General features: G+C 64.3%; 52 protein-coding genes and 1 pseudogene (2 of these 53 only partly in view). 17 read left to right on the forward strand and 36 right to left on the reverse strand.

The genetic code is table 11. The features are described 5' to 3' along the window. A protein-coding gene (locus tag CH266_RS21030; protein ID WP_371828840.1) for a PP2C family protein-serine/threonine phosphatase crosses the window boundary here: on the forward strand, positions 1-419 show its 3' portion. The gene continues 739 nt to the left of window position 1, outside the view; 419 of the gene's 1,158 nt are visible here — the last part of the coding sequence; its start codon lies beyond the left edge, outside the window; it ends in the stop codon at positions 417-419. Here CH266_RS21030 and CH266_RS21035 read toward each other — a convergent pair. From CH266_RS21035 to CH266_RS21055, 5 genes are all read right to left on the reverse strand, one after another. Beyond that, entirely contained in the window at positions 396-755 is a 360-nt protein-coding gene (locus CH266_RS21035; RefSeq protein WP_032368699.1) for an STAS domain-containing protein, read from the reverse strand. The two genes, CH266_RS21030 and CH266_RS21035, sit on opposite strands and share 24 nt — an antisense overlap. A 67-nt stretch (positions 756-822) precedes the next feature. Beyond that, positions 823-2,154 (reverse strand): MCE family protein, encoded by a 1,332-nt coding sequence (locus CH266_RS21040; protein ID WP_032373529.1) that lies wholly within the window; start codon positions 2,152-2,154, stop codon positions 823-825. Between the two features lie 139 nt (positions 2,155-2,293). Further along, complete coding sequence (locus CH266_RS21045) at positions 2,294-2,749, reverse strand: hypothetical protein (protein ID WP_094716109.1); 456 nt, start codon at positions 2,747-2,749, stop codon at positions 2,294-2,296. Positions 2,750-2,815: 66 nt separating this feature from the next. After that, on the reverse strand, positions 2,816-3,862 hold the full coding sequence (locus tag CH266_RS21050) for a DUF6745 domain-containing protein (RefSeq protein ID WP_255175983.1): 1,047 nt from the start codon (positions 3,860-3,862) through the stop codon (positions 2,816-2,818). A 342-nt stretch (positions 3,863-4,204) separates the two neighbouring features. Next, the gene (locus tag CH266_RS21055) at positions 4,205-5,185 is read right to left on the reverse strand and encodes a sugar-binding transcriptional regulator (RefSeq protein WP_217901014.1); all 981 of its coding nucleotides are present in this window, start codon (positions 5,183-5,185) and stop codon (positions 4,205-4,207) included. Between the two features lie 122 nt (positions 5,186-5,307). Here CH266_RS21055 and CH266_RS21060 point away from each other — a divergent pair, with 122 nt between their 5' ends. The 5 genes from CH266_RS21060 to CH266_RS26065 all read left to right on the forward strand — a co-directional run bounded on the left by CH266_RS21060 (position 5,308) and on the right by CH266_RS26065 (position 11,250). Beyond that, positions 5,308-6,162 carry an MIP/aquaporin family protein gene (locus CH266_RS21060; RefSeq protein WP_027494674.1) on the forward strand — a complete coding sequence of 285 codons (855 nt, stop codon included), beginning with the start codon at positions 5,308-5,310 and terminating at the stop codon, positions 6,160-6,162. Then, positions 6,159-7,676 (forward strand): glycerol kinase GlpK, encoded by a 1,518-nt coding sequence (gene glpK, locus CH266_RS21065; RefSeq protein ID WP_032367858.1) that lies wholly within the window; start codon positions 6,159-6,161, stop codon positions 7,674-7,676. Before CH266_RS21060 ends, glpK begins: the two co-directional genes overlap by 4 nt. Next, entirely contained in the window at positions 7,673-9,379 is a 1,707-nt protein-coding gene (locus CH266_RS21070; protein ID WP_094716110.1) for a glycerol-3-phosphate dehydrogenase/oxidase, read from the forward strand. The genes glpK and CH266_RS21070 overlap by 4 nt, the downstream gene beginning before the upstream one ends. Before the next feature lie 169 nt (positions 9,380-9,548). Beyond that, on the forward strand, positions 9,549-11,063 hold the full coding sequence (locus CH266_RS21075) for an alkaline phosphatase D family protein (RefSeq protein ID WP_094716111.1): 1,515 nt from the start codon (positions 9,549-9,551) through the stop codon (positions 11,061-11,063). Positions 11,064-11,178: 115 nt separating this feature from the next. Next, positions 11,179-11,250 carry a hypothetical protein gene (locus CH266_RS26065; RefSeq protein ID WP_369597416.1) on the forward strand — a complete coding sequence of 24 codons (72 nt, stop codon included), beginning with the start codon at positions 11,179-11,181 and terminating at the stop codon, positions 11,248-11,250. Here the strand turns inward: CH266_RS26065 and glgX are convergent. After that, a complete protein-coding gene (gene glgX / locus CH266_RS21080) occupies positions 11,241-13,283 on the reverse strand; it encodes a glycogen debranching protein GlgX (RefSeq protein ID WP_094716112.1) in 2,043 nt (680 codons plus the stop codon). The two genes, CH266_RS26065 and glgX, sit on opposite strands and share 10 nt — an antisense overlap. Before the next feature lie 122 nt (positions 13,284-13,405). On the opposite strand from glgX, the gene CH266_RS21085 reads away from it, so the two are divergent. Continuing rightward, positions 13,406-15,781, forward strand: a complete 2,376-nt coding sequence (locus CH266_RS21085; protein ID WP_094716113.1) for an ATP-binding protein — start codon at positions 13,406-13,408, stop codon at positions 15,779-15,781. 8 nt (positions 15,782-15,789) lie between these two features. Here the strand turns inward: CH266_RS21085 and CH266_RS21090 are convergent, their stop codons facing one another. Both CH266_RS21090 and CH266_RS21095 read right to left on the reverse strand, forming a co-directional pair. After that, positions 15,790-16,176, reverse strand: a complete 387-nt coding sequence (locus CH266_RS21090) for a DUF5313 family protein (RefSeq protein ID WP_032367853.1) — start codon at positions 16,174-16,176, stop codon at positions 15,790-15,792. Continuing rightward, on the reverse strand, positions 16,173-16,625 hold the full coding sequence (locus tag CH266_RS21095; protein ID WP_027494667.1) for a MarR family winged helix-turn-helix transcriptional regulator: 453 nt from the start codon (positions 16,623-16,625) through the stop codon (positions 16,173-16,175). The genes CH266_RS21090 and CH266_RS21095 overlap by 4 nt, the downstream gene beginning before the upstream one ends. 210 nt (positions 16,626-16,835) lie before the next feature. On the opposite strand from CH266_RS21095, the gene CH266_RS21100 reads away from it, so the two are divergent. Next, entirely contained in the window at positions 16,836-17,822 is a 987-nt protein-coding gene (locus tag CH266_RS21100; protein ID WP_032367851.1) for an alpha/beta hydrolase, read from the forward strand. A gap of 24 nt (positions 17,823-17,846) precedes the next feature. On the opposite strand, the gene hglS is transcribed toward CH266_RS21100, so the two are convergent. Continuing rightward, the gene (gene hglS, locus CH266_RS21105; RefSeq protein WP_441347067.1) at positions 17,847-19,232 is read right to left on the reverse strand and encodes a 2-oxoadipate dioxygenase/decarboxylase; all 1,386 of its coding nucleotides are present in this window, start codon (positions 19,230-19,232) and stop codon (positions 17,847-17,849) included. Between the two features lie 184 nt (positions 19,233-19,416). Between hglS and styD the strand changes: the two genes are divergently transcribed. Both styD and CH266_RS21115 read left to right on the forward strand, forming a co-directional pair. Next, positions 19,417-20,901 carry a phenylacetaldehyde dehydrogenase StyD gene (gene styD, locus CH266_RS21110; protein ID WP_094716185.1) on the forward strand — a complete coding sequence of 495 codons (1,485 nt, stop codon included), beginning with the start codon at positions 19,417-19,419 and terminating at the stop codon, positions 20,899-20,901. Positions 20,902-20,941: 40 nt separating this feature from the next. After that, on the forward strand, positions 20,942-22,471 hold the full coding sequence (locus CH266_RS21115) for a GMC family oxidoreductase (protein ID WP_094716115.1): 1,530 nt from the start codon (positions 20,942-20,944) through the stop codon (positions 22,469-22,471). Between the two features lie 30 nt (positions 22,472-22,501). Here the strand turns inward: CH266_RS21115 and CH266_RS21120 are convergent, their stop codons facing one another. The 11 genes from CH266_RS21120 to CH266_RS21170 form a co-directional block, all read right to left on the reverse strand. Then, on the reverse strand, positions 22,502-23,407 hold the full coding sequence (locus CH266_RS21120) for a helix-turn-helix domain-containing protein (RefSeq protein WP_057472487.1): 906 nt from the start codon (positions 23,405-23,407) through the stop codon (positions 22,502-22,504). 1 nt (position 23,408) lies between these two features. Beyond that, entirely contained in the window at positions 23,409-24,716 is a 1,308-nt protein-coding gene (paaK, locus tag CH266_RS21125; protein ID WP_094716116.1) for a phenylacetate--CoA ligase PaaK, read from the reverse strand. Between the two features lie 18 nt (positions 24,717-24,734). Beyond that, positions 24,735-25,829, reverse strand: coding sequence for a 1,2-phenylacetyl-CoA epoxidase subunit PaaE (paaE, locus tag CH266_RS21130; protein WP_094716117.1), 1,095 nt, complete (start codon positions 25,827-25,829; stop codon positions 24,735-24,737). Then, a complete protein-coding gene (gene paaD / locus CH266_RS21135; protein WP_032368688.1) occupies positions 25,829-26,326 on the reverse strand; it encodes a 1,2-phenylacetyl-CoA epoxidase subunit PaaD in 498 nt (165 codons plus the stop codon). The genes paaE and paaD overlap by 1 nt, the downstream gene beginning before the upstream one ends. Before the next feature lie 5 nt (positions 26,327-26,331). After that, positions 26,332-27,249 carry a 1,2-phenylacetyl-CoA epoxidase subunit PaaC gene (gene paaC, locus CH266_RS21140; RefSeq protein WP_094716118.1) on the reverse strand — a complete coding sequence of 306 codons (918 nt, stop codon included), beginning with the start codon at positions 27,247-27,249 and terminating at the stop codon, positions 26,332-26,334. A 28-nt stretch (positions 27,250-27,277) separates the two neighbouring features. Further along, positions 27,278-27,655, reverse strand: coding sequence for a 1,2-phenylacetyl-CoA epoxidase subunit PaaB (paaB, locus tag CH266_RS21145; RefSeq protein ID WP_032373518.1), 378 nt, complete (start codon positions 27,653-27,655; stop codon positions 27,278-27,280). Then, on the reverse strand, positions 27,652-28,599 hold the full coding sequence (gene paaA, locus CH266_RS21150; RefSeq protein WP_094693840.1) for a 1,2-phenylacetyl-CoA epoxidase subunit PaaA: 948 nt from the start codon (positions 28,597-28,599) through the stop codon (positions 27,652-27,654). Before paaA ends, paaB begins: the two co-directional genes overlap by 4 nt. A gap of 153 nt (positions 28,600-28,752) precedes the next feature. After that, positions 28,753-29,523, reverse strand: coding sequence for an enoyl-CoA hydratase/isomerase family protein (locus CH266_RS21155; RefSeq protein ID WP_094716186.1), 771 nt, complete (start codon positions 29,521-29,523; stop codon positions 28,753-28,755). Further along, positions 29,520-30,371 (reverse strand): 3-hydroxyacyl-CoA dehydrogenase family protein, encoded by an 852-nt coding sequence (locus CH266_RS21160; protein ID WP_094716119.1) that lies wholly within the window; start codon positions 30,369-30,371, stop codon positions 29,520-29,522. The genes CH266_RS21155 and CH266_RS21160 overlap by 4 nt, the downstream gene beginning before the upstream one ends. Then, positions 30,368-31,090 carry an enoyl-CoA hydratase/isomerase family protein gene (locus CH266_RS21165; protein WP_032392870.1) on the reverse strand — a complete coding sequence of 241 codons (723 nt, stop codon included), beginning with the start codon at positions 31,088-31,090 and terminating at the stop codon, positions 30,368-30,370. Before CH266_RS21165 ends, CH266_RS21160 begins: the two co-directional genes overlap by 4 nt. Next, complete coding sequence (locus CH266_RS21170; RefSeq protein ID WP_094716120.1) at positions 31,087-32,286, reverse strand: thiolase family protein; 1,200 nt, start codon at positions 32,284-32,286, stop codon at positions 31,087-31,089. Before CH266_RS21170 ends, CH266_RS21165 begins: the two co-directional genes overlap by 4 nt. Before the next feature lie 111 nt (positions 32,287-32,397). On the opposite strand from CH266_RS21170, the gene CH266_RS21175 reads away from it, so the two are divergent. The 5 genes from CH266_RS21175 (at position 32,398) to CH266_RS21195 (ending at position 36,962) form a co-directional block, all read left to right on the forward strand. Beyond that, positions 32,398-33,009, forward strand: coding sequence for a TetR/AcrR family transcriptional regulator (locus CH266_RS21175; protein ID WP_027494651.1), 612 nt, complete (start codon positions 32,398-32,400; stop codon positions 33,007-33,009). A gap of 76 nt (positions 33,010-33,085) precedes the next feature. Further along, positions 33,086-35,113, forward strand: a complete 2,028-nt coding sequence (gene paaZ, locus CH266_RS21180) for a phenylacetic acid degradation bifunctional protein PaaZ (protein ID WP_032368683.1) — start codon at positions 33,086-33,088, stop codon at positions 35,111-35,113. Then, positions 35,110-35,427 (forward strand): EthD family reductase, encoded by a 318-nt coding sequence (locus CH266_RS21185; RefSeq protein WP_032367839.1) that lies wholly within the window; start codon positions 35,110-35,112, stop codon positions 35,425-35,427. The genes paaZ and CH266_RS21185 overlap by 4 nt, the downstream gene beginning before the upstream one ends. Positions 35,428-35,450: 23 nt before the next feature. Continuing rightward, positions 35,451-35,819, forward strand: coding sequence for a hydroxyphenylacetyl-CoA thioesterase PaaI (gene paaI / locus CH266_RS21190; protein ID WP_045841663.1), 369 nt, complete (start codon positions 35,451-35,453; stop codon positions 35,817-35,819). Positions 35,820-35,849: 30 nt separating this feature from the next. Then, positions 35,850-36,962, forward strand: coding sequence for a PucR family transcriptional regulator (locus CH266_RS21195; RefSeq protein WP_094716121.1), 1,113 nt, complete (start codon positions 35,850-35,852; stop codon positions 36,960-36,962). Here CH266_RS21195 and CH266_RS21200 read toward each other — a convergent pair. Further along, positions 36,946-38,352 carry an FAD-binding oxidoreductase gene (locus tag CH266_RS21200; protein ID WP_094716122.1) on the reverse strand — a complete coding sequence of 469 codons (1,407 nt, stop codon included), beginning with the start codon at positions 38,350-38,352 and terminating at the stop codon, positions 36,946-36,948. The genes CH266_RS21195 and CH266_RS21200 overlap by 17 nt on opposite strands. Positions 38,353-38,635: 283 nt before the next feature. Here CH266_RS21200 and CH266_RS21205 point away from each other — a divergent pair, with 283 nt between their 5' ends. Next, positions 38,636-39,937, forward strand: coding sequence for an MFS transporter (locus tag CH266_RS21205; RefSeq protein ID WP_094716123.1), 1,302 nt, complete (start codon positions 38,636-38,638; stop codon positions 39,935-39,937). 89 nt (positions 39,938-40,026) lie between these two features. Here CH266_RS21205 and CH266_RS21210 read toward each other — a convergent pair whose 3' ends face one another. From CH266_RS21210 to pdhA, 14 genes and pseudogenes are all read right to left on the reverse strand, one after another. Beyond that, entirely contained in the window at positions 40,027-40,320 is a 294-nt protein-coding gene (locus CH266_RS21210) for a winged helix-turn-helix transcriptional regulator (protein ID WP_094716124.1), read from the reverse strand. Further along, complete coding sequence (locus CH266_RS21215; protein WP_094716125.1) at positions 40,317-40,721, reverse strand: VOC family protein; 405 nt, start codon at positions 40,719-40,721, stop codon at positions 40,317-40,319. The genes CH266_RS21210 and CH266_RS21215 overlap by 4 nt, the downstream gene beginning before the upstream one ends. A 56-nt stretch (positions 40,722-40,777) precedes the next feature. Further along, positions 40,778-40,928: pseudogene (locus CH266_RS26135) on the reverse strand (dihydrolipoyl dehydrogenase); the annotation flags it as partial. Positions 40,929-41,142: 214 nt separating this feature from the next. Next, positions 41,143-42,102, reverse strand: a complete 960-nt coding sequence (locus CH266_RS21220; RefSeq protein ID WP_176457164.1) for a ketoacyl-ACP synthase III family protein — start codon at positions 42,100-42,102, stop codon at positions 41,143-41,145. 62 nt (positions 42,103-42,164) lie between these two features. Further along, positions 42,165-42,902, reverse strand: coding sequence for an SDR family NAD(P)-dependent oxidoreductase (locus CH266_RS21225; RefSeq protein WP_032368676.1), 738 nt, complete (start codon positions 42,900-42,902; stop codon positions 42,165-42,167). A gap of 29 nt (positions 42,903-42,931) precedes the next feature. Continuing rightward, positions 42,932-44,176, reverse strand: a complete 1,245-nt coding sequence (locus tag CH266_RS21230; RefSeq protein ID WP_032368675.1) for an acyl-CoA dehydrogenase family protein — start codon at positions 44,174-44,176, stop codon at positions 42,932-42,934. Between the two features lie 13 nt (positions 44,177-44,189). Beyond that, positions 44,190-45,617, reverse strand: coding sequence for an MFS transporter (locus CH266_RS21235; protein ID WP_094716126.1), 1,428 nt, complete (start codon positions 45,615-45,617; stop codon positions 44,190-44,192). Continuing rightward, a complete protein-coding gene (locus tag CH266_RS21240; protein ID WP_094716127.1) occupies positions 45,614-49,654 on the reverse strand; it encodes a type I polyketide synthase in 4,041 nt (1,346 codons plus the stop codon). The genes CH266_RS21235 and CH266_RS21240 overlap by 4 nt, the downstream gene beginning before the upstream one ends. 39 nt (positions 49,655-49,693) lie before the next feature. After that, positions 49,694-50,620, reverse strand: coding sequence for a zinc-binding dehydrogenase (locus tag CH266_RS21245; protein WP_027494642.1), 927 nt, complete (start codon positions 50,618-50,620; stop codon positions 49,694-49,696). Between the two features lie 131 nt (positions 50,621-50,751). Next, the gene (locus CH266_RS21250; protein WP_032367832.1) at positions 50,752-51,630 is read right to left on the reverse strand and encodes a LysR family transcriptional regulator; all 879 of its coding nucleotides are present in this window, start codon (positions 51,628-51,630) and stop codon (positions 50,752-50,754) included. 104 nt (positions 51,631-51,734) lie between these two features. Further along, complete coding sequence (lpdA, locus tag CH266_RS21255) at positions 51,735-53,102, reverse strand: dihydrolipoyl dehydrogenase (protein ID WP_032388019.1); 1,368 nt, start codon at positions 53,100-53,102, stop codon at positions 51,735-51,737. Next, the gene (locus CH266_RS21260) at positions 53,099-54,349 is read right to left on the reverse strand and encodes a dihydrolipoamide acetyltransferase family protein (protein ID WP_094716128.1); all 1,251 of its coding nucleotides are present in this window, start codon (positions 54,347-54,349) and stop codon (positions 53,099-53,101) included. Before CH266_RS21260 ends, lpdA begins: the two co-directional genes overlap by 4 nt. Then, a complete protein-coding gene (locus CH266_RS21265; protein ID WP_094716129.1) occupies positions 54,346-55,350 on the reverse strand; it encodes an alpha-ketoacid dehydrogenase subunit beta in 1,005 nt (334 codons plus the stop codon). Before CH266_RS21265 ends, CH266_RS21260 begins: the two co-directional genes overlap by 4 nt. Further along, positions 55,347-56,462 carry a pyruvate dehydrogenase (acetyl-transferring) E1 component subunit alpha gene (gene pdhA, locus CH266_RS21270; RefSeq protein ID WP_027494637.1) on the reverse strand — a complete coding sequence of 372 codons (1,116 nt, stop codon included), beginning with the start codon at positions 56,460-56,462 and terminating at the stop codon, positions 55,347-55,349. Before pdhA ends, CH266_RS21265 begins: the two co-directional genes overlap by 4 nt. A 158-nt stretch (positions 56,463-56,620) precedes the next feature. Here pdhA and CH266_RS21275 point away from each other — a divergent pair, with 158 nt between their 5' ends. Then, positions 56,621-57,106 carry an Lrp/AsnC family transcriptional regulator gene (locus tag CH266_RS21275; RefSeq protein WP_032368670.1) on the forward strand — a complete coding sequence of 162 codons (486 nt, stop codon included), beginning with the start codon at positions 56,621-56,623 and terminating at the stop codon, positions 57,104-57,106. A gap of 28 nt (positions 57,107-57,134) precedes the next feature. Here the strand turns inward: CH266_RS21275 and hppD are convergent, their stop codons facing one another. Next, positions 57,135-57,671, reverse strand: partial view of a 4-hydroxyphenylpyruvate dioxygenase gene (gene hppD / locus CH266_RS21280; RefSeq protein ID WP_048316976.1) — the 3' portion only. The gene runs 669 nt beyond the window's last position; 537 of the gene's 1,206 nt are visible here — the last part of the coding sequence; the start codon falls outside the window, past its right edge; its stop codon occupies positions 57,135-57,137.

The raw sequence follows: 57,671 nt of genomic DNA on the forward strand, positions 1-57,671 counted from the left end.
GCATTCTGAGCCGAACGGACACCGGATTCGAGGTATCGATGGCCAGTGGCGGGCACCCCCCACCGCTGGTCCTTCGTGCCGACGGAACCGCCCACTACGTGCCCATGACGGGCGGCCAGCTGATCGGAATACTTCGGCACGCTCGCTTCGTTCCGGCGACCGTCACGCTCGAAGCAGGGGACACCCTGATGCTCTACAGCGACGGTCTCACCGAAGCGCGAGTCGGCCGGGGCCGATACGACGACGACGGTGCTCTCCTGGAATTCGCGACGGCACACGCTCCGGCGACTCCGGCAGCCATCGTCGACGATCTGCGGTTGCTGCTGCGCAGTTTCGGCGACGGTCTGGCCGACGACGCCGCCGTCATGGCACTGGGCGTATCCCCGGCCCCCGACTCAGTCGAGGGCAGCGAGGGCTGACGGCAGGTCGGCGTGCAGGGTGAATTCCTGATCCAAGCCCATCAGTTTGATCGGCCGGCTGGTGGTCGGTCCGTCGGCGACGACCGAGAACGACAGGGAGTCTCCGTGATCCTGTTGCGCCGTCGCGAGAACGGTCATGGCCGCCGAGGCCAGAAACGACACTCCGCTCAGGTCGACGATCAGTGCAGCCGGGCCGGTCGCGGTCTGTGCGGTGATGGCCTCGGACAGTGCCGGAGCGGTGGTGACGTCGAGCTCGCCCGCTACCGAGATGACGGCCGCGCGCCCGTCGTTGGAGGACTGGATCGAGAATCCTGCGGCGTTCGTGTCGACTGGCATCTGTACTCCTGAATCGTTACCCGCCGCGCTCGTCGACGGGGGATGCGGACCATTCAATCAGGCGGTGTCAGCGGAGCGTGACCTGAGTTCCTCGAAGTGCAGGCGCGCCCACCGTGGTGGTCCAGGAGGGGACGGCCTCCGGTGCGATTCCGGTGGCACCGCCGTAGATGACGGCCAGGGTCTGCTGCTCGGTGACCGAGCCCGCGTACGACGCGGGAACAGGAGAGAGCTGCGGAGCCGAGAGCACCGGGATGTTCTGCTCGCCCGGGTTTCTGGTCGGTACCTGGTACGAGCCGTCGTTGGGTGACCCACCCGGGTACTGCGGGAAGTATTCGCCCGCATTGCGGTCGAGCGGGGTGTAGCAGCTCGGTCCGCGGGTCTGCTCGAACAGCCGTGGCTCGTCCTGGTTCGGCAGGTATCGACCCTTCGGATTGACGAACGGCATCGAGACGTTGATGCCGGGATACTCGTCGCCGACGCCGGTGACGATCCTGCCGCGTCGGGCCCCTTCGGCGAACTGCGCGACCGTGCAACCCAGGGCGGGGGAGAACTCGGCCAGCACTTCGAGTGCCTCGCGCGAATTCGCGGCGAGACCGATCAGCTGCGTCGAGTTCGCCTCGAGAAAGCCGGCCGTCGTGTTCGAGGCGGATGACACCGACGTGTACAGCGTCGCGAGCGCGGATTGCTTCTCGACGACGGTGTTGCCGGTGGTCCGCAGATTGTCGAGAGCGCTGACCAACTCGGGAGCTGCATCGGCGTAGGTCTGGGAGAAGTCCGCCAATCCGCGTAGGTCCTGCTGGATGGCGGGGAGTTCGGTGTTCAGTCCGGAGAAGATGTTCTCCAGCCGATCGATCGTCAGGCCCAGCTGTTCTCCGCGGCCGCTGAGCCCCTGTGCCAGTGCGCCGAGGGTGTTCGAGAGATCCTGTGGCGGCACGGCTTGGAGCAACGGCAGCAGGCCGTCGAGCAATTGCCCCACCTCGATGGCATTTCCGCTGCGATCCTGCTTCAGCACGGTGCCCTCGGTAATGGGCGAACCGGGCTTGCCGTCCGGCGGAATCAACGCGACGTACCGCTCACCGAAGAGAGTCTTGGGCAGCAGGCGAGCCGTGACGTTCGAGGGGATCATCGGCGCTTTGTCCGGCTCGATTGCCAGTTCCGAGGTGACGACGCCGTCGGTGGTCGTAGCCGATCGGACCTCGCCGACGATCATGCCGCGCACCTTGACGTCGGCATTGCGGGGCAGCGCGTTGCCGACGCTGTCGGTCTCGAGGGAGACGGTCACGACGTCGACGAACGTCTTGTTGTACGAGGTGACACTCCACCCGACGAACACCACGATGAGCACGACCAGTCCGATTCCGAGGAGACGGTTCTGCACCGGCGAAGGGGCGCCGGTCATGCGACGGTCTGTGCGACAACAGCAGTCATGACGCGAACCTTAGTGCTACATAGAGTCACACTTACTGCTCCGACGCCCCTTCTGAGATGCACCTATCAGTGCCCGGGTGATGCGATACAGATCACACGCAGTCGGTGTGTCAGTCTGCGATCAGTTGCGTCGACGAGAACCAGCCGTCTCCGCCGCGTTCGCGCTGACGACTGATGACGTATCGGCCGGGTGCGATTCCGGTGGCCCCGTGTTCGGGGTGAATGAGGTAGGCGGTCTCCGAGTTGCTCAGGATGCCCAGAGCGAGGCGTCGAACGTCGTGCACCGGACTCGACCACGTGCACCCGCGGCCGTCGGCGACGAGGCTGTGCGGATTGCCGCCCGCCGCACTGCGGAGGAGTTCGATGCCGGACAGCGGCACGGTCTCGTGTCGTGTCCGTTCGGTGGTGACGACGATGCCGTCGAGTACGGCGAGCGGGACGACGATCAGATCTCCCTGGGCCTGCGACCCGTTGACGACGGGCACCGATATCTCCTTGTCGAGGTAGTCGAAGACATCCAGACCGGTGCGGTCGGTGAGAGTGGACAGCGTGATGTTCGAGTTCATGGGGTCACCTGTGGGTAGTTGTGGGGTGGGTAGTTGTGGGGTGGTGCCGAATGGGGGTGCGGTGAGTCAGGTACGCCGGAGGAGCCGGGCGTAGTCGGCTCCGGCCAGACCGTAGGTCCAGCCTGCCGCGTCGATGGCGGAGGTGAAGGCGGCGGGGACCCGCAGGCCGTAGCGGCGCCGTCGACCGTCGCGTTCACGAGAACCGTTGACGGCGAGCAGAATTCGTCCCCCGTCCTGCCAGCCCTCCGGTGCTGCGTACAGCTCCAGGGTGCAGCCCGGGTTCCCCGGATCGTGGCCGGTGTCGACGAGTCGTAGGCCCGCCTGCTCCAGATAGGTGTCCCAGCCGATCCGTTCGATGGCGCTTCGTCGCACTTCGACGTTGCGTTCGACGGTGATGCGGTCGACCGTCGGGTCGCGGATGACCCAGCTCGGAACGACGGTGCCGCTCAGTACGTGGACCGCGCTGCCGTCGGCGAACTCCACGGCCGGCCCGTCCGAATTATGCAGTCGCACTTCACCGTGCGGCGAATCGGGCAACGGTTCGACGTGTACGGCGGTGGGCCGTTCGGCCATCACTGCGATGTTCTCGAACGCCCACCACCACCCCGTCGACTCGATGAGGGCGGTTTGGACGTCGAGTAGTTCGACGTCTTCTATAGAAAACCGTGCGAGGCGGTGGCGACGGAAAGCGTCGTAGTAGGCGACGCGATGGGCTTCTTGTTGGCCGTACCAGGTGATGGAGCCGAACGGGCGGGGAGTGGTCGTGCGGATGGCAGTGGCAATTCCGTCGAACAGGCTGGTGTGCAACGACGCACGGACGGTCCGGTCGATGATGGGATCCGGGCTGATCCCGGCGAGGGCCGCCTCGATCGGGGTACCGCGGGCGACGATGCCGCGGGCTCGAAAGTCGTTGCTGCCGTTGGTTGTGCTCCACCGGTCTTCCCGAGGCCATTCGATGTGGCGGCGCTCGATGATGCGGTCCATGCGGTGCCGGGAGTCGGACAACATGGTGGCGATCTCGGCGTCCACCTCGGTGCCGGCGGTGGATATCGACGGTGTTCTCGCCAAGTGTCTGCCGGCGATGAAGGTCGCTGCAGCCCGAGGCGACGGCACCCAATGGAACTCGGGCTCGTCGAACCCGGCAGATCGCTACAGTTGTGCCACAGCATGTTCCGCGATAGATCTGTCGGCTGGGCCGGCTTTCAGTCCGTAATCGAGCCACCGGTCGCGTTGCGCACAGACCGCGCGGATGTCTTCGGCGTAGGAATCGAGATCTTCGGAGAATGTGCCTCGACGGGGGAATGTCGACGGCATCGGCACGGCGCTCACTTCGGTGAGGCGGTGTCCGCCTTTCCTGTTGTCATGAACCAAGAGTGACACGAGATTCGGCCGAGCGCAAGGGTTGCCCACGTGCGCGGAAGTTCGTAGCAGGGGTCGAGTTTCCACTCACATGGGTCAGCGCGAGCGCAACACCAATTTCGCGGCGCTGATGTCGTCGATCACCAGATCGGTGATCAGGCCACCGCGCAGTGCGGCGGTGAGGGCGTCGAGTTTGGACTCTCCCGCCACGATGGCGACTCTGCGCGGCACGGCCTTGAGTCGGTCAAGGCTCGGCCCACTCGATCTGTCGTTCAACGCAATTCGGTTGTAGCTGCCGTCGGATCGGAGGAACACCGTGGCGATGTCGCCGACGACGCCGTCACGTTGCAGCTCGGCTCTGTCGTCGCGTTCGAGATAGCCGGCGCTGTAGACGTGACTCGGAACGGCTCCACTCATGACGCCGATGCTGAAGACGGCGAGGTTCATGCGATCCTGAAGTTCGAGCACGCGCCTGATGCTGCGCTCGCGCCACAGGTGCTGCCTCGTTTCCGGATAGTCGAAGAATGCCGGGACCGGAAATCCCTGTGCCGCAGCCCCGTACGCGTCGGCGAACGTCCGGATGATGTCGGTGGCATACGAGACCCCCGTGGTGCGCATGTTGGCTGCCCCGTTCAGTTGCACCACGCTCGAGTTGTGGGTCCGTTTGGGGGCGAGCTTGCGGCTGACGGCGCTGACGGTGGTTCCCCAGGCGACGCCCATCACCATGTCCGACTCGAAGAACGACGTCAGCAGTCGGCCGGCGAAGGTCGCGACCCGATCGAGACGCTGCAGTTCGTCGACCGTCTCCGCGACCGGCACCACGTGTGCACGAATGTCGTACAGATCGGCGAATGCACGCTCGATCCGCGGTGCCTGACCGAGAGGGGTGGAGATCTTGATTTCCACCAGTCCCGACGCCCGCGCGAACGTGATGAGTCGTGAGACTGTCGAACGAGATACGCCCAGCTCACGGCCGATCGCCGCCATCGTCATGTCCTGGAAGTAGTACAGCCGCGCGGCCTGGGTGGCATGGCCGGTCCGCAGGTCGGATTCGGGAGTGATGCCGGTGTCCGTCACCGGCACCAGTGTACGACCGAATTGCACATATGTGCATCAGCTGTGAAACGCAGTGCAGGCCGTCTACCGTGGCAAATGGCACGCAATGTGGCGTGTATCACTGACTGTGTGGAGGCTGGAAGATGGCACGTAAGGAACCGGAATGGGGGCTACCGGCGCACATGGCCGCGGAGTTCGCCGGAACCATGATTCTCATTCTGTTCGGTGTCGGCGTCGTCGCTCAGGTGGTCTCGGGTGGTGAGTCCGGCAGCCTCGGCGGCCACGACTCGATCGCCTGGGCGTGGGGGCTGGGCGTGATGTTCGGTATCTATGTCGCGGGCCGTATCACCGGCGCGCACCTCAATCCCGCGGTGACCATCACGTTCGCACTCTTCCGAGGATTCAGCTGGAAGATGGTTGCGCCGTACATTCTCGCGCAGACCGCAGGTGCCTTCGTGGCCGCGCTGCTGGTGCGCTGGAACTACAACGACATGATCAACGCGGTCGACCCAGGGCACACCACCGCCACCCAGACCATCTTCTCGACACTGCCCGGTAACGGGACACTGCCGGTGAGTGTGTCCTCGGCGCTGATCGACCAGATCATCGGTACCGCCATTCTGCTGTTCCTCATCGTGGCCGTGACCGATTCGCTCGGTACCGCACCGATGGCCAACATGGCTCCCCTGATCGTGGGCCTCATCGTCGTCGCCATCGGATTCGCCTGGGCCACCAACGCCGGCTACGCGATCAACCCGGCTCGAGATTTCGGACCTCGCCTGGCGTCGTACATCACGGGCTACGGTGGAGCGTGGCGAGATCAATACGGCGGCCTGTACTTCTGGGTGCCGATCGTCGGACCTCTCGTAGGTGGACCGATAGGAGTGTTCCTGTACGACCTGTTGATCGGGAAGAACCTACGCAAACAAGAAGGTTCGACGCCCGAGCCGCCATCACGACTCCCAGCAGACACCCAGACCACAGGAGAGAAGCCATGACCGAGTTCGCAGGAAAGTACGTCGCCGCGATCGATCAGGGAACTACGTCCTCACGCTGCATGATCTTCGATCACGCGGGCACCGTCGTCGCCGTCGATCAGAAGGAACACCAGCAGATCTTCCCGCAGGCCGGTTGGGTCGAGCACGACGCGTCGGAGATCTGGGACAACGTGCGCGCCGTCGCGGCCGGTGCCATGGCCGCAGCGGATCTGACGCGCGAGGACATCGCCGCAGTAGGTATCACCAACCAGCGTGAGACGGCGCTGGTGTGGGACCGCGAGACGGGCAAGCCGATCTACAACGCCATCGTCTGGCAGGACACCCGTACCGATCGCATCGCGACCGCACTCGGCGGCGGCGATGCCAACAAGTACACCGCCAAGACCGGTCTGCCGTTGGCCACCTACTTCTCCGGGCCGAAGATCAAGTGGATTCTCGACAACGTCGACGGTGCACGGGCCAAAGCCGAAGCGGGAGAGCTGTGTTTCGGCAACATGGACACCTGGGTGCTGTGGAACATGACCGGCGGAACCGACGGCGGATTGCACTACACCGATCCGACCAACGCCTCGCGCACGCTGTTGATGGATCTCGACACCCTGCAGTGGGACGAGGGCATCTGCGCCGACATGGGCATTCCGATGTCGATGCTGCCCGAGATCAGGTCGAGTTCCGAGGTGTACGGCACCGGCCGTGAACGCGGACCGTTCCGCGGTGTGCCGATCTCCGGCATCCTGGGCGACCAGCAGGCGGCCACCTTCGGCCAGGCCTGCCTGTCGCCCGGTGAGGCCAAGAACACCTACGGCACAGGCAATTTCGTGCTGCTCAACACCGGCACCGAGAAGGTCATGAGCAAGAACGGCCTGCTCACCACCGTCTGCTACAAGATCGGCGACCAGCCGACGGTGTACGCGCTCGAAGGCTCGATCGCGGTGACGGGTTCGCTCGTGCAGTGGCTGCGGGACAACCTCGGCATGATCTCCTCGGCTGCGGACATCGAGACCGACGCGCGGTCGGTGGACGACAACGGCGGCGCGTACTTCGTGCCCGCGTTCTCGGGTCTGTTCGCTCCGCACTGGCGTGCCGATGCGCGCGGTGCCATCGTGGGATTGACGCGGTTCGTCAACAAGGGCCACCTGGCCCGTGCCGTGCTCGAAGCCACTGCGTACCAGACGCGTGAGGTCATCGAGGCCATGAACGCCGACTCCGGCGTCGACCTCGAGGTGCTCAAGGTCGACGGCGGAATGGTCGTCAACGAACTGTTGATGCAGTTCCAGTCCGACATCCTGAACGTCGACGTGGTGCGGCCCGTCGTAGCCGAAACCACCGCTCTCGGAGCGGCATACGCGGCAGGCCTCGCCGTCGGGTACTGGGCGAGCGAGGACGACATTCGCCAGAACTGGGCCGAGGACAAGACATGGACACCGTCCATGGACGAAGACCAGCGGGCAAAGCTGTACGCCGGCTGGAAGAAGGCAGTGACACGTACTCTCGATTGGGTTGATGAAGAATGAGTTCCACCACAACGGCTTTGAGTCCAACCGCGCGCGCCGAGGCGATCGCACGGATGGAAGCCGAAGAGCTGGACATCCTGGTGATCGGCGGCGGCGTCGTCGGCGCGGGAACGGCTCTCGACGCGGTGACGCGTGGTCTGAAGGTCGGACTGCTCGAAGCACGCGACTATGCGGCCGGCACGTCCAGTCGCTCGAGCAAGCTGTTCCACGGCGGTCTGCGGTACCTCGAACAGTTCAACTTCTCGCTGGTGTTCGAGGCCCTCAAAGAGCGCTCGCTCGTGCTGAACACGTTGTGCCCGCACCTCGCTCGGCCGGTCCCGTTCATCTATCCGCTCGAGAAGGTGATCGACCGTCCGTACGTGGGGCTCGGCATCGGCGTGTACGACGTCATGGGTGCCGGACGCGGCGTACCGAGTCATCACAAGCATCTCGGTAAGAAGAAGACGCTCGAATCCTTCCCCTCCGGCAAGCGGTCGGCGATTCGCGGTGCGGTGAAGTTCTACGAGGGCCAGGTCGACGACGCTCGGCACACGATGATGATTGCGCGGACCGCAGCCGCCTATGGTGCGTTGTGCGCCAACAGCACTCGCGTCACGGGCTTCCTTCGCGAGGACGACAAGGTCGTCGGAGTCGTGGCGAGCGATCTGGAAACGGGTCGTTCGTTCGAGGTGCGTGCCAAGCAGGTCATCAACGCCGCGGGTGTGTGGACCGACGAGTTCCAGCAGATGGTCGGCGGGCGTGGGCAGTTCCAGGTTCGCGCATCCAAGGGCGTGCACCTGGTGGTGCCCCGCAACCGCATCAACAGCGCCACGGGCATCATCACGCGCACCGAGAAGAGCCTGCTCTTCGTCATCCCGTGGGGGAGCCATTGGATCATCGGCACCACCGATACCGACTGGAAACTTGATCTCGCTCACCCGGCCGCGAGCCAGAGCGACATCGACTACATCCTGGGGCACGTGAACAAGCTGCTGGCCGATCCACTGGACCGCGCCGACGTCGTCGGGGTCTACGCAGGTCTGCGGCCGTTGCTGTTCGGAGAATCCGACTCCACCAGCACGCTCTCCCGCGAGCATGCGGTGTCCAGCCCGGTGCGAGGACTGACCGTCATCGCCGGTGGCAAGTACACTACCTACCGCGTGATGGCCAAGGACGCAGTGGATGCCGCGGTGCACGGGCTCGAACGCACAGTGCCCAAGTGTGTCACCGAGAACATCCCGCTCGTCGGGGCCGACGGCTACCTCGGGGCGTACAACTCCCGCAATCTGACGGCCGAACTCACCGGCATGCGGGTCTCACGCGTCGAGCATCTGTTGGGTCGGTACGGCACCCTGATGGGTGAGGTGCTGGATCTGATCGACGCCGATCCCGAACTCGGGAAGCCTCTCGACAGCGCACCGGAGTACCTCAAGGCAGAGGTCGTCTATGCCGCGAGTCACGAAGGCGCGCAGCATCTCGAGGACATCCTGACCCGGCGCACCCGCATCTCCATCGAGGTTCCCGATCGTGGTGAAGCGGCAGCCGAGGAAGTGGCTCGGCTGGTGGCTCCGATTCTGGGCTGGGACGATCAGCACCGGGCCGAGGAGATCGAGCACTACCGTCTTCGTGTTCTGGCAGAACGGGATTCACAGCAACAGCCCGACGACGAGACCGCCGACGCGGCCAGGCTCGGGGCACCGGACGTGCGCGCCGGGGTGAGCTGACCCCTCACAGCGGTTCGGTGAGGTAGCGCCGCAGGGTCGGGATCGGTGGTTGTGTTTTCCGATCCTGCGGCTGCGTTCCTCGTCGCACGGTACGACGCGCTTGTGGCGGAAATCGTCTGTCTTCCTGAGCGCTACGAGCCGTTCATGTCGATGCTGGACGGTGGAGGGCATGCAGCTCACCCGTCGATCCCTCCTCAGATATGCCGCTCTCGGTGCCGCTGCCACGCCTGTCCTGGCGTGCAGCCCGGCGTTGGTTCGCACCCGGCCGATGCTGACACACGGCGTCGCCAGCGGTGATGTGCGTGCCGACGGAGCGCTGGTGTGGGCACGTTCCGATATTCCGGCGACGATGATCGTCGATACGTCCGCGACGGACTCGTTCTCCTCGGTGAGGACGATGCGCGGGCCACTGCTGACCCCGCAGTCGGACGGCACGGGAGTGCTGCGCCTGACCGGATTGCCTGCGGGACAGAAGGTTCATTATCGGGTCACGCTCGAGGGCGAGGACGGCGCGACGTCGGAACCCGTCACCGGAATGTTCTCCACAGCTCCTGACGGCCCATCCGACATCCGCCTGTTGTGGGGTGGCGACACCGCAGGCCAGGGTTACGGCATCAACCCCGACATCGGCGGTATGACCATCTTCTCGGCGATGGCCGACAGGCAGCCGGATCTGTTCCTGCACAGCGGCGATGTCATCTATGCGGACGGCCCGCTCGAGGAGCGCGTGACACTTCCCGACGGTCGAATCTGGCGAAACACCATGAGCGAGGCCAAGTCCAAGGTCGCCGAGACGCTCGACGAGTACCGCGGCCAGTACGCCTACAATCTCACCGACGACAACTACCGCCGCTTCAATTCGTCTGTCGCCCAGATGGTCCAGTGGGACGATCACGAAACCGTCAACAACTGGTACCCCGGTGAGATCCTCGACCTGGAGCAATACACGGTGAAGGATGTGGACCTGCTGTCGCAGAGAGCGTTGCAGGCGTTTCACGAGTGGTTGCCCATCGCGCCCACAGAAGCCGTCGACGGCCGGGTGTACCGCAAGATCGCCTACGGGCCGCTGCTCGACGTCTTCGTCCTCGACATGCGCACGTACAAGGATGCGAACGGTGCGAACACCGCTGCGTCAGGGGAGATCCTCGGCTCGGCGCAGCGTCAGTGGTTGATCGACGAGCTGTCCCGCTCCACCGCGACGTGGAAGATCATCGCGAACGACCTGCCCCTCGGACTCGTCGTTCCTGATGGGAAGGTCGCGCAGGAAGGCGTCGGCAACGGCGACCCCGGTGCGCCGTTGGGCCGTGAGACCGACATTGCGCAGGTGCTCACCGCGATCGACCGGAACGACGTCACCGGCACCGTCTGGCTCACCGCCGACGTGCATTACACAGCAGCGCATCACTATTCGCCGGAGCGCGCGGCCTACCAGGAATTTCGCGAGTTCTGGGAATTCGTCAGCGGGCCGCTCAACGCCGGCGCATTTGGCCCCAACGTCTTGGACGGCACGTTCGGCCCGGAGGCAGTGTTCGTGCACGCGCCACCGGAGCCGAATGCGTCGCCACTCGACGCGTTTCAGCATTTCGGTGAGGTGCTCATCGACGGGGACTCGCGCGATCTGACCGTCAACCTCTGCGACGCGACCGGGGCCGTGCTGTTCACGAAGGTACTGCCTGCCGCCTGATCGCTCGGGCCCGTCGATTCGTCGGGGTCAGGTCGGCGAAAACGACTGCACTCGAACGGACATCGTCCGCCGTACCGACAGCGGCCCCGCCGTCCTCGTCCGGCCCGACGGATACATCGCGTGGGCCGGACGCTCCGAATCGGAGGAGTGGCTACAGATACTCGAACAATGGACCGATCAGCCCTGAAGCAACGTGAACGAATGCTCGCGAATCAGAATGGACGGTCCGCCCGCCTCGTACGCCTGATCCGGATCACTCGACGTCGACTGACTCCACTTGCCCTCCGGCAGCGTGAATTCGACTGTCGCAGGTGAGGCGTTGACCATCCAGGCGAACGCAGCGTCTCCCTCGCCCGCACGCATCAGGATGAGAATGCTGTGTGCGTTGCCGTCCGACCAATCCTCGTCGACCAGTTTCTGACCGTCGGCGCGGTAGAAGTCGACCGTATCGGGTCCTGCCCCGTCCTCCTCGGAATCGCTGTCGTGCCGGAACCAGGTGGGACGCAACGCCGGATGCTCGTCGCGCAGCGAGATCAAATGGGTGGTGAAGTCGACGAGATCCTGATCGACCGTGCTCCAGTCGAACCAGGAGACCTCGTTGTCCTGGCAGTACGCGTTGTTGTTGCCGTTCTGCGTTCGGCCCAGTTCGTCGCCGCCGAGGATCATCGGGACGCCGGCCGAAAGGAGCAGTGTGGCAAGGTGATTACGCTGCTGGCGGGCGCGGAGTGCGTTGACGCCCTCGTCGTCGGTCGGGCCCTCGGCGCCACATCCCCACGAACGATTGTCGGATTCGCCGTCCTGGCTGTCCTCGCCGTTCTCCTCGTTGTGCTTCTCGTCGTAGGAGTTGAGGTCGGCCAGGGTGAAGCCGTCGTGGGCGGTGATGAAGTTGACACTCGCCAACGTCGGGCGCCGGGTGCTCTCGTACACGTCGGGGCTGCCGGTGACACGTTGCGCCAGAGCGGACAACGCGCCGTCCTCGCCGCGCCAGAAGTCACGAACGTCGTCGCGGAACTTACCGTTCCACTCCGACCACCGGGCCGGGAACCCGCCCACCTGGTAGCCCTGGGTGTCCCAGGGCTCGGCGATGAGTTTGACCGGCGCGAGCGTCGGATCCTGGTGTACGAGATCGAGGAACGCGCTGTGGACGTCGAGGCCGGAGTCCTGACGGGTCAGGGTGCTCGCGAGATCGAAACGGAATCCGTCGACGTGCATCTCCGTGACCCAGTACCGCAGCGAGTCCATGATCAGGCCCAGCGCCGCGGGATGTCCGACGTTGAGGCTGTTGCCGGTGCCCGTGGTGTCGTAGTAGGCGCTGCGGTCGTCGTCGACGAGTCGGTAGTGCGAGCCGTTGTCGATTCCTTTGAGCGACAACGTCGGTCCCAGGTGGTTGCCCTCGGCTGTGTGGTTGTAGACGACGTCGAGGATGACCTCGATACCGGCCTCGTGCATCGCCTTGACCAGTGCCTTGAATTCGTCCACCTGACCGCCGGTGTCGCCGGTGCTGGCGTACTCGTTGTGCGGGGCGAAGAAGCCGATGGAGTTGTAGCCCCAGTAGTTTCGGCGGCCCTCTTCGAGCAGGTGTGAGTCCTGGACGAACTGATGAATGGGCAACAGCTCCACTGCAGTGACGCCGATACGCTTCAAGTGCGCGATCGCGGCGGGGTGGGCCAGCCCGGCGTATGTTCCTCGAATGTCCTCGGGAACATCGGGATTGGTGGCAGTGAAGCCCTTCACGTGGACCTCGTAGACGACGGTCCGGTCCAGTGGAGTGCGCGGTGCCTCGTCGCCGGTCCAATCGAAGTTCGATTGCACTGCAACGGAATACGGCATGTGCGGTGCGGAGTCCTCGTCGTTGCGGGTCTCCGGCTCTGCATGCAGATGCGAGAACACCGACTCGTTCCAGTCGACCTGGCCGGTGATGGCCGTGGCGTACGGGTCGAGCAGTAGCTTCGCCGGGTTGTGGCGCAGTCCCGAGGCGGGATCCCACGGGCCGTCGACGCGGAGACCGTATCGCGTTCCCGGGGTGACGTCGGGCACCAGATCGTGGAAGACGTGACCGGTGCGAAGTGCCAACGGCGTTGTACTGCGCTCTGTTCCATCTTCGTTCATCACGACGACGGACACCGAGTCGGCTGTTTCGGAGTAGACGGCGAGGTTGGCTCCGTCGTCGGACAGACGCGAGACGCCCAGGGGATACGGGAGACTGGATGAGGTGGGCATGAGCGGCCGATTACCCCCGGCGCAGGTGAGCGAAACGCTTGCCCACCTGGCGCTCGGATAGAATCGACGAGGAGATTGCGCCCGTCCTTGACCTACGGCCGCATGTGACTAAGGACGAGGCCATGAATCCCGCAGTACCCGATCCCGGTTCGGCTCGGCTCGACGAGCTGTTTCCCGGTGACAATGCCACCGAGGCTCGGTTTCGCGAGCTGGATTGGAGCTCCACGGAGCTGGGATCGGTGGAGCAATGGCCGTACGAATTGATCGCGGCCATCCGCACGGTCATGCCGTCGACCATTCCGATGTTGATCTGGTGGGGGCCGCGCCTGGTCCAGATCTTCAACCACTCGTACACCGATTTTCTCGGTGACAAGTTTCCCGCCGCCGCAGCGCAGCCGGCCAGGGACTGCTGGGCAGAGATCTGGGACGAGATCGGCGCATTGGCTCATCAGGTCGTCGACGGCGGCACTGCGGTGCACGGTGCTCGCCAACGGTTCATGATGAATCGGTACGGGTTCCTCGAAGAGACGTACTGGACCTTCTCGTACAGTCCGATTCACGGTCCCGAGCGCGCGGTCCTCGGCGTGTTCGTCGCGACGTCGGAGGTTACCCAGCAGCTCCTCGGCGAACGCCGCATGCAGGCGTTGCTGAGCCTGGGCACGCTGACGGGCAACGACACCGACGGTGCCGTGGACGTCTGCCGTGCGGCAGTGGGTGTGCTCGCGGCCGAAGCATCGGAGTTTCCCCTCGTCGCCGGTTACCTCCGCGAAGATCTGAATGCGGACGGCCCGGTGGAGTGTGTCATGACCGGCGGCGACGCCGGGTACCAGGCTGCGACGTGGGAGTGCGCCGACATCTCTCGAGTTGCCGACGGTACGGTCACCTGCGCGACCGTGCAGGTGGACGGCAACGTTCCGCAGGCCGTCGTCGTGCCGTTGACGATGGCCGGTCGGGTGCAGCCGGTCGGGGCGTTGTTGATCGGAGTGAGCAGCCATCGGGTGATCGACGATGCCTTCACCTCGTTCTGCGTCGTCGTCGCCGAACGCCTGTCCACCGCACTGACGGCCTCGCACGCGTTCGAGATGGAGCGCAGCCGGGTGGCGGCCTTGGCCGACGCCGATGCTGCGAAGACTCGGCTGCTCGAGAACGTCGGGCATGAATTCCGCACCCCGCTGACGCTGCTGACGGGCCCGCTCGATTCGGTACGCGAGAACGCTGCTTCGGTGCTGGATGCGAACGACCGCGAATCACTCGACGTCGTTCATCGCGCGTCGATGCGGCTGCGCAGGTTGGTGGACGACCTGCTCGACATCGTCAATGCCGAGGCCGGCCGACTCGTCTCTCGACCCGAGCCGGTGAACCTCGGCTTGGTGACACGCGATTGCGCGACGATGTTCTCGGCCGTCGCGTCGGCGCAGGGGCTCGAGCTCGTCGTGGATGCGGCCGAGGACGTCGTGGTCCTGACCGACGCCGAAATGTGGTCGAAGGTGGTATTCAACCTCGTCGCCAACGCCGTCAAGTACACCCCGGCCGGACGGGTGTCGGTTCGTCTGGTCGCGGACGAGACCACCCTTCGGCTCGTGGTCGCAGACACCGGACTGGGAATTCCGGCCGAGGACCTGCCTCGAATCTTCGACCGGTTCCACCGCGTCGAGAGAGAAGGCGCGCACAGCATCGAAGGGTCCGGAATCGGGCTTGCCCTGGTGACGGACTTGCTGACCGCCTTGAACGGGCGCATCGACGTCGACAGCGACGTGGGCCGGGGGACTACCTTCACCGTGCAGGTGCCGCGGTTGCCCGCAGAAGCTGCCGCTGTCGATCGACCCGGCGCTCCGGCCGATCCGATCTCGGCGATCTTCCCCTCGATCGAGCCCGTTCCCGAGACGTCCGATCGCGCCGACGTCCTGCTCGTCGAGGACAACGTCGACATGCGCAACTACCTCGCGCGCCTGCTGACCGACGAAGGGTGGTCCGTCTCGACAGCGGGGGACATCGAGACCGCTCTCGATCGTGCCCGGACGATGCTGCCGGGTCTTGTGCTCTCCGACGTCATGCTGCCGGGGCGCAGTGGTCTGGATCTGGTGGACGACATCCGCGGCGACGCCGACTTGAGACGAGTACCGGTCATCTTGCTGACCGCTCGTGCGGGAACTGACTTTGTGCTCGACGGACTCGGACGCGGTGCCGACGATTACATCGTCAAGCCGTTCCACGACCGAGAACTCGTCGCGCGCGTTCGCGTGCACCTCGAACTGTCACGGATGCGCGAGCAGCTGATCGCGGAGAGCGGCAATCAGGCCGCGACATTGCGTACGGCGCTCGAGACCCGCGGCACGATCGGCCGAGCCGTCGGCATCCTCATGTCGGTGTATCGGATCGACGCGGACGCCGCGTTCACGCAATTGACCGAACTCTCACAGAACACCAACCGCAAGACGCGGGATCTGGCCGTCATGATCGCCGACGACTTCACCGCCGGCCTCGCCCGCGAGCACTGACCGGCCGGTCAGTGGTTGCGGCGGTAGTTCTCGCGTTCGCGTTCGAGTTCCGCCGTCTTCTTCTCGCTCTTCAGATCGGCGGGCAGTCCGTGAATCTCGAGACGACGAGCGCGGTTCTGGTCCATGTATGCGGCGGTGTAGAACAGCGCGAGCAGCAGGGCCAACAGGACCATCGAGGCACGTAACCAGATCGCGCCGGGAAAGAGCACGAAGAACCCGATGAAGATGGGCAGGAACGGGATCATCGAGCGCAGGATGTGACGCGGTGTCGCGCCGGGGCCGACGAGGTCGCGTCGAACCCAATCCTGCATCGAGTCGGGGAGTTTGCGGCCCAGGACGGCGTAGCCCAACCATTGGCCGGCGTTCGGACGGGTGCGCTGGGGTCGTGCGCTCATGTCAGTGCTCCTGCTGCGATCGCCGCGTCGTTGACGCGAGTGAGGACGCGGCGCAACTGCTCCAGTTCGTCGAGTGACGCACCGAGTCTCGCCACGACCGCGGATGGAATCTTTTCGGCTTCGGCGCGGAGAGCGGCTCCGGCGGGGGTGAGGGATACGAGCAGAATGCGCTCGTCTTCCGTGCTGCGTGTGCGGGTGAGCAGGCCCATCGATTCCAGGCGCTTCAGCAGCGGGGACAGGGTGGGCGAGTCGAGTTGCAGCGCTGAGCCGATCGCTTTGACCGACATCGGCGACTCGCCCCACAAGGCCAACATCACCAGATACTGCGGATGGGTCAGGCCCATCGGTTCGAGCAACGGCCGATACACCGACAGCACAGCCCGGTTGGTGACGGCCAGGGCGAAGCAGACCTGGCGATCGAGCGCGAGTGGATCCTCGGTGGTGGTCACGGTGGCCAGAGTAGCAGAATTGATTAGTGCACGAATTGTTCGTGTACGACTCGAATGGTGAAAAAGGGCGGAGGTTCAGGTTCGCCACCTCGATCGGGTATCGAGTCTGCGACAGTGGTGAAAGTTTGCCCACAACGTGTTACCGGGCGCGCAATTGTGCAATGCTGCACCTCGATTCACCCTTACCGTGATAATCCCGAGAGGATCGCCATGCGTCGCCGACGCATCTCCACCACTGTCTTCGTCGCAGCGTTGTCCCTGTCGATCGCCTCGGGAGGTATCGCATCCGCCGAGCCGGCTGCGCCCTCCGCCCGCATCGTCGACACCGTCCTGACATCCGACACGCTGCGCACGCTGAAGGTCGACTCACCCGCTATGGGGGCCGTCGTCGAAGTGCAGGTGCTCACGCCCGCGGTGAAGACCGGACCGCGTCCGACGCTGTACATGCTCAGCGGCATCGGCGAAGAGGATCCGCACAACAGCATGTGGTTGCGAAAGGGGCAGGCAGCGGAGTTCTTCGCCGACAAGAACGTCAACGTCGTCCTGCCGTTGGCCGGGCCAGGCAGCTTCTACACCGACTGGCAGCGCGACGACCCGAAACTCGGCCGGTACCAGTGGGAAACGTTTCTCACCGAGGAACTACCTCCGCTGATCGACGCGGCCGTGGACGGCAACGGCCGCAACGCGATCGCGGGACTGTCGATGGGCGCACAATCGGCGATGATGCTCGCCGCACGTAACCCGGACGTGTACTCCGGCGTGGCGTCGTACAGCGGCTGCTTCGCGTCCGCCGAGCCGTTGGGCCAGGCCAGTATTCGAGCCATCGTCGCAGCTTTCGGCGGCAATGCCGACAACATGTGGGGCGGACCCTTCGATCCTGCGTGGGCCGAACATGATTCGGTGGCCAATGCCGAAAGTCTGCGCGGTACCGATGTCTACGTGTCGGTGGGAACCGGAGCACCCGGACGACACGAAAGCTTCGACACTGCAGCGGGATGGGACAGGGTGGTGGTCGGTGGCCTCATCGAGGTCGGGTCCAACTACTGCACACACCGACTCGCGGATCGGCTCGGCCAGTTGAACATCCCTGCAACGTTCGACTTCACCGAGACCGGAACACACTCGTGGCCGTACTGGGTGGAGCAACTGCCGAAGAGCTGGCCGACCCTCGCCGGATCTCTCGGTATCTCGGGCTGACGCTCGGTATCTCGGGCCGATTGCTCAGTGGGTCCATGGGCAGTCGAGAGGCTTCGTCAGGCCGAGGTGCTTCTCGACCCGCGCCACCGACTCGTCTCGGAGGCGGCCGTAGATCCGGTACGGGTCGTGCAGGGTCCGTCCCAGAACGCTTTCCATCGCCTCCGCATCGAAGGCTGCCGCGGTGTTGTCGGAATTGCGGGTGCCGTCGGATTCGAGATTGGACCTGAAGATGCCAGCCGCCGACTTGGGCAGGAAGTCCTCGTACACGATCGGGTCGGCCGCGAGAACACCCGACCTGACCAGATCGACGAGGCCACCGTCCCGGTCTGCAGCGGACGGGTTGGTCCCAGTGACTCGAAAGGTGAAGTAGGCGAGGTCTTCTGCCATCCACAGTGTCTCGTCGTCCGGCACCAGCGACGACCACAGTGCGGACGCGTCCTCGGGTTCCTCGGTATCGAGTCGATCCAGATACTCGTCGTAGCGACGTCGTCCGAGTGCGGTAGCTGCCGCGCCCCTGGCTTCGACCTCGCCGAACCGCACCCGTAGATGACCGGGTTCGACGTTGCCGTTCTCGTCGAGAAACATCCGCTGCTCGTCCAGCGCTCGGAACGACGTCTGGCGCAACAACAACCCAGGACCGGACGTACGAGGAGGCCCCTGGATGGTGTCGATCATTGCCACCCCGCGCTCTCCCATACGGCGATGCAGAAGATCGATGTCCAGAACCCTCGGTGTCAGGTGGTTGATGTGGGTGGAGGAGACACCACCGATGTCGGCGGCTACCGCCGAGACTGCCTCGAGTTCGCGATACCACGCCCTGTCGACAGGGTCGGTCGACAACGCGAACGCCGCCGTCGCGAGGTCCAGAAAGGTAGCGGACTCCTCCGCTGCGAGGCCGTTGTCCCTCTCACACGTGGCTGCCAGCTCGAGCAGTAGCGGAGGGAACAGCGTTCTGCGGTCGAGGAATTCCGTCAGGCGACGGCCGAGATCCGGATCGAAGAACCGTCGATCCGACGCCACCAGCATCGAGGTGAAGATCCGGAACGGGTTGATCGCCAGCTCGGCCGGATCGATCGGCCGGAACGCTGTCGACACCACCGGAATCGAACTCAACGCAGTGTCACGCAGATCGTAGAAACCCACCGGATACATGCCCATGGCACCGAATATCATTGCCACCTGCGACATCTCACGTGCATTGCCGACACGAATCGCCCCGTGTCGCTCGGCGGTGACGCGATCGATGGAGCCGAAACGTTCCGCATCGGCACCGCTGGTGCGCATCGTCTCGGCATTGATCGACGCGGTGACGTCCAACAGCGTCGTGTACGCGGGAACCTCCCGCCCGTACAGAGCCGACAGACGAAGGGCGAACAGCGCTCGCAATTGCGTCGGTGTCACGTTCACCACCTCATACTGCGCCTTTCCGTGCCGGCACGGAACCCGTTCGGCTGTCTGCTGCACTCTCGCGATTGTGCGCATCTACCGCACAATGTGTGCGCGATCACACAAGACCGGCACGTTCGCCCGGGCGCAGTCTGGAGCAGGCATGCGAGAGGTGCCTGCACACGGCACCGAGAAGGAGCGAAAACACATGACCGCAGTACAGGAATCGGCCGCACCGTCGCTGCCGACCGGCACCGCCACCGAGCTCTACATCGCGGGGCATTGGCACGGTGCATCCGACGGAGGCACCTTCACCGACTTGAACCCGACCACCGAACAGCCCCTGGCCGAGATTGCCGCAGCCACCGCGTCGGACGTCGATGCAGCGGTGCGTGCGGCCCGTGCCCAGCTCGGTGGTGAGTGGGGCGCAACGCCAGGAGCGGTCCGGGGCCAGCTGCTCAATCGGGTGGCCGATCTGATCGAGCGGGACGGCGACCTTCTCGCTCGACTCGAAGCCCTCGACGTCGGCAAGCCGGTGGGTCAGCCCGCGATGCTCGACATCCCCAATGCTGCAGCCACTTTCCGGCACTTCGCGGGCTGGGCCGACAAGATCACCGGCAGCTCCATCCCCACTGCGGGCTACTTCGGGCAGCCGACGCACTCGTACACCGTTCGCGAACCCGTCGGCGTCATCGGCATGATCGTTCCCTGGAACACTCCGCTGATGATTGCGGCGTGGAAGCTTGCTCCCGCTCTGGCCGCGGGGAACACCGTCGTCGTCAAGCCGCCGGAGGACGCGCCACTGTCCATCCTGCATCTGGCTCGACTGATCGACGAGGCAGGCGTACCTGCCGGAGTGGTCAATGTTGTTCCAGGACTGGGCGAAGTGACGGGCGATGCCTTGGTCGGCCATCCGGACGTCGACAAGATCAGCTTCACCGGCAGCCCCCGGGTCGGCAAGCTCATCGCGAAGAAGGCCGCCGACACGTTCAAGCGGACGACGCTCGAACTCGGCGGCAAGTCCCCGCAGATCATTCTCGAGGATGCGGATCTCGACGCGGCGATCAACGGAACCGCGATGGGACTGTTCTTCAACCAGGGCCAGGTGTGTGCGGCCGGAACCCGAGTGCTGGTGCATCGCTCGCTGTACTCACAGGTGGTGGACGGATTGGCCGCCGCGGCCTCGGCTCAGGTGCTGGGCGATCCGTTCGATCCGTCGACGACGATGGGTGCCCTCGTCAACGCGACGCAGCGTGACAGCGTGCTGGGGTACATCGAGGCCGGACGCGACGGTGGGGCCCGAGTCGCAGCCGGTGGCGGACGTCCCGACGGCGCCGGCTATTTCGTCCAGCCGACGATCTTCGCCGATGCCGACAACGGCATGAAGATCGCCCAGGAGGAGATTTTCGGACCGGTCGGAACGGTGATTCCGTTCGATACGGCCGACGAGGCGATCTCCATTGCCAACGACACCGTGTACGGCTTGGCCGCTTCGATCTGGACCCGCGACGTGTCGAGGGCGCACATACTGGCCGGGCAGGTCCGTTCCGGCGCGGTGTGGGTGAACGGCTGGGCTGCAATCGATCCCGCTCTCCCCTGGGGCGGCATGAAGTCCAGTGGCACGGGCCGGGAACTCGGGTGGGCCGGTATCGAGGCCAACACCGAAGAGAAGGTTGTCACCGTAGTTCTGTAGCCCGACTCCCTCGTGCAGCAACGAAACAGCAAGGACTGACATGCCGAAGAAATCGACCGACTACGTCGTCGTCGGAGCAGGATCAGCAGGAAGCGTCATCGTGAGGAGGCTCCTCGACGCAGGCCACACCGTCCACGTCATCGAGGCCGGTCCCGTGGACACCGATCCGGCGATCCATTCACCGCAGGGCTGGCCGACGCTGTTGGGTGGCACGCAGGATTGGGGACTGTTCACCACCCCGCAGAAGCACGCCAACGATCGGCGAATCTTCTGGCCACGCGGACGCGTCCTCGGTGGCAGCTCGTCCCTCAACGGAATGATCTACGTACGTGGGCATTCCAGCGATTACGACGGGTGGGCATCGGCCAGCGGTGACGCCGGATGGTCGTGGGAGAACGTGCTGCCGCTGTTCAAGCGTTCGGAGTCACACGAACTCGGTGCCAACGAGTTCCACGGCGGCGACGGGCCACTGCCGGTGTCGATCATGGGTACCCCGCACCCCTTGGCGGCGGCGTTCGTCGACGCGGCCGTCGAACATGGTCACAAACTGATCGACGACTTCAACGCCGACGAGATGGTGGGTGCCGGCTACAACCACACCACCACGCGCGACGGTGAGCGGATGAGCGCCTGGAAGAGCTTCGTCGGCCCGGTGCTCGACAATCCCGACTTGACGGTGACCACCGGTGCTCTCGTGCACCGAGTGGTGCTCGAGAACGGCCGAGCGGTGGGCATCGAATACAGCCGCGGAGATGGCGAGCTGGAGCGAGCGTTCGCCGGTCACGAGGTCATCCTGTGCGGCGGAGCCCTCGGCTCTCCGAAGACCCTGCTGCTCAGTGGAATCGGGCCGTCCAGACATTTGGCTGAATTGGGAATCGACACCGTCGTCGACCTGCCGGGCGTCGGCGAGAACCTGCACGACCATTTGCTGCTCAGCAACATCTACGAGTCCCTCGAGCCGCTCGCAGCCGGTACCAACAACCTGCTCGAAGCGCAGCTGTACGCCCGCAGTACCGGATGGGCCGGCGCTGCACCCGATCTGCAGCCCCTGTTCATGCACATCCCCTACCCCGCCGACGGATACCCGGTGCCCGAGAACGGCTACACGATCGCTCCGGGAATCGTGGCTCCGCGTTCACGCGGCACGCTGCGATTGGCGTCCTCGGATCCGAATGAACTGCCGCTGGCGGATCCGAACATCCTGGCCGATCCGTACGACCTCGAAGCGATGGTCGACGCGGTGGAGATCTGCCGGGAGATCGGTGCCTCCGATGTCTTCGCGCCGTGGCGTAAAGCAGAGGTGGTACCGGGACCGAGCGCCCGCACCCGCGACGACCTGCGGGCGTACGTCCGACAGACTGCCGGTACATACCACCACCAGGTCGGCACCTGCAAGATGGGAGCCGAGTCGGACTCCGATGCCGTTGTTGGAGCGGACCTTCGGGTCCGCGGGGTCGATGGATTGCGCGTGGCGGACGCGTCGATCATGCCCACGGTGCCGTCGGGCAACACCAACGCGCCGTCCATCATGGTCGGTGAGCGGGCCTCGGATCTGATCCTCGGAAAGTAGTTCGTGGTCGGGTGAGGGCGGCGTGCGCTCTCACCCGGCGCGATACTCCCGCGGAGACATGCCGTACGTCTCCTTGAACAGCTTCGAGAAGTTCGAGGAATCGATCAAACCGTGACGCGCACAGACGGTTCCGATACTGTCTGCGGCGAAACGAGGGTCACGCAGGTCGCGGTGGCACCTCTCCAGTCGCCTGGATCTGATCCAGCCGGCCACCGTGCGACCGTCCTGCTCGAAGAGCTTCTGCAAGTAGCGCGTCGAAATATGCAGGTGCGCAGCGAGTGACGCCGTGGACAGTGTTGGATCGGACAGCTGAGATTCGACGAGACTCTTGGCCTCGATCAGGAGTGTGGATCCCGGCGCATCGTGGGGAGCCGCGTCGTCGAGAGCGGCGCAGAGCAAATCGAGGACGGCGTTCTCGAGCATCGGTGTCGTCGGCAATGTGCCGTCGGCGGCGTTGCGACGCAAATTGAACAGGAACGGCGACACCAGCGCGCCGACGCCGTGATCGCCCTCGATGCGACGCGCGGCAACTGTCGTCAAGTCACGGGAATCGATGCGGAGCGCGTCGCGTGGAAACATCACCACGAACATCTCGAAGTCCCCGGCGAAGTGCAGATCGTATGGGGCACTGGTGTCGTAGACCGCGAAGTCGCCAGGATGGAGCACGGCCTCGCGCTCGTTCTGGACGATCGTGCCGCACCCCGTCAGTTGCAGACCCACCTTGATCAATCCGGGGTCGGACCGCCGGATGGTCGCGCGTGTGCGCCTGACGTCGACCTCCCGGCCGGTCACCTCGCTCAGTTGCAGCGCCCCGAGCGTCGACGACACCAGCGTGCCCTGGAACGACGACGGCCCGGTGGACACAGCGTCGAGCGGCACGAACGCCGTGGAGACGTTCTCGCGCCATTGCTCGAAATCCTGTGCCACCGGGCTCATGTCATACGGTCGGACGGTTGTCGATCAGACGGCGGGCCTTACCGATGGAACGCTCGAGGGCCGCCGGTGCAACGACGTCGACCGCGACGCTGACGCCGATCCGGTCCTTGACCAGCTTCTTCAGCGTTGCTGCGGCAATCGGATGCGTGTCGAGCGCGGCATCGGGTCGGGCTTCGACGAGGACGGTCAGTGAGTCCATGCGTCCGGCACGCTCGAGCACACACTGGAACTGCGGTGCCAGAACGGGAACCGTCAAGATCAGCTCCTCGATCTGCGTCGGGAAGAGATTGACCCCGCGCAGAATGATCATGTCGTCGGTGCGGCCGGTGACCTTATGCATCCGACGCATCGTGCGAGCCGTGCCTGGCAGCAGTCGCGTCAGGTCGCGGGTGCGGTAGCGGATGATCGGCATCGCTTCCTTGGACAAGGACGTGAACACCAATTCACCCTCCTCGCCGTCGGGCAGAACCTCGCCGGTCACCGGGTCGATGACCTCCGGGTAGAAATGATCCTCCCAGATGTGGAGTCCGTCCTTGGTTTCGACGCATTCCATCGCGACGCCCGGTCCCATGACCTCGGACAGGCCGTAGATGTCGACGGCGTCCATGTCGAGAGTCTTCTCGATCTCCTTGCGCATCTCCTCGGTCCAGGGCTCCGCGCCGAAGACTCCGGTTTTCAGCGAGGTTTTCGCCGGATCGATGCCCTTCTTGACCATCGCGTCGACGATCGTGAGCATGTACGACGGCGTGACCATGATGGCGTCGGGCTCGAAGTCCTCGATGAGCTGAATCTGACGATCGGTCATACCGCCGGACATCGGAATAACGGTGCAGCCCAGTCGTTCTGCGCCGTAGTGCGCGCCGAGTCCGCCGGTGAAGAGGCCGTAGCCGTAGGCGACGTGCACCTTGTCCGAGGGCTTGACGCCACCGGCCCGGAGACTGCGGGCGATCAGGTCGGCCCAGTTGCTGATGTCGTTCGCGGTGTACCCCACCACTGTCGGCCTACCCGTGGTGCCCGAGGACGCATGGATGCGTGAGACCTTGTCCTGCGGAACCGCGAACATCCCGAACGGGTAGTTCTCCCGCAGGTCCTTCTTGGCGGTGAACGGGAACTTCGCCAGATCCGACAGGTCTTTCAGATCGGTCGGATGCACCCCGGCGTCGTCGAATGCTTTCGTGTAGTGCGGAACGTTGTCGTACGCGTGCTGCAGCGACCATCGCAGGCGCTCCAACTGCAGCGTGGAAATGCGGTCCCGAGAGGCGAACTCGATGTCGGGGGTATCGGTGGGGGCGGACAGCACACTGGTCATGATCGGTCTCTCGTGGTCTCAGGCGTCGAAGTCGACGGTGACGGTGTCGCTGAGTGGGAAGGTTTGGCAGGTGAGCACGAAGCCGGCATCGACCTCGTTGTCTTCCAATGCATAGTTACGACGCATGTCGACCTCTCCGAAGGTCACCTTCGCGCGGCAGGTGCCGCACACGCCGCCCTTGCATGCGAAGGGGAGATCCGAGCGCAGCTGCTCGGCCGAATCGAGTATCGACTCGTTCTGCGGCAGAGCGCCTTTCACCTCCCGGCCATCGAGGATGATCGTGACCTCACTGCTGGGGCCGGTGATACCGGGCTCGCGGTGCTGCTCCTGCGGCGGCGGTACATCGTCGACGTAGAACAGTTCGGCGTGGATGCTGGTCTTCGCCACACCGAGGTCACCGAGAACCTGTTGGGCATCGGTGACCATCCCGAACGGGCCACACAACCAGAAATGATCGATATCCGGTGTTGCGACGACGGTGTCGAGTATCTCGCGAAGCCGGTCGGCATCGAGCCTGCCGCTGAACAATTCGACTTCCCGTGGCTCGCGAGACAGTACGTGGATGACGTCGAATCGACTGCCGTACTGGTCCTTCAGGTCGGCGATCTCCTCGGCGAACATCACCGTTCGCGTCCGGCGATTGCCGTACAGCAGAACCACTTCGGAGTCGGGATTCGCCAGAACGGATGCCGCAATCGACAACATCGGGGTGATACCGGAACCGGCGGCGATGAGCACGTGCCTGCCGGCCTGGGCCGGATCAGCGTGGAAGGTGCCGCTCGGGCCCTGCACGTCGATTCGGTCGCCTGCTTTGACGTCGTGAACGAGCCAGGAGGAGAACAGACCGTCGGACACCTTACGGACACCGACGCGGGGACGCGCACCGGCCGGGGCGCAGATGGAGTAGGAGCGGCGGTGCTCGACGCCGTCGACGGTGCGGCTGAGCATCAGTGACTGGCCCGGGCGAAAGTCGAACTCTTCGCGCAACTCTTCCGGGACGTCGAACGTGACAGCAACGGCGTCGTCGCAGAGCGATTCCACGTCGGCAACGGTCAGTGAATGAAAAGGTTTGTTGCGCAGATTCTTCTGAACAGGCTCGGCGGTGACGGTCATCAGATTTCCTTCACGTGGTCGAAGGGCTCGAGGCAGTCGTCGCACCGGTACTGGGCTTTGCAGAGGGTGGCGCCGAACTCGGACGTGAGCCGGGTGTTACGCGAGCTGCATTGCGGGCAGGTGAGCTGACGGGGTTTGACGGTCAAGGTCAGCGGAACCGGGCCGGATGTACGTTCCGGGGCCGGACCCGGAGTGGAGTAACCGGTCTCGCGAAGCTTGCGCAGGCCCTCCTCGGAGATCCAGTCGGTACTCCATGCCGGCGTCAGGCTGGTGACGATCTCGACATCCGCGTAGCCGTGGTCCTGAAGCTTGTGAGCGATGTCGTCGCGCATCGTCGCCATGGCGGGGCACCCGGAGTACGTCGGAGTGATGGTGACGAGCACGCTGCCGTTCTCGCGTACCTCGACGTCGCGCAGGACGCCGAGGTCGTCGAGGGTGAGCAGCGGCATCTCCGGATCCATGACGGTAGCTGCGATGTCGCGAGCGGAGAGTTCCATCGTGGTCACCAGACTCCCTCCGGATGTGCCCTCGCCACGACCTGCATCTCAGCGATCAACGGGCCGAAGGCCTCGGTGTGGATGCCGCGACGACCACCGCGGCCGCCGATGGTGCCCACGGACTTGCCCTCGGGCGCCTCCAGCTCCGCGGCGTGAAGGACCTGTGCGAGAACCGAATCGAACTCCTCGCGGACGTCACGGGGGTCGACGGCGACGCCGACCTTCGCGAGTGCGATCTCCTCGTCCGTCGGAATGAACAGTTCCGAGACGTACGGCCAGATCCGGGTCACGGCGTCGCGGACGCGTCGCTTCGATTCGTCGGTTCCGCAGCCCAGGGTGACGACCCAGCGTGCCGCGTAATCGCGGTGGTACGTCAGCTCTTTGACGCCCTTGTTCGCAACTGCGGCAAGAACGGGATCACGGGATTCCTGCAGGCGAGTGAAGACGGCGAGCCGCCACGTCGAGAACACGAGGAGCCGAACCAGCGACTTCGCGAAGTCGCCGTTGTCGAGCTCGGTGAGTCTGACGTTGCGGAAGTCGGCCTCGTCGCGAAAGAACGCCAGCGCATCCTCGGCGGGTGAGGGTGACGTGTCCGAGATGAACGGCACCACCGTCGGATCGGCTTTCGCGGCGCGGGCCAGTAGCAGCCGGGCCTGGCCGAGGAGATCGAGGCCGACGTTCGCCAGCGCCACCTCTTCTTCCAGTTCCGGTGCGCGAGTGCTCCATTCGGCGAGGCGCTGGGAGCTGATCAGCGCATCGTCACCGAGCATGAGGCAGTACGCGGCAAGGGCTTTCAGGTCGACGTCATCGGGAACGGTGGTATCGACGCCGGCGAGCGGGTCGTCGAAACTCGTCCCGAATGCCCACTGCCCGTGCGAGTCCTCGTCGACGAGGCCCTCGTAGGCGCTGTCGTGATCAGTCATGGGTGCTTGTCCTCTGGGAGTATGGGTCTCACATGTGGGGAACGTTGTCGGGGATCTCGTAGAACGTCGGGTGGCGGTACACCTTGTCGCCACTCGGTGCGAAGAACGGATCCTTCTCCGACGGCGACGACGCGACGATCGAGTTGGACGGAACCACCCAGATGCTGACGCCTTCGTTGCGGCGGGTGTAGACGTCGCGAGCATGCCGCAGGGCCATGTGGTCGTCGGCAGCGTGGAGTGATCCGACGTGTACGTGGTTCAGGCCGCGCTTGCCGCGAAGGAACACCTCGTACAGTGGCCAATCGGCCTTGACTGCCTCTCTTTTCGGCTCGACCGGAACACCCTCGGTGGGCACTGCTCCGTGGCCGCCCTCGGCGGTGAACTGGGCCTCTTCAGGGCGTGTCATGATGCTGCGTTCCTTTCGGCAAATGCGGTCGCGGCCTCGCGGACCCAAGCTCCGCCGTCGTGGGCTGCTCGACGGTTCGCGATGCGCTCGACGTTGGAGGCTCCGTTGCCCTTGATCACCTGCATGAATTCGGACCAGTCGGGCTCACCGAAATCGTGTGACTTGCGCTCCTCGTTCCACTTCAGGTCCGGGTCGGGGAACGTGACTCCGAGTGCCTTCGCCTGCGGGATCGACATGTCGACGAAGCGTTGGCGCAGTTCGTCGTTGGTGTGGCGCTTGATGCCCCACTTCATGGACTGCTCGGTGTTGGGGGACTCGTCGTCCGGCGGGCCGAACATCATCAGTGCCGGCCACCACCATCGGTTGACGGACTCCTGAACCATGGCGCGCTGTTCGTCGGTGCCGCGCATCATCGTCGCGAGCAGTTCGTAGCCCTGGCGCTGGTGGAAGGATTCTTCTTTGCAGACGCGGATCATTGCGCGCGCGTAGGGCCCGAAGCTGCTGCGGCACAAAGGAACCTGGTTGCAGATTGCTGCGCCGTCGACGAGCCAGCCGATGGTGCCCACGTCTGCGTACGTCAGGGTGGGGTAGTTGAAGATCGAGGAGTACTTCTGCTTGCCCTCGATGAGCTTGACCGTCAGGTCGGCGCGGTCCGCTCCGAGCGTTTCCGCGGCGGAGTAGAGGTAGAGGCCGTGACCGGCTTCGTCCTGCACCTTGGCCATCAGGATCGCCTTGCGGCGCAGCGACGGTGCGCGGGTGAGCCAGTTGCCCTCCGGCTGCATGCCGATGATCTCGGAGTGCGCGTGCTGGGCGATCTGGCGGATGAGCGACTTGCGGTAGCCGTCCGGCATCCAGTCGCGAGGCTCGACGCGCTGCTCGTGGGCAATGGTCTCGTCGAACCCGCCCTGCAGCGTCTCGGTGGACAGGGTGTTTGACGTGGTCATAAGTCCTACTTTCATTACCGAATGATCGGTTGGTAACCAGTATGCATCGAAGTGACCCCGGGCACAAGAGCGGCTTCGCCGCACGTGCGTGAAAGTTCGTAGCAGGGGTCGAGTTTCTATTCACATGGGTCGTTCCGCAGGCTCCACTCCCGCTCACATGCCGACGAAGGAGGCTCTCTTCTTCGCCAGGAAGGCATCGACGGCGGCCTTGTGGTCGGCGGTCTGTCCCAGAGCGGTCTGTGCCTGCGCCTCGCGGTCCAGGGCGTCGGACAGTCCGGACCGCGCGATCAGTGATTTGACCTGCTTGTACGCCAGGGTGGGTCCCGCAGCGAGCGTTGTGGCAAGCGTGCGCGCGGTCTCGAGAACGTCGGCATCGTCGACGACGCGATGCACCAGACCCCAGTCGAGGGCCTGCGCGGCGGTGACCTTGTCGCCGAGCAGCATCAGTCCCGCGGCCCGGCTCGCGCCCAGTGCGTCGACCAGCGTGTAGCTCAACCCCGAGTCGCTGGCCAATCCGATGCCGGTGAACGCCGTCGCGAACGACGACTTGGTGCCGGCCACTCGGATGTCTCCGGCGAGTGCAATTCCGAGACCCGCGCCGACGCACGCGCCGGGGATGGCCACGACTATCGGCACCTCGAGCGCTTCGAGCCCTCGGATGACCGGGTTGTAATGCTCGCCGACGGTATCCATCGCCGTGGCCGGGTCGGCTTCGAGCGCGGTGACGTGCTCGCCGAGGTCCTGGCCGACGCAGAAGTTCTTGCCCTCCGCGGTGATGAGCACCGCGCGCACGCTGGGTGCGGCGGCGTTCTGCACTGCAGACATCAGGCCGACTTTCGTCATGACGTCGAGGGCGTTGTGTGCTTCGGAGCGCGCGAGGGTGATGGTCGCCAGGCCGTCGGTGACGTCGAACCGTACCGTCATGCGTTCGTCCAATCGTGAAAGCCGCGACCGGACTTGCGTCCGATGTCGCCGCGAGCAACCATGTCTCGCAACAACTGCGGGGGAGTGAACCTGTCGCCGAGGGTCGACGCCAGGTGTTCTGCGATGGCGAGCCGAACGTCCAACCCGACGAGGTCGGTCGACCGCAACGGCCCCATCGGATGCTTGTAGCCGAGTTCCATGGCGCGGTCGATCGATTCGGCGTCGGCGACGCCTTCCTCCAGCATCCGGATGGCCTCGAGCCCGAGGCAGACGCCGAGTCGCGAGGTAGCGAAGCCGGGGGAGTCGTTGACGAGCACCTCGGTTTTGCCGAGCAGCGACACCCACTGTTGCACTCGCTGCACGACGTCCGTAGAGGTCGCCGGAGCGCGCACGATCTCGACGAGAGTCGACGCCGGAACCGGGTTGAAGAAGTGCATCCCGATGAAGCGGCTCGGATCGCTCAGTGCTGCGCCGAGTTCCGCGATGGAGATCGAGCTCGTGTTCGACGCGATGACCGTGTCGGGCCCGGCGATCTTGTCGACGAGAGCCAGTACCTCGACCTTGAGCGACGGAATCTCGGGCACCGCTTCGACCACCAGGTCCAGGTCGGCAGGAAGATCCGCGGGGCCGGCGACGGTGGAGACCCGGGCGAGAATCGCAGCGGGGTCCTCGCTGAGCTTGCCGCGCTCGTGCGCCCGGTCCAGCCCGGTCGAGACTCGTCCGAGGGCTGCAGTCTGGTCGGCTGCTTCGGCGATGACGACGCTCGAGCCGAGGGCCGCGAACACCTGGGCAATACCTGCACCCATGCGGCCACCACCGACAACAGCTACTTTCACAGGGACTGTCATTTCTTCTTCTCCAGAAATGCCGTCATGCGGCGTTGTTTGTCTTCGGTCTCGAACAGAACAGCCTGCGCGATGTCGTCGGCCCATGGGTGCGAACCGGGCGCATCGAGAATCTTCTTGGTGAGTTTCAGTGCCAGTGGTGCTTGCTTGGAAACGCGATCCGCGAGGGAATGCGCTGCAGCCAACGGCTCGTCGACGACGTCCAGCACCAGGCCGCACCGAAGTGCCACCTCTGCGTCGAGTGTCCGGCCACCGAGAAGCACCTGCTTCGCTACGGACACGCCCACCAGCGTCGGCAGCCGGTAGCTGGCTCCGGCGGCAGCCATGATGCCCAGTCCCGGTTCGGGATTACCGAAGACTGCGGTCGACGACGCGATCCGGATGTCGCAGGCATAGGACAGTTCGGCTCCACCGCCGAGGGCGAAGCCGCGGACGGCTGCGATCGTCGGCAGGGGCAGTGCTGCAATGCGATCGAACAGGTTTCGGTTGATGCCGCGCAGTGCGTCGTCGCGAGTGCGGGCCCGCAACTGGTTGATGTCGGCACCGCCGGCAAAATGCTCGCCTGCTCCGGTCAGGATCACGATCTTGGGATCCTGCTCCACGAGCGCGCACACCTCGTGCAGCTCGCCTATCATGCCGGAATCGATTGCGTTGCGCTGCTTCTCGCGGCTCAGGGTGACGACTACGCGGTCCGTCGACTCCTCCACGATGAGTGTGTTCACGGTGCCTCGATCAGCATCGACACGCCTTGCCCGACGCCGACGCACAGTGTCGCGAGCCCACGGGAGGCCTTCTCGCGTTCCATCCGGCCCAACAGCGTCAACAGAATTCGAGCACCCGACGAGCCGAGAGGGTGTCCGAGGGCGATGGCCCCGCCGTCGGCATTGACGATGTTCTCGTCGAGCTTCAGCTGGCGGATGACGCCGAGGGACTGTGCGGCGAAGGCCTCGTTGAGTTCGACGGCACCGAGGTCGTCGATCGACCATCCCGCGCGAGTGAGCGCCTTCTGCGTGGACGGGACCGGCCCGAGTCCCATGATGTGGGGCGCGATGCCGGCGCTCGCGCTGGTGACGATGCGGCCGCGAACCTCGAGGCCGTACGTGCGCACGGCTTCTTCCGAGGCCACCACCAATGCCGATGCCCCGTCGGTGAACGGTGACGACGTGCCGGCGGTGACGATTCCGCCCTTGCGGAACACGGTCTTCAGGGTGCCGAGCTTGTCCAACGTGGTTCCGCGGCGCGGCGTCTCGTCCTCGGTGACATCGCCGTTCTTGGTGCTGACGGGCACGATCTCGTCGGCGAAGCGCCCGGCATCCTGGGCGGCGATGGCACGCTGCTGACTGCGGAAAGCGAAGGCGTCGGACTCTTCACGGGTGATGCCTTCGCTGAGCGCGACCTCTTCGGCGGTCTCGCCCATCGACAGGGTGATCTTGGGGTCGGTACCCGCGTCGTGCGCTGCGAAGGTCGGGTTGGTGAATCGCCAGCCGAGGGAGGTATCGAAGATCTCGCCGGGCTTGGCCCACGCCGTCCCGGGCTTGGCCATGACCCATGGCGCGCGCGTCATGGACTCGACGCCACCGGCGACGATGATGTCGGCCTCACCGCTGCGAATGGTGCTCGCGGCGTTAGCCACTGCGGTCAGTCCGCTCGCGCACAGGCGATTGACGGTATATCCCGGCACCGACTGGGGCAGACCTGCGAGCAGAACCGCCATTCTGGCCACATCGCGATTGTCCTCGCCTGCCTGGTTGGCCGCACCCAGAATCACCTCGTCGATTCGGTCGACGGGTACGCCCGCTCTGCGGACCGCCTCGGCCACGACCAGCCCGGCGAGATCGTCGGGGCGCACCGAGGCCAGGGCACCGCCGTAGCGCCCGTGCGGGGTGCGTGCGCCGGCCACGAGAAATACTTCGCCCACTTCGAAAACTCCTTCGTCGGTTGCGTCATTAATAACCGAACATTCGGTAGTTTGGCAAGGTCTGCTGCCCGTGGTGCTGTGGAATCGTCCGCCGACTGCGAAGATGTGGCAATGACAACCGCACGCGCGCCGCGCAAGACCGGACAGCCAGGGCGGCCGGGATACGACCTGGATTCCCTCTTGGCCGTAGCGGTCAAGGTCTTCAACGACCGTGGGTACGACGGCACCAGCATGGAGATTCTGGCGAAGCGGCTCGGTATCACCAAGTCGTCGATCTACCACCACGTATCGGGCAAGTCCGAGTTGCTCGAACTCGCGCTGTCGCGGGCTCTCAATGCGCTGTTCGCCGTGACGACCGAGGATCGGGCGACCACCGGGCGGTACATCGACCGGCTCGAATACCTGGTGCGTCGCAGCGTCGACATCCTGTGCGCGGAACTGCCCTACGTGACGCTGTTGCTACGGGTGCGGGGCAACACCGACGTCGAGCGGCGCGCTCTCGCCCGCAGGCGCGAATTCGACACGTTCGTCACCGGGCTCGTCGTCGCCGCCGCCGAGGAGGGCGACCTGCGTCCCGGTGTCGACCCGGCTCTGGCGTCCAAGCTCGTCTTCGGCACGGTCAACTCGCTCATCGAGTGGTACCGCCCGCGCACCGGCGGATCCGTCGAGGAATTGGCCGACGCCGTCGTGGCTCTGACCTTCGACGGCCTGCGCCGCACGTAGCAACGTAAGTCTTGACTTCTCGGCGTTCGGCGGCGATGGTAATTACCGACCGAACGTACGGTGAGATGGAGGCGTTGTGAGCAGACTTCTGGAAAGCTATGCCCAGGGCACGTGGTATTCCGCGACCGACGAGGGAACGCCGCTGCTGAGCGCCGTCGACGGCAGTGAGATCGCCCGGGTGTCATCCAGTGGTCTCGACGTCGCAGGCATGATCGACTACGCCCGGACCGTCGGCGGCCCCGCGCTCGCAGCCCGGACGTTCCACGAGCGTGCAGCCCTGCTCAAGCAACTGGGCCTGACGCTGCTGGCCGGCAAAGAGGAGTTCTACCAACTCTCCCGGCACACCGGAGCCACCACCCGCGATTCCGGCGTCGACATCGACGGCGGTTTCGGCACCGTGCTGAGCTATGCGAGCAAGGCTCGACGCGAACTCCCCAACGAGACGGTCTACCTCGACGGCGCCATCGAGCAGCTCGGCAAGAAGGGCACCTTCCTCGGTCAGCACATTTACACCTCCCGGCGCGGCGTCGCCGTGCAGATCAACGCGTACAACTTCCCCGTCTGGGGCTTCCTCGAAAAGCTGGCACCCGCGTTCATCGCGGGCGTGCCCTCGATCGTCAAGCCCGCCAGTCAAACTGCGTACCTGACCGAGCTGGTGTTCCGTCGGATCATCGAGTCTGGGTTGCTGCCCGAGGGTTCGGTTCAGTTGCTGTGCGGCAGTGCCCGCGGTGTCCTCGACCACCTCGGCGGCCAGGACTCGGTGGCCTTCACGGGATCGGCCGATACCGCTGCGACCCTGCGCTCACATCCCAACGTCGTCGGCGAGGGACTCCATTTCACGGCGGAAGCGGATTCTCTCAACGCGTCCATCCTGGGTTCCGATGTGGCACAGAGTGATCCGGAGTTCGATCTGTTCGTCAAAGGTGTCTTCACCGAGATGACATCCAAAGCCGGCCAGAAGTGCACGGCCATCCGCCGCGTGCTGGTGCCGCAGGACTCGGTCGAACCCGTCATCGAGGCGCTGAAGGCCAGGCTCGACAAGGTCGTCGTCGGTGACCCGCAGGACGACGGCGTCACCATGGGTGCACTCGCCAGCATCGACCAGCGCGACGAGGTCCTCAAATCCATTCGTGGACTGATCAAGTCGGCCACCGTCGTCTTCGGTGATCCCGACTCCGTGGATTCACGGCCCGGTGCCTTCATGGCACCGGTCCTGTTGAAGGCCGGCGACAAGAGCGCACCCGAACCGCACGAGATCGAGGCATTCGGGCCCGTCGCCACCGTCATCGGTTACGACAGCACCGCAGACCTGCTCGACCTCGTCGCGCGCGGAAAGGGCTCTCTGGTCGCATCTCTGGTGACCAAAGATTCGGCCATCGCGCGCGAGATCGTGCTGGGCACCGCTCCGTATCACGGGCGCATCCTGGTCCTGAATTCCGAGGACGCCAAGGAATCGACCGGTCACGGTTCGCCGCTACCGGTACTGGTGCACGGCGGACCCGGCCGCGCAGGCGGTGGTGAAGAACTCGGCGGTATCCGCGGCGTCCTGCACCACATGCAGCGCACCGCAATCCAGGGAACCCCGGACGTGCTGACGGCCATCGGCAACAAGTGGGTCACCGGAGCGAAGCAGACGACCGGGGACGTTCACCCGTTCCGCAAGAACCTCGGCGAACTGCGACTGGGCGATACCATCGTCGGTGGCCCACGACAGGTCACCCGCGCGGACATCGATCACTTCGCCGAATTCACCGGCGACACGTTCTACGCGCACACCGATCCCGAAGCGGCAGCGGCAAATCCGTTGTTCGGCGGCATCGTGGCGCACGGCTACCTGGTGGTCTCGCTGGCCGCAGGGCTGTTCGTCGACCCGGCACCGGGCCCCGTCCTGGCGAACTTCGGCGTCGACAGCCTGCGCTTCCTGACGCCCGTCAAGGCCGAGGATTCGCTGACGGTCACGTTGACGGCCAAGCTCATCACCCCTCGTCAGAGTGCCGACTACGGCGAAGTGCGGTGGGATGCAGTGGTGGTCAACCAGGACGGTGACCCCGTCGCCACCTACGACGTACTCACTCTCGTCGCGAAGCCCGAGGCCGCGTCATGAGCGTACGAGTAGCCGTCTGTTACGGAATGCCCGAGGACCCTGCCGCCTTCGATCGGCACTACACCGAGGTGCACGTGCCCCTCGCTCGCGCAGTTCCCGGCCTGGTCGACTTCACCTGGGGCACGCTCGACTCGCTCGACGAGTCCCCGCCGCCCTACTACGCAATCGCAAGTCTGTACTTCGCGGACGAGGCGTCGCTGAAGGCAGGATTGGGTTCGCCCGAGATGACAGCGGCAGGCAAGGATCTGCGGAACTTCGCAAGCGGCGGCGTCACGATGTTCACCCAGAACGAGCGTTCGGTGTTGCAGCCGTGACCGATTCGCCTATTGCGCGGGAGATGTTCGAGGTCGATGCCGCGTCCCGCAAGCTCGGCATCGAACTGATCGAGCTGTCACCCGGTCACGCCAGAATGTCGATGGTCGTGACCGAGGACATGGTCAACGGTTACGCCATCACGCACGGCGGATACGTCTTCCTGCTTGCGGATACGACGTTCGCTATGGCCTGCAACTCGCACGAGGATTCGGCCGTCGCTGCCCGATGCGACATCCGGTACCTCCGTCCGACGAAGGTCGGTGACGTCCTCGTCGCCGACGCCGTCGAGCGTGCGAGGTTCGGCCGCAACGGTATCTACGACGTGTCGGTGACGTGCCGAGACGAGCTGATCGCCGAATTCCGAGGCGACAGTCGCACGATAGCGCGCTAGCGATCCGGCGCGTGGAAGTACTGTGAGTCGGTGACCACTGCAGACCTGTCGGCGCTGGCAGACGCCACCGCCACTGCGGTGGGTGGTGCTGTGTCGGTGATGGATCCGCAGGGCTATGTGGTGGCGTATTCGTCGGTGCCGGGGCAGCCGATCGACGACGTGCGACGCGACGGCATTCTGGGCAAGCAGGTCCCGGCTCGATACATGGTGCATCACATCGATCCGGACTTCCGGCGCAGCTCGACCGTGCACGTCGTCGATGTGGCCGGTGCGCTACCCCGTCTGGCAGTAGCGGTGTCGGTCGACGGTGAGTACCTCGGCTCCATCTGGTGCATTGCGTCCGGTGCCGGCATCCGTCCGCCGGCCCCTGCGGCAGTAGCTGCATTGACGCGTGCGGCCGCAGCTGCAGTGCCGTTGTTGTCGGCCCGACATCATCCGGCCGATGCCGACAATCCCAGGGTGCGTGCGTTACTGACCGATCCCGAGGTCGTCACTACGCCGGGAAAGCGCTACGCCGTTCTGGCCGCAAAAGTGGAGTCGCCGCGAGCGCGGAAAATGTTGGTGCAGCTCGCTGGTCTGCTGCAGCTCACGTTCGGCAACGCGGGCGACTCCGGATGCATCGTCGACGGGAACACCGTCCTGCTGGTGGTGGAGTCCGACGACGAACGCGCATTCGCTGCGGAGGCAGAGGAGGTTCGACGACGCGCGGAGGCGGCCTTCGGTGCTGCGGTGAGCTTCGCGATCGGTGGCCCGGACGCCCGTCCCGCGATAGCGCTCAGACATGCTCACTGGGTACTCGACGCGATCGAAATGGGCGCACAGACAACGACATTCGAGCAGAATCGCGTATCGGTCACTCTTCGGAGAGCGGGGGAGGCGCTGTCGGAGGTGTCGCTCGCCTTGCCTGCCGTCGAACGGATGCTGTCCTGCGATGCCTCGGAAGGTACGGAATACGCCGCGACGGTGCTGGCGTTGTTGGCACACGAATCCAACGTTGCTGCCGCGTCTGCGTCGCTGTACCTGCACCCCAATACCTTTCGCTACCGACTTCGGCGTACCAAGGAGTTGTTCGGTCTCGATCTCGACGACGTGGACACCCGTTTACTGGTGTGGATGTCGCTGCGGCTCACGACCGGGCGGTGAGGACCTTCCCTGGGTTGAGCAGGTAGTGCGGGTCGAGCAGTTCCTTGATGCCGCGCTGCAGTTCCGCTGCAACAGAATCGAGTTCGGTCTCGAGAAGATCGCGTTTGAGCAGGCCGACGCCGTGCTCACCGGTAATGGTCCCGCCCAGAGAGAGGGCGAATGCCGCGATCTCGTCGAACGCGCGGTGTGCCTTGACCAACGATGACGGGTCCATCGGGTCGACGATGACCGTCGGATGGATGTTGCCGTCCCCTGCGTGGCCGACGACGCCGATGACGATATCCAGTCGGTCTGCGACCCGACCCACCTCGTCGATCATCGCGGCGAGCTGCGAAATAGGAACGGACACATCGTCGACCAACGGTGAGCCGAGACGCTCGAGTGCCGGGTACGCCAGTCGACGGGCCTGCACGAGCTGCTCCGATTCGACCTCGTCCTCGGCAACGGCCACATCGGTTGCCCCGGCTGCGGTGCACAGTGCGGCGATGGCTTCGAGCTCCTGCACAGAGCCTGCGCCGATATCGGACTGAGCGATCAGCACGGCCGCGGCGTCGGTGCCGAAGTCCATCCGGGCATACGCGTCGATCGCGGCGATGGTGGTGCGGTCCAGCAACTCGAACAGGCTCGGAGTGATACCGGCGGCCCGGATCTGCGTCACCGCTTCACCGGCCGCGACAGTCGACGGGAAGGTCGCGGCCATGGTCAGCGGAGTGGCAGCCGGAAAGTCGAGTCCTACGGTTGCTTCGGTGATGATTCCGAGTGTGCCTTCGGATCCGACGAACAGTTCGGCCAGGGAAAGCCCGGCCACGCCTTTGACAGTGCGTCGACCGACGAACGTGGCGCGCCCGTCGGCGAGTACGACGCGCAGACCACGGACGAACCGTGCTGTGACGCCGTATTTCACGCAGCACAGACCGCCGGCGTTGGTGGCGATGTTGCCGCCGATGGTCGACGCCTCCCAGCTGGACGGGTCGGGGAGGTACGTCAATCGCTGCTGCAGGGCAGCATCTTTCAGTTCTTTGTTCGTGACACCGGGTTGCACGACGGCGGTGCGGTTGACGACGTCCAACTCGACGATCTTGTTCATCCGCCGGGTGTTGAGGGCAATGGCTCCGACGCTGGCGTTCGCGGCTCCCGCCAGGCCGGTCAATGCGCCTTGCGGTACCACGGGAATGCGATGTGCCGATGCGATTTTCATGATCGCCTGTACGTCCGATTCGGTGCTCGGTAGCACTGCCGCCAGGGGAATGGCGGATTCGCACAGAGCGGCGGCGTCGTGCCGGAAGCTCTGCAGGATGTCCGGGTCGGTCACCACCGCGTCGGCACCGAGGGCGCGCATCAGTTCGTCGATGACCGGCGAATGGAGAACGAGGGTGGTCGGAGCAGCCATGGATTCGAGTATGTCGGGCGGAGCTGTCGATGTCTGCGTCGTTTCGGACGAAGCACGAGGTCTCGATCGGTAGTTTCCGACGAAGTGTGGGCAGGGCCTTGTTATGCACGCGACCACCTTGACAAACTACGGTGGCGCCGGTCACAGTAATTACCGACCGAATGGACGGTGAGTTTTATCCGGTTCGTCGGTTACCTGAATCCGCCGCTGTTCATACCCCACGTCACTCCGAACTGTCGCTCGCTCTCACGAGCGCCGGAGCCCGAACGAAACGAGATCGTCGATGACAACACAGGTCGAGACGCCCACCGGGGTGTCGCGTGAGCATCGCCGCGCCGCGATGGCCAGCATGGTCGGAACCACCGTCGAGTGGTACGACTTCTTCATCTACGCGCAGGCCGCGTCGTTGATCTTCGCTCAGCTGTTCTTCGCGCCCATGGGCTCGTCCGGACAGCTGGTCGCCTACGTGACCATCGGTATCAGCTTCGTGTTCCGTCCTCTCGGGGCCATCGTCGCGGGGTACTTCGGCGACAAGATCGGTCGCAAGAAGGTCCTCATCGCGACCCTCACCCTCATGGGCGCGGCCACCGTCGGAATGGGACTGCTGCCCACGTACGCGACCATCGGCATCTGGGCTCCGATCATCCTGATCGTGTTGCGCATCCTGCAGGGATTCTCGACCGGCGGCGAATGGGGCGGTGCGGCATTGATGGCCGTCGAGCACGCGCCGAAGGGTAAGCGCGGAATCTACGGTGCCGCAACGCAGATGGGTGTTCCGCTCGGCATGCTCATCGCGGTGGGAACGTTGGCACTGTGCACCGGTTTGCTCAGCGAAGAGCAGTTCGAGGCCTGGGGCTGGCGTATTCCGTTCCTCATCAGCTTCGTGCTGATCCTGGTCGGCTTCTACATCCGACGCCGCGTCGAAGAGACTCCGGTGTTCAAGGAGCTCGCAGAACGCAAGGAGCGCAACCACACTCCCGTTCGTGCACTGTGGCGCACCAACAAGAAGCAGGTCATGCTGGCCGCGCTGTCGTTCGTCGGCAACAACGGCAACGGTTACATCATCGTCGGTGGCTTCATCGTCGCGTACTCGACGAGGGAGCACGGGCTCGCCCGTGTGGACGTGTTGGTGGCCAGTCTGTTCGCGGCTCTCGTGTGGGGTGTGTTCACCCTGCTCGGTGCCCATCTGTCCGACCGTTACTCCCGGACCGCCATCATGAACCTGGGCAACGCGTCGATGGTGTTGTGTGCCATCCCGTTCTTCCTGCTCGTCGATACCGGCGAGCTGCAGTGGATCTACGTGGCCCTCGGTCTCTTCGCCGTCGGACTCGGTCTCGCCTACGGACCGCAGCCGGCGCTGTATGCCGAGATGTTCCCCGCAGCAGTCCGATTCAGTGGAGCATCCATCGGCTACGCGATCGGTACCGTGCTCGGTGGAGCCTTCGTCCCGACGATCTCCGAGGCACTGTTCAAGGGAACCGGCACCTCGATGTCGATCTCGATCTACCTGATGATCCTGGCGGCGATCTCGTTCATCGCGACCTCGCGCATCAAGAACCGTAGGGACGAGGATCTGAACGTCTGACCCAACGACGACGACAGCCCCGCAACCAGCCGAGTTGCGGGGCTGTCGTCGTGTTCGTGGACCGGACGATGTTCGCACTCTTCGGGAGCTCAACTAACCTGTGGTGCCGCCTCTTTGCCCCACTGCTCGAGTGCGACAATTGCGTCACGCAGGCCGAGACCTCTTTCGGTCAGCGCGTACGCGCGAGTGTTGTGCCGAAGGGGGAGACGGGTCAACACTCCTGCCGCTTCGAGTTCGCGCAGCCGGGTGGCGAGCATGTTCGTCGGTACTCCGAGGTCGCGCTGCAGATCGCCGTACCGTTGCGGTTCCTCGAGCAGTCGCTCGACAATGAGAAGTGCCCACCGGGCACCGACGACGTCGAGGGCGGCGGCGAGGTCGCTCATTCGGCCGTATCGGTGTCCGGCTTCATCCAGAACGGCGAGTAGTGGTAGCCGTCGAGGTCGTCGAACTGACGTTGATACATGAAGGCGTAGTCATCGATGTCTCCGATGCGTCCGCCGGCTGCACCGGCACGCTCGGTGAGCTCGTCGACCGCCTCGCGGCTACCGAGGTCGAACGAGACCGTGACCTTCGACGGGGTGTCGGGACCGCCGATCAGCTCCTCGGTGCCGCCCACGCTCGCATACATATCGCGGCTTCCGAGCATGACGTACTGCCCCGGTGTGATGGCGAAGCACGACACGTTGTGGTCGGACATCTCGGGGTTGAGCGTCCAGCCGAGGGCTGTGTAGAAGGCGGTTGCGCGCTCGACGTTCTCGACGGGACAGGTGATGAACAGGCTCATGCCCTGATACTTGCAAAATGCAAGTGCGGCGTCAAGGCCTGAACTTGCTCTCCCCAGCTGTGCGTGTGCAGTGGCCTCCCCGACGGCGCCATCATGGCCTCGCCCAGTGCTTCGCTCTGCATGGGGTGAGCGCACACGATACTTCCGACCTCCGACGGAAGTGCTTCCCACGCGACCGCGAGTTTTCGCTTCGCCGATCACTTCCCCGCGACTTCGCCGACGGCATAGCCACCGTCCGCGGTGAGCGGATGGTCGTCTGTGCTTACGAATCGAGTACAGCATCGGCCGCGAGGGTGTCCCAGGATGACATGGACACCGAAACTGCGTTGGAAATTCGCGGACACTCTCGAACTCGATTCCGGTACGAATGTCGATGCTTCGCTTTCCGTTGGAGCGCTGTGGTTGCTGTCGAAAGACTGCTTCAGTCAGGAATTTTTTCGATGACGATTGCACTCCATGTGAACCCGGCACCCGCACTCAGGAAGAGATATAACCCATCCGCATCGTCGATGGTTCCATCGCCGATCGCGTCCGCCAGATTGCAAATGATGTCGCCGGCCCCTAGGTGCCCAGTCTGTGCGCCGTAATCCACCACGGGTGCACGAAACCACTGTTGTAAAAGCGGACGGTACGTCGATTCGAGGATGTCGCTGTTGAGTCTGGGTGTGAAGACAGCACGGATTCGACTGTTGTTGCCGTCGATTCCGATCTCCTGGAGAACGCGCTGCACCACTGTGTCGATGGCACGACATTCTCGGTCTGCGTAGGTACCCGGTTCAGCTGTGCGAAGGTGTCGCTTCTTGGCATCGCGCACATCGACTGTTCCGCGGTACCACCGTGCGGCCGGCGCAAACGGATCCGCGCCGCGGTTCATCACCTCCAGTTCGGGCGCGGCATCACTTGCCACTGCCCGGACGTAAAGTCCTCCAGTCGTTCGGACAGCACCGGGGCCGAGGAGTAGCGCCGTGCCTCCGTCTCCGTAGACGCTGCCGTAATCGCTGGCCTGCCGATCGAAACCGGGCGACTTGAACGAGTCGCCTGTGGTGATGAGACAGAGCCCGCCTCCGCCGGACCGGTGTTGTCTTCCGAATCGGTCGTGCGCGAGTTCGATTGCTGCAGCAGCACCATTGCACATTTGATTGATGCCGATGGGCATCGCAGACAGCGCCCCGACACAGTGGGCGACGTAGTGAGCTGGCGACCAGAAGTCGTGACCTTGGTAATGACTCCAGGCATGCAACACCAGGGAGATGTCTTCGGGGTCGACCCCTGCTGATTCGATGACGGCGGCTGCGGCTTGGGCGGCCAATTCTGGTCCGGACACCGTTGCAACAGAGGCTGTCCGGCTTGGCTCGATCACCATTCTTCCGTCCGGGATCACACAAGACGCTCCTAGGACCCTCGGATTCTGTTGCGATGTAGATGCTTTCGGCTGGACTTCTGTCAGGACCATCGCAAACCCCCGTTTACCTCGAGTACGTGACCGTTGATGTAGTTCCCGCGGTGGGATGCAAGGAATCGGACGCTGTCACCGATTTCGTGTCCCGCTCCCTTTCTGTTCGAGAGCAAGCGCGGGCTGACCTCGTCCCAGGCGATGTCGTTCGACGTCAAGCGCTGTCCCATCCCGGTATCGATGAATCCCGGGGCCACCGCATTGACGGTGATCCCGCGCTCCGCGGTCTCTTCGGCGCATACCTTCGTCAACATGTCGAGCGCAGCCTTGGAGACGCAGTACGCACTCGCGCCCACCGAGGGTCGGGTGGACAGAGCAGAGGAGACGATAATGATGCGTCCGGTGCCGTTCGGCAGATGCGGTAGGGCCGATTGAATGCAGTTGAATGTTCCGGTCACATTGGTGTCGATCACGGCTCGCCAATCGTCCGGATCTATTGTCTCGATGAGTCCGTCATTGGTGATGCCGGCATTGGCGACGACGATGTCCACCCGTCCGAACTCGGCTACGACTCCAGCGAACAAGTCGTCGATCGAGTGCCGGTCGAGGATGTCGACCGGCGCGTAGCGGGCCCGGGCGGGGCTCAGCTGTGCGATGGAAGTGAAGTGGTGCTCGCGGCGTGCGGCGCACGTGACATGTGCTCCGGCGATGAGTAGCGACTCGGCGATGCTCGCTCCCAAACCGCTAGTTCCCCCGGTGACCACTGCCACCTTGTCGCGCAGGTCCATGTGCCTTCCCGTCTGCTCGGTCTCGGAAATCAAATGATGCCGACCATCGGCGCGTTCTCCTGCACCCGATCCCAGGCTGCGGAATTCCGGCCGCCCGCCCGGAGAACGTTGGCCAGGCGTTCACGCATGATGATGTTGGTCCCATCCGAGTGCAGCCAGATGGAGGCGTCGCGCAGAAGCTTCTCGATTCCGTTCTCGCGCATCACGCCCGCACCGCCCCACAACTCCATCGCCTTGCGTGCGGACTCGAAGACTCGCTCGGAGGCAACGAGCTTGGGCGTGATGGCGAGAATGGGGTCGAATGTCTCGGGCGATCGTGCCTGCCACGCCGCTCGCCAGATGTAGTTGCGGGTGAGGTCGACGTTGACGTACATGTCGGCGAGGTAAGACCCGACAGCTTGATGTTCGACAATGGGCTTGCCACCCTGCACTCGGTGTCGACACCAATCGAGTGTGCGGTCGAAACATTCACGGGCGATGCCGAGTGCACACGCAGCCGCGTACGAATTGCTGGCGCGCAGAAGCCGACCCACGCTCTGCAGGGCAAGGCCAGGCTCGCCAAGCGTCGCCCCGTCGGGAACGAACACACCCTCGTAGAAGATCTCGGAGTTGTTCGCGATTCTCTCCCCGCTCTTGTCGTGCACTTTCCCGATTCGCAGTCCCGGTGAGTCGGCGGGGACGACGAATGCTGTCACCGACTCCGTGATGGGCCCTTCGCGATCGGTTCGCGCGAAACACAGAATGGTGTCCGACCGGTTCGCATTGGAGATGTAGTGCTTGAACCCGTTGATGACATGCCCGCCGTCGACCTTCTGCGCGAAGGTCTGCATGCCCGCGCCCGGAGCTCGGTACGGCAGCAGATTGTCCGATGCAGCATTTGGTTCGGTGAACGACGCCGCGAACAATCCTCGGGGGTTGGCAGCGTTACGAGCCAGGTAGCGCGCGTGCTGGTCCGCTGTACCCAGTTCGTGCAACATCTGTCCGAACTTCCAGTGCTGCGCCAGCACGACGGCGCTGCCCAGGTCTGCCGCGGCAATCTCTTCGAGAATGACTGTATTGGTGACATAGTCAGTGGACGAGCCGCCGAACTCCGGTGGAAGGGGAGCCTGTCGAAGGCCACGGGCATCGGCTTCTTCGACGATTGCCCACGACCATGCGGCCTCCGGGTCGGGTTGTGCATCGAGTTCCGCCGCAACGGGTCTGATGACCTCGGTCGCGAAATCTCTTGCTACGTCACGCCAATGAATCATTTCGGGGGTGGGTGTGAAATCCATGATTTTCGACTTTCTATCCGATGTGGGTCGATGTGCGCTGGGGGGATGGCAGGGCACAGGACAGCAGCGCACCGATGAAGGCGAGCCCGGCTCCTGCCCACCACGCGGCTCGGAGACCGTCGAGGAGGTCGCCACCGGTGCCGCCCGATTGAAGAACGGTCGAACTGGCGGCGGCGATGCTCAGGATGGCTGCGAGTCCGATGGCCCCGCCGAGACGGTATGTGGTCGAGATCAATCCGGATACGGTGCCCGATTCGGCACTCGACGTGCCTTGTGCGCCGGCGATGAACGAGGTCGCCTGCGCGATGCCCCACCCCAGCGACCACAGAATGGACGGTCCGAGGAACGCTGACGCGAAACTGTCGTCGGATCCGATCCGAGTGCTCCAGAGCAGGCCCACGGCGGAGAGCATCAAACCCGCACCGAGCGATTGCCGTAGGCCCACCTTTGCGATCAGCATCTGAACGCGGGTGGACGCGGCGAACAGGATGATGCTGATGGGGAGGAACGCAAAGCCTGCAGCTACAGGGTCGAATCCGTGCTCACGCTGCAGGTAGATCGTGTAGGTGAAGTAGGTGACCTGTCCCAGCGCGCCGGTGATCGCAACGATGACGATCCCTATCGAGACCGAGCGGTTGCCAAAGATGCCGAGGTCGACCAGCGGGGCCTCGGCCCGGCGCTGCCACAGCGTGAACAGAGCCACGACCATAGCTCCCGATCCGAGGAAGACGAGCGTGGAGAACGTTGTCCATCCACTGTCCCCGGCGATCGCCAACCCGTAGGCGATTGTCGACAGTCCCACGGCCGCAAGCATTGCACCGATAACGTCGGGCCGACCGACAGTACGAGAACGGCCAGCGGGCAGGAGGGCGGAGCCCACCAGAACGGCGATGCCAACAGGCACATTGACCAAGAAGTTCCACCGCCACGATGCGGACGTGAGGAGTCCACCCGCCACCATCCCGACGCCTCCTGCGAGTCCGGACATGGCTCCCCACAGTCCGAGCACCCTGTTGCGCTGCGAACCTTCGAACTCTGCCACCAGGATCGCCATGGCAACCGGAGACATCGCCGCGGCACCGACGCCTTGAACACCGCGAGCTGCGATCAATTCGATGGGGGTGGAGGCCAATCCGCATGCGAGCGAGGCGAGGGTGAACAACAGCGTGCCGGCGATGAACACCCGCCTGCGGCCGATGTAGTCGCCCACACGTGCGCCAAGTAGGAGCAGTCCGCCGAAGGGTAGGGCGTACGCGTTGACGACCCAGGGGAGGGCGGATCCGGAGAGTCCCAGGGAGTCCTGCATGGACGGTAGGGCGACGTTGACGATCGTGGCGTCCATCGAGACCATGAACTGAGATCCGACGAGTATCAACGTGGCGAGCGCAGTTGCCTGCTTCGATTTACCGAAACGCCGTGGACGGTGGATCTGGTCGGTCATTGTCGGAGCTCGCGGGAATCTCGCAGCGCGGCAATGGTGTCGGCCGCATCGCGCAGAGACGCTGCCTGCAGCAATAATTTCGCCGGAATATCGACGGTGAGGTCGGATTGCAGCCGTGTCTTCACCTCGAGCGACATGATCGAGTCGAGTCCGATGTCGCGTGCGCGCGAATCGGCCGACAGCTTTGCCTTGGGCTTGCGCAGTGTGCTCGCCACTGTGGTCATCAACAGGTCCAGTACGTCCACATCCGTGGCAGTCTCCGCACTGTTCTGTTGGGCAGCAGACGTTTTCGCCGCCGGCACAGACGAAGCAGCGGGAGCTGCCGGGGGCCCAGGCGAGCGGGCAGGCTCGGCGGAACGAGGGGCGGCAAGCTGGGGTGCCGAGGGCGGCGAGGGGGCGGTGGCGGTACCTGCAGGGGTCGGCGCTGGGAGTCGCGTGTCGGCAGTGCCGACGGGGTTCACCTCGATACGCCCGGACAATCGAATGCGCAGTCCGGAGGTGGGCTCGACGATGTCGAGGTCGCCGGACAGCACGATCGACGACCCGGCGGAGGGAGCCGGTGCGATGGTCGCCTGCGGTGCGAGTGGGCCAGCGACCTCGGTGGCGACCTCGTTGGGACGCCACTGACTGTCGATCGGTGCGGATGTTCGGACGTTCACGCCGGTGAGTTCGGCCATCGTTTCATTCCTTTCGTCGAGTACGACGACGTCGGCTCGGGTGGTTCCGTCGACGCCGTTGTCGCGAAGGGTGATGTGACTGGTCATCGTGGTGGCCGATCCGAGGATGCGTATTCGATCGATGTGTTCGGCCACCATCCAGCCCGGTCGTTCGAGCAATGCGAGTAGCGGAGTCAGGCAAGCTTCGATCAACGCGGGGTGCAAAGGCGATCCGTCGTCCTCGAGAACATCAGGGCGAACGACGTTGGCAGACAAAGCACCACGTTCCCGGTGCACCGCCTGCACACCGCGTAGTCGAGGGCCCCAATCGAGGCCACCCGCCTGTGCTGCGGTGTAGAAGTCGGATCCGAGCACCGTCGATCCGTGCACGGGTGTCACCGTCACCGGAGCTGAGTCCACCGAGTCGTCGATGGTGCACTCGAAGTATCGAACTCCGCGGTCGTCGATCAGTTCGCATCGAACTTCGTTCTCGGACTGCATGTGTGCATCGATGAACAATGCAGAATCGGCGGTGAAGAGCGGCTCGAAGAAGTGCGCATCTAGGATCGTCACGTGATCCGTGCCCAGAATCGACACCGCCACTCGTCGAGCATGTTCGATCATGGTGGCACCGGAGATCATGGGCGATCCCAGTAGCACGTGTTCGTCCAGATACGGCGACTGTGCTGCATTTAGGATGATTGGGTGGGTCTGCTTCGGGGTGTCTGCCGTTGGTATCGAGTTCGTGTCGAACGCATCGTCGAGCCAGAAGCGTTCTCGTTGCCATGCGTAGCGGGGCATGGGCACGCATCGTCCGTTTTCGTACAGAGCGGCGAAGTCGATGTCGATGCCGGCCGCATACAGTGCGGCCACATTCTGCAGGATTTCGGCACGTTCCGGTTGGTTGCGGGTGGTAGTGGATACCGTCACGCTGTCGGTGGCCGAGTCGTTATCACGAATTGCGCTGCTCAGCAGCGGATGCGGTGAAATTTCGACAAAGACGGTGGGTCGGTCGGCGGCGATGTTGGAAATAGCCTCCTCGAATCGAACTCGGTTGCGCAGGTTCGAAGCCCAGTAGTCCGCATCAAGTTCAGCGCCGTCGATTCGTGCGGCCACGACCGTGGAGAAGAAGTCGATCTCGGTGGTGCGTGGCGAGAGATCGGCGAGATCGGCAGCAAGCGGCCGCGTCAGTGGGTCCATCTGCGGACTGTGGCTGGCCACGTCCACGGCAACACGTCGGACGAAGTAACCGGCGGCGTCGAGGTTCTTTTCGGCGTCGTCAATGTGCGTAGTTGGGCCCGAGATCACCGTCGAGGTCGAGCTGTTGACGACCGCGACCACGACGTCGGTGTTGTTGTCCGTGATCCACTGTTCCATGACGGTGGCCGGAGCACCGACCACGAGCATTGCTCCTTCACCGGACACCGTGCTCATCGCGGACGATCGAAGACACATGATACGTGCGCCGTCAGCGACGCTCAGAGCGCCCGAAATACATGCTGCCGCAACTTCTCCCATACTGTGGCCGACGACGATGCTTGGATCGACCCCGAAACGCTGCCAGGTTCGCGCAAGCGCCACCTGCATTGCCCACAGGCTCGGTTGCACGACGTCGATACGGTCCCACTGCTGCGTATCGTCGGTCAACGCGTCGATCAAGGACCACCCGGCGGCGTCGAAGATCGCTTGCTCGCATTCGAGTACGGCAGATCGGAACGCAGGCGAGGTCGCCAGGAGATCTCTCCCCATACCGAACCATTGAGATCCCTGCCCGGGGAAGACGAAGACAACTCGACGCGGAATGCGTGGGAGCCGTTCCGGTGGATCGTGCAGGATTGCGCGCAACGCCTCGCTGATCTCGCCGTGGGTCTCGCCCACTACCGCGGCGCGCGCAACGTGATGTGTGCGGCGCATGGCCGCCGTGTGGCAGATATCTGCCAGGGCGACATCGGCACCCGAGCCACCCGCACCGAAGTAGGCGAGGTGGAAGCGAATGGTGTCGCGCAGTGCTTCTTCGGTGCCGGCGGACAGGGTCAGCAAGTGGGCGTTGCCGGACTCGATGCGTGAAGCGTCGGTGCGAGGCGTCGGGTTCGGTGCCGGTGCTGGGGCGAGGACGACGTGGACGTTGGTGCCCGAGACGCCAAATGCGTTGACGCCGACGACCTCGTGGTCGCCGAGTGGCGTGGCTTCCGTTGGAATTCGTATCGACATTGCGTCCCAATCGATCTCGGGATTGGGCTGGACGAAATTGAGGTTGGCGGGGATGACTCGGTGCTTGCTCGCCAGCACCGCTTTGATCGTTCCCAGGATTCCAGCGGCTGCTTCGGCGTGTCCGATGTTCGTCTTGACGGATCCGACGTAGAGCGGGTTCGACTTCGACCTGTCGCGGCCCAGCACGTCGTGGAGGGCACCGAGTTCGACGGGGTCCCCGGCTTGGGTCCCAGTTCCGTGGGCCTCGACGAAGGCGACGGTGCGTGGGTCGATCCGGGCATCGGCGTAGGCACGTTCGAGCATCAGTCGTTGGCCCGAGCGAGCCGGCGCCATGAACAGGTCACTGCCCGATCCGTCGTTGCTGCTTCCACTGCCTGCGATCACGGCATGGATCGGGTCGCCGTCTGCGAGAGCGTCGGCAAGAGGCCGCAGAAGCAGGACACCGATCCCTTCGCTTCGCACAAATCCGTCAGCGTCGGCGTCACCGAACTTGCAGCGGTTGTCGGGGGAGAGCATGCCCGCGTCGGAGAACGCCCGGCTCTCCCATGGCCCGAGTATCAGGTGCACACCGGCCGCGATCGCGGCGGTACACTCGCCGTCCCTGAGGCTGCGACTGGCCAGGTGGACCGCGCTGAGCGACGAAGCGCATGCCGAATCTATGGACAGTGCAGGGCCATTGAGGTCGAAGACGTACGACACGCGACCTGCCATGGACGAACGTGCGCCGCCGCCCATAACGCCGTACACGTTGGGATCGGAGCGGTGTCGGCGCTCCCAGTAGTTCGAGGTGTCGGTACCGACGAATACCCCGGTATTGGTTCCCTGCCACTTCTGTCGTGGGTGGCCCGCGTCCTCGAACGCCTCCCACACACATTCGAGAAGAAGACGTTGCTGCGGGTCCATCGACTCGGCTTCCCGGGGTGAAATGGAAAAGAACTCAGCGTCGAAACCAGCAACATTGTCGACGAATCCACCGCGACGCATCCGCGGGTCGTCGGTCTCATCGACCCGAAACCTGTTGGCAGGAACGTCGCAGATCGCGTCGACGCCTTCCACCAGAAGGTTCCAGTACTCGTCCACTCCGTGAACTCCGGGTGCCCTGCACGCCATACCTACGATGGCTATGCCGCCCTCGACATTGCTGTCGCTATCTGTCGGTCGTTTCCGCATCGCGCACCGTTCCTGTTCGTCAGTACCGAGTGGTGCAGGTCAGTGGGAGATCGTGAGTACAGCTTTTCCGCCGGGCAATTCGCGTCGTTTCATCAGTTCGATGACATGAATGAGTTCCGACCAGTCGACGCAGTACCCGGGTGTCGGATCGAGGCGGCCGTCGGCGGCCAAGCCCACGAGCAATTCGAGGTCCTCGCGTTCGGGGTACGCGACTGCATACGACATGTAGTTGGTGATCGTTGCGCCCTCGTGACCCATGAACGAGAACACATCGAGCTCGGCCTTGCTACCAGAACTGTTGCCGATCATTACCAGCGTGCCACGGGGTGCCAGCACGGACAGTGCCGCTTCGAGTACTGCGCCGCCAACTGATTCGATAATCAGATCGAAGGGACCTGATGCATCCGACGGTGTAGTAGTGACCTCGGTTGCTCCGAGTTCGATCAGTTCGCTGGCTTCGTTCTCGCCGGCTGTCGTGGTCGCTGTGACCGACGCACCTGCGGCACTTGCCAATTGGATCTGAAATCGACCCACGCCGCCGTTGGCGCCGGTGATCAGGACCTTGCGTCCCAGGAGGTCGCCACCCATACGCACAGTGCGTAGCGCGGTCAGCCCCGCCATTGGTAGAGCGGCAGCGATGTTGGTGCCCAACGTATCCGGGAGGACTGCCATTCGGTCGGTGCGCACGGCTGCGAGTTCGGACCATCCGGCTCCGTCGACCATTCCGACAATGGGTGTGCCTGCTTTGGGTCCGCTCCCGTCTGCGGCCGCATCGATCACGACGCCACTGATGTCCTGGCCGGGTCGCCAGCCGTGGCCCCTCGCGGCCATGAGGGAGAGTTCCCCGCGGTTGACAGAGAACGAATGGATCTGCACGAGAGCCTCATCGGCGGCCGGCTTCGGATCTTCGGCTTCGAGGCGTTGGATGGGAGTATCAGAGTCAGGGGTGTTGATCGTCGTGTACATCGGCGTATCCGATCTCGTCGTGTGGTCACACCGCGAGGGTGTGAATCTGTACGACGACGAGTCAACGCCGATCCGTCGGTGTGAACCAGAATCAATTCGTGCACTCAGCGTTCACGAAAAACAATCGGAGGTCAGATGCGGGCGCACGCTTCGGCCAGGGCGTCGACGAGTGTGGTCCGTTCTCGTACCGCCAACCACATCTGCACGGCCATGCCAGGATCGGTCACGGGCCGGAAGGTGACGCGTTCGGTCGACAGCGCTTGTGCTGAGCCCTCGTACATCGCTGTCCACGATGGTGGTCCCGAGCCGAGTTCGAGCACTGTCGCTTGTAGATCTCGGAATGGAATTCCCGTGGCCGGCTCGAACCCGGCGTCCGCACAAGCACGGAGCACGGTGGCGGCGAAGGCGGGGTTCTGCTCGGACGGAATCAGACGCAGCGGAAGGTCCGCCAGATCAGATAGCGTGAGATCGGGTTTGGAAGCCAGTGGGTGGCGCGTGGGAATCGCAACGACGATCCGGTCGAACCACGCCGGAGTCATCTCCAGATCGTGATCGTTCCTGGGCAGGCGAACAAGTGCGGCGTCGAGTGCTCCCGAACGAACAGCGTCGAGTTGCTCCCACACCTGCCCGATTTCCAGTGTGACGAGCAGATCGGGAAACTGAGTTCCAAGGTGGTCCAGCACCAGATCGACGCGAGTGCCCGAGCCTCCAGCTATCCCCAGTCGCAGGTGTGGTGGCCCGTCCGGCTCATCGGAGCGAGATTGCACAGTCGCCGCGGCGTGTGCCACCGCGTCGAGCACTGCATGAGCCTCCGGGACCAGCCTGCACCCGGCGGGGGTGAGTGTCACCTGACGTTTGGACCGGTCGAACAACGGCTGACCCAGCTCGTGTTCGAGTCTTCGAATCTGTTGACTGACCACGGCCTGGACCACGTGCAATCGTTCCGCCGAACGGGCGAAATGCAGTTCCTCGGCGACCACTAGAAAGTATCTGAGCTGCTTGATCTCCATGTCGAAACCGCCCCCTGCTCGGACCCCGCGTTCATAGAACCTACCGATCAGTATCCATTGTGTCCTGCTCGTCCGCCGGATGGAAAGACATCGACCACCAATGCTCAGCTATGCGCGTGCAACGGCCTACCCGAGAGCGCCATCATTGCCTCACCGAATGCTTCGTTCTGAGTGGGGTGGGCGTGCACGAAGCTACCGACCTCCGATGGCAGTGCTTCCCATGCCACCGCGAGTTGCGCCTCGCCGATCAGCTCGCCCACGCGGTCACCGACGAGGTGAACCCCGACGACGGGGCCGTCCTCACGTGCGCGAATAACCTTGACTCCGCCCGCGGTGGCGAGGATGCGGCTCTTGCCGTTGCCGCCGAGGTCGTAGACTACCGAGGTCACGGTGCCGTACTTCTGCTCCGCGGCCTTCTCGGTGAGTCCGACCGATGCGACCTCCGGATGCGAATAGGTCACGCGCGGAACGAGATCACCGTCGATGCGTGCCGGTGCGAGGCCGGCGATGTGCTCGGCGACGAACATGCCGTGCTGAAAACCGCGATGAGCCAACTGATACCCCGCCACGATGTCGCCGACGGCATAGACGCCGTCCGCGGTGGTGAGCAGATCGTCGTCGACAGTGACGAAGCCCCGTTCGGTGACAATGCCCTGCTCGGCCAGACCAAGGCCATCGGTACGGGGTCCACGACCGACGGACACGAGCACAAGATCTGCGGCGAGGGTGTCTCCGGAGGACAGTGCCACTGCGACGTCGTCGGAAGATTCGGTCACGGTCTCGACCTTGGTGCCGGTACGAATGTCGATGCCGCGTTTGCGCAATGCCTTGGTCAGCTGCTTCGAGGACCATTCGTCCTCACCCGGAACGATGCGATCGAGGGCCTCGACGACGGTGACCTTGGCACCGAAAGAGGCCCAGATACTGGCGAATTCGATACCGATGACACCGCCGCCGAGCACGACGACAGACTCGGGGATACGGTCGAGCGACAGTGCGCTGTCACTGGTGAGCACACGTGGGCCCAGTTCCATACCGGGGATGGTGCGCGAATACGACCCGGTGGCGAGAACCAGTGAAGCCCCGGTGATGCGTCGCCCATCGACTTCGACGGTGCGAGGACCGACCACCTGACCACGGCCCGAGACGATCTCGATTCCCGGACGTTTCAACAAGCCTTGCAGTCCGGAGTACAAGCCTGCGACCACACTGCGCTGATAGCCCAGTGCCGCAGGCATATCCACGCCAGCAAACGAAGCGGTGACGCCGACATGCGCCGAACCGCGCACCGCGTCGGCGACCTCGGCGGTGTGCAGCAGCGCCTTGGTGGGGATGCATCCGCGATGCAGGCAGGTCCCGCCAAGCTTGTCCTCCTCGACCAATGCGACCGTCAGGCCGAGTTGCTCGGCGCGCAGGGCGCAGGAGTACCCACCCGATCCACCGCCGAGGATGAGGACGTCCACGTCGCTCATCGGACGGATCCCAGTGCCACGACGGGGTTCTCGACGAAATCGGCCACGGTGCGCAGGAATCCGCCCGCCACTCCGCCGTCGCACACGCGGTGATCGAACGCCAATGACAGCTGCGCAACCTTGCGGACGGCCAATTGGCCGTCGACCACCCACGGGCGGTCGATGATGCGTCCGATGCCCAGGATCGCGGCTTCGGGATGGTTGATGATCGCGGCCGAGCCGTCGACCCCGAAAACTCCGTAGTTATTCAGCGTGAATGTTCCACCGCTCAGCCGGGCTGCGGGCAGGGAGCCGGTTCGCGCCAGCTCGGTCAGCTCGGCCAGTCGCTCGGACAGTTCCTTCAGATCGGCCTTGTCGGCCTGCGGCACAACAGGAACCATGAGTCCACGATCGGTCTGCGCGGCAATGCCGAGTCCGACGTTCTCGTACCGCAGGATCTCGCCCGCGGCGGTGTCGACGGTGCTGTTGAGCTCGGGGAACTTGGCCAGCGCGATCATGGTGAGTTTGGCGAGAACTGCCAGCAGTGTCACCTTCACTCCGTCGATGGAGGCGTCGAGGTCGCGTCGTGCCTGCAGCAGAGCCGTCGCGTCGACGTCGACCCAGACGGTCGCCTCGGGAATCTCCGCACGACTGCGAGAGAGTTTGTCGGCGATGGTCTTACGAATCCCGGTGATGGGAATTCGCGTGACGCCCTCGGCACTGGGAGTGCTCGAGGACAGTGCCCGTTCCACGTCCGCTCGGGTGATGACTCCATGACTGCCGGCGACATCGATAGACGCCAGATCCAGCCCACCCTGCAGTGCCATGCTCCGAACAATGGGGGAGAGCACCTTCGGTGCATGTGAGTGGAAATTCGTAGCCTGGGTCGCCTTTCCACTCACGTGCGAAGCTCTTTTTCGCCGTCCGGTCGGGCCGTGTCCGGTGCCGTAGCCGATCAGCACATTGCCCGAACCGGCGCGTTCTTCCTCGCGGTATCGCTCGTGGGCTGCAGGCGTATCGGCGACGGCACCGCCGGTGATACTGATGAGCGGCGCGCCGACGGCGAGTGAGGTGCCCTCGGCCGCATGCAGTTCGCCGACAACGCCCTCGAAGGGGCAGGGCACCTCGACGGACGCTTTTGCCGTCTCTACTTCGACGACGACCTGATCGATGGTGACGGTATCGCCGGGCTTGACCTTCCACTCCACGATCTCGGCCTCGGTCAGTCCTTCACCGAGGTCGGGGAGCAGGAATACCTGCATGCTCATACCGTGACCGCCTTGCTGAGGTCGGGCGCGTCGTTCCACTGCAGTCGGTCGATGGCATCGAGCACACGGTCGGCGGAGGGCAGGTGGAAGTGCTCGAGTTTCGGAGCCGGATAGGGAATGTCGAGCCCGGTCACCCGTAGTACCGGCGCGTGCAGGTGGTGGAAGCAGCGCTCGGAGACGCGCGAGGCGATCTCCGCGGCGACGCCGGAAAACCCCTGCGCTTCCTGAATCACGATGCAGCGTCCGGTCTTCCGTACCGAGGCTGCGACGGTTTCGTCGTCGAACGGATTGATCGACCGCAGATCGATCACCTCGACGCTCCGGCCGTCCTCGGCCGCGAACTCTGCTGCCTGCATGGCGACCGACACGGTGGGGCCGTACGCGAGAAGAGTGACGTCGGTACCGGCACGACGCACGACGGCGGTACCGATCGGCTCGGTCTTGGCCAGCTCGATGTCGTCCTTGGAGAAGTACAGCCGCTTCGGTTCGAGGAAGATCACCGGATCGGGATCTGCGATGGCGTCACGCATCAGCGAGTACGCGTCGGCCACGGTGGACGGCGAGACGACTTTCAGGCCCGGGGTGTGGGCGTAGTAGGCCTCGGACGAGTCGCAGTGATGTTCGACGCCGCCGATACCTCCCGCGAACGGGATGCGGATGACCATCGGCGCGGTGAGTGATCCGCGAGTTCTGTTGCGCAGCTTGGCAACATGGGACACGATCTGCTCGAAAGCCGGGTAGGCAAAGGCGTCGAACTGCATCTCGACGACGGGCTTGTAGCCCGACATCGCCATGCCGATCGCGAATCCGACGATGCCGGACTCCGCGAGCGGGGTGTCGAAGCAACGATCGTCACCGAAGTCTCGGGTCAGTCCGTCGGTGACGCGAAAGACGCCGCCGAGCGTGCCGACATCCTCGCCGAAGACAACGACCTTCTCGTCCTCGGTCAACGCGTGGCGCAGGGCGGCGTTGAGGGCTCCGGCCATGGTCATCGTGGTCATGACAGTTCTCCTGCTGCGATCTCGGCGGCGACCTGATTTCGCTGTTCGATCAGGCCGGGGGTGGGGGAGGAGTAGACGAACCGGAACAGATCCTCGGGGTCGACGTCCTGCTCGACGTTCATGCCCGCGCGAAGTGCCGCGGCATCGGCGTCGGCGGATACCGTCATCTGTTCGCGCAGCTCGTCGGTGAGCAGACCCTGGGCTTCGAGGTAGGAATCGAGGCGCGAGAGCGGATCTCGGGCCAACCACCCTTGCACCTCGTCTGCCTTGCGGTAGCGAGTGGCGTCGTCGGCGTTCGTGTGTGCGTCCATGCGGTAGGTGTGCGCCTCGACGACCACCGGTCCCTTGCCTGCTCGGACGTACTTCACGGCCTCGTCCATCACGGCCATCATCGCGATCGGGTCGTTGCCGTCGACCTGCTCGCTGCCGATGCCGTAGCCGACGCCCTTGTGCGACAACGACGGAGCTGCAGTCTGACGCGCGAGTGGAACGCTGATGGCGAATCCGTTGTTCTGCACCAGGAAAATCACCGGTGCGCGGAACACCGCGGCAAAGTTGAGGGCCTCGTGGAAGTCGCCTTCACTGGTCGCGCCGTCACCGCAGAACGCGAGGGCGATGGTGTCTCGTCCCTGCTTGGCCTCGGCGTAGGCGAAACCGGTCGCGTGCAGCAATTGTGTTGCCAGAGGTGTGCATTGGGGAGCGACCTTGTAGGCGGTGGGGTCGTATCCGCAGTGCCAGTAGCCGGCGAGCATGCCGAGCAACTCCACCTGGTCGACGCCTCGCGCCGCGAGAGCCATCGAGTCACGGTACGTCGGGAACATCCAGTCCTGCTCACCCAGGCACAGGGCTGCGGCGATCTGGCAGGCCTCCTGGCCGCGGGAGGACGGGTAGACCGCAAGCCGGCCCTGCTTGGTCAATGCCGTTGCCTGCTGGTCGAATCGGCGGCCGTGCACCATCGAGCGGTACATCTCGAGCAGGCGCTCGTTCGACGGATGTGCGTAGCGGGCGGCGCTGTCCACGCCCGTCCCATCGGGTGCGAGGTACTGCACGGGACGGTCGGCAGGCATGAACTGTTGGTAGGACGTTGCCGGAACCTTCTCGACGGTCGTCATGGGGCATTCTCCTGAGATCGGCTTGTACGGTGATTCTGGCCGAATTGGTGAGGAAGAAGTCCTATGGTCGTAGGATTGCAGACATATGGCCGATATTACGCGCGCGCACTGACTATCTGTCGGATCGGCGTAGCGAACCATCAGGTAGGAGCGGACGAATGGACGACGTCTCGAGACGTGTGGAACTGGACGACACGGATCGTCGCATCCTCGCCGAGCTGACTGCCGACGGGCGGGTCTCGATGCGGGTGCTGGCCGATCGTTTGAATCTCTCTCGGGCACATACCTATACACGGGTGGACAGGCTCAAGGATGCGGGTGTCATCGAACGGTTCACCGTGCAGGTGGATCACGGGGCGTCCGGGCTAGGGACCTCGGCGTTCATCGCGTTGTCCATCCGTCAGGATTCGTGGCGCAGTGTGTCCGAGGGGTTGCGGTCGATGGAATTCGTCGACCATTTCAGTTTGCTCGGAGGGGATTTCGACGTGCTGGTACTCATCAGGACTCCCGACAACGAGAGCCTGCGGCAAGTGGTGCTGGAGGGGCTGCAGTCGCTCGACGGCGTCCGGGCGACGCGCACGTGGTTGATCTTCGACGAGGACCGAGGTGGTCTGGGACGAACTGCGCCGCCCACCGAACGCTGACAGTGGGCGGCGTCGTTCGGGGTACGGGTCAGAAGTTGCCGCGAGCGTCCTGCTCACGTTCGATGGCCTCGAACAGTGCCTTGAAGTTGCCGATGCCGAAGCCGAGCGAGCCGTGGCGTTCGATCATCTCGAAGAACACCGTCGGGCGATCGACCAGCGGCTTGGTGAAGATCTGCAGTAGGTACCCGTCCTCGTCTCGGTCGACGAGAATTCCGCGCTTCTGCAACTCTTCGATCGGCACTCGGACCTTACCGATACGGGCTCGCAGTGCGGGATCCTCGTAGTACGAATCAGGAGTGGCGAGAAATTCGACGCCGGCGGCGCGGAGCGCATCGACCGAAGACAGGATGTCGTTGGTCGCCAGCGCCAGATGCTGTGCGCCCGGGCCGCGGTAGAAATCCAGGTACTCGTCGATCTGTGAGCGCTTCTTCGCGATGGCCGGCTCGTTCAGCGGGAACTTCACTCGGTGGTTGCCGTTGGAGACGACCTTGCTCATCAAGGCCGAGTAATCGGTGGCGATGTCGGCCCCGACGAACTCGGCCATGTTCGTGAAGCCCATGACGCG

Origin of the sequence: Rhodococcus sp. 06-1474-1B (assembly GCF_002258885.1) — a bacterium.
Lineage (GTDB): Bacteria > Actinomycetota > Actinomycetes > Mycobacteriales > Mycobacteriaceae > Rhodococcoides > Rhodococcoides fascians.

Coding starts and splice junctions, on each gene's coding strand:
- CH266_RS21275 (WP_032368670.1), top strand. CDS start 56,621: ATGGACGACGTCTCGAGACGTGTGGAACTGGACGACACGGATCGTCGC.
- CH266_RS21265 (WP_094716129.1), bottom strand. CDS start 55,350: ATGACCACGATGACCATGGCCGGAGCCCTCAACGCCGCCCTGCGCCAC.
- CH266_RS21155 (WP_094716186.1), bottom strand. CDS start 29,523: ATGACGGTACGGTTCGACGTCACCGACGGCCTGGCGACCATCACCCTC.
- paaA (WP_094693840.1), bottom strand. CDS start 28,599: ATGACCACGTCAAACACCCTGTCCACCGAGACGCTGCAGGGCGGGTTC.
- lpdA (WP_032388019.1), bottom strand. CDS start 53,102: ATGAGCGACGTGGACGTCCTCATCCTCGGCGGTGGATCGGGTGGGTAC.
- CH266_RS21215 (WP_094716125.1), bottom strand. CDS start 40,721: ATGAGCCTGTTCATCACCTGTCCCGTCGAGAACGTCGAGCGCGCAACC.
- CH266_RS21250 (WP_032367832.1), bottom strand. CDS start 51,630: ATGGAGATCAAGCAGCTCAGATACTTTCTAGTGGTCGCCGAGGAACTG.
- paaD (WP_032368688.1), bottom strand. CDS start 26,326: ATGGAACTCTCCGCTCGCGACATCGCAGCTACCGTCATGGATCCGGAG.
- CH266_RS21175 (WP_027494651.1), top strand. CDS start 32,398: ATGACAACCGCACGCGCGCCGCGCAAGACCGGACAGCCAGGGCGGCCG.
- CH266_RS21100 (WP_032367851.1), top strand. CDS start 16,836: ATGCGTCGCCGACGCATCTCCACCACTGTCTTCGTCGCAGCGTTGTCC.
- pdhA (WP_027494637.1), bottom strand. CDS start 56,462: ATGACGACCGTCGAGAAGGTTCCGGCAACGTCCTACCAACAGTTCATG.
- CH266_RS21115 (WP_094716115.1), top strand. CDS start 20,942: ATGCCGAAGAAATCGACCGACTACGTCGTCGTCGGAGCAGGATCAGCA.
- CH266_RS21085 (WP_094716113.1), top strand. CDS start 13,406: ATGAATCCCGCAGTACCCGATCCCGGTTCGGCTCGGCTCGACGAGCTG.
- CH266_RS21225 (WP_032368676.1), bottom strand. CDS start 42,902: ATGGACCTGCGCGACAAGGTGGCAGTGGTCACCGGGGGAACTAGCGGT.
- CH266_RS21120 (WP_057472487.1), bottom strand. CDS start 23,407: ATGAGCCCGGTGGCACAGGATTTCGAGCAATGGCGCGAGAACGTCTCC.
- glgX (WP_094716112.1), bottom strand. CDS start 13,283: ATGCCCACCTCATCCAGTCTCCCGTATCCCCTGGGCGTCTCGCGTCTG.
- CH266_RS21160 (WP_094716119.1), bottom strand. CDS start 30,371: ATGACAGTCCCTGTGAAAGTAGCTGTTGTCGGTGGTGGCCGCATGGGT.
- CH266_RS21040 (WP_032373529.1), bottom strand. CDS start 2,154: ATGACCGGCGCCCCTTCGCCGGTGCAGAACCGTCTCCTCGGAATCGGA.
- CH266_RS21075 (WP_094716111.1), top strand. CDS start 9,549: ATGCAGCTCACCCGTCGATCCCTCCTCAGATATGCCGCTCTCGGTGCC.
- CH266_RS21240 (WP_094716127.1), bottom strand. CDS start 49,654: ATGCGGAAACGACCGACAGATAGCGACAGCAATGTCGAGGGCGGCATA.
- paaI (WP_045841663.1), top strand. CDS start 35,451: ATGTTCGAGGTCGATGCCGCGTCCCGCAAGCTCGGCATCGAACTGATC.
- CH266_RS21235 (WP_094716126.1), bottom strand. CDS start 45,617: ATGACCGACCAGATCCACCGTCCACGGCGTTTCGGTAAATCGAAGCAG.
- CH266_RS21035 (WP_032368699.1), bottom strand. CDS start 755: ATGCCAGTCGACACGAACGCCGCAGGATTCTCGATCCAGTCCTCCAAC.
- CH266_RS21245 (WP_027494642.1), bottom strand. CDS start 50,620: ATGTACACGACGATCAACACCCCTGACTCTGATACTCCCATCCAACGC.
- glpK (WP_032367858.1), top strand. CDS start 6,159: ATGACCGAGTTCGCAGGAAAGTACGTCGCCGCGATCGATCAGGGAACT.
- CH266_RS21185 (WP_032367839.1), top strand. CDS start 35,110: ATGAGCGTACGAGTAGCCGTCTGTTACGGAATGCCCGAGGACCCTGCC.
- CH266_RS21060 (WP_027494674.1), top strand. CDS start 5,308: ATGGCACGTAAGGAACCGGAATGGGGGCTACCGGCGCACATGGCCGCG.
- CH266_RS21070 (WP_094716110.1), top strand. CDS start 7,673: ATGAGTTCCACCACAACGGCTTTGAGTCCAACCGCGCGCGCCGAGGCG.
- CH266_RS21205 (WP_094716123.1), top strand. CDS start 38,636: ATGACAACACAGGTCGAGACGCCCACCGGGGTGTCGCGTGAGCATCGC.
- styD (WP_094716185.1), top strand. CDS start 19,417: ATGACCGCAGTACAGGAATCGGCCGCACCGTCGCTGCCGACCGGCACC.
- CH266_RS21045 (WP_094716109.1), bottom strand. CDS start 2,749: ATGAACTCGAACATCACGCTGTCCACTCTCACCGACCGCACCGGTCTG.
- paaE (WP_094716117.1), bottom strand. CDS start 25,829: ATGACCGTCACCGCCGAGCCTGTTCAGAAGAATCTGCGCAACAAACCT.
- CH266_RS21210 (WP_094716124.1), bottom strand. CDS start 40,320: ATGAGCGACCTCGCCGCCGCCCTCGACGTCGTCGGTGCCCGGTGGGCA.
- CH266_RS21090 (WP_032367853.1), bottom strand. CDS start 16,176: ATGAGCGCACGACCCCAGCGCACCCGTCCGAACGCCGGCCAATGGTTG.
- paaC (WP_094716118.1), bottom strand. CDS start 27,249: ATGACTGATCACGACAGCGCCTACGAGGGCCTCGTCGACGAGGACTCG.
- paaK (WP_094716116.1), bottom strand. CDS start 24,716: ATGACCAGTGTGCTGTCCGCCCCCACCGATACCCCCGACATCGAGTTC.
- paaB (WP_032373518.1), bottom strand. CDS start 27,655: ATGACACGCCCTGAAGAGGCCCAGTTCACCGCCGAGGGCGGCCACGGA.
- CH266_RS21200 (WP_094716122.1), bottom strand. CDS start 38,352: ATGGCTGCTCCGACCACCCTCGTTCTCCATTCGCCGGTCATCGACGAA.
- CH266_RS21230 (WP_032368675.1), bottom strand. CDS start 44,176: ATGGATTTCACACCCACCCCCGAAATGATTCATTGGCGTGACGTAGCA.
- CH266_RS21260 (WP_094716128.1), bottom strand. CDS start 54,349: ATGAGCATGCAGGTATTCCTGCTCCCCGACCTCGGTGAAGGACTGACC.